General features: G+C 32.2%; 53 protein-coding genes and 1 pseudogene (2 of these 54 running past the window's edge). 35 read left to right on the plus strand and 19 right to left on the minus strand.

Features of this window, described 5'->3' with window-relative positions:
- The 6 genes in view from DZ67_RS0107385 to glgP are tightly spaced (at most 16 nt apart) and all read right to left on the minus strand, a layout consistent with a single transcriptional unit that may run on beyond the window.
- A protein-coding gene (locus tag DZ67_RS0107385; RefSeq protein ID WP_024791966.1) for a galactose-1-phosphate uridylyltransferase crosses the window boundary here: on the minus strand, window positions 1-621 show its 5' portion. It extends 303 nt beyond the left edge of the window; 621 of the gene's 924 nt are visible here — the first part of the coding sequence; it begins with the start codon at window positions 619-621; its stop codon lies off the left edge, out of view.
- Complete coding sequence (locus tag DZ67_RS0107390) at window positions 614-2,344, minus strand: alpha-amylase/4-alpha-glucanotransferase domain-containing protein (protein WP_024788010.1); 1,731 nt, start codon at window positions 2,342-2,344, stop codon at window positions 614-616. Before DZ67_RS0107390 ends, DZ67_RS0107385 begins: the two co-directional genes overlap by 8 nt.
- The gene (locus DZ67_RS0107395) at window positions 2,344-4,110 is read right to left on the minus strand and encodes a glycoside hydrolase family 57 protein (protein ID WP_024790950.1); all 1,767 of its coding nucleotides are present in this window, start codon (window positions 4,108-4,110) and stop codon (window positions 2,344-2,346) included. Before DZ67_RS0107395 ends, DZ67_RS0107390 begins: the two co-directional genes overlap by 1 nt.
- A complete protein-coding gene (locus tag DZ67_RS0107400; RefSeq protein ID WP_024791967.1) occupies window positions 4,098-6,620 on the minus strand; it encodes a sugar phosphate nucleotidyltransferase in 2,523 nt (840 codons plus the stop codon). The genes DZ67_RS0107395 and DZ67_RS0107400 overlap by 13 nt, the downstream gene beginning before the upstream one ends.
- Window positions 6,621-6,636: 16 nt before the next feature.
- The gene (locus DZ67_RS0107405) at window positions 6,637-6,909 is read right to left on the minus strand and encodes an isoamylase early set domain-containing protein (RefSeq protein WP_024788013.1); all 273 of its coding nucleotides are present in this window, start codon (window positions 6,907-6,909) and stop codon (window positions 6,637-6,639) included.
- Window positions 6,881-9,001 carry an alpha-glucan family phosphorylase gene (gene glgP, locus DZ67_RS0107410; RefSeq protein WP_024790951.1) on the minus strand — a complete coding sequence of 707 codons (2,121 nt, stop codon included), beginning with the start codon at window positions 8,999-9,001 and terminating at the stop codon, window positions 6,881-6,883. Before glgP ends, DZ67_RS0107405 begins: the two co-directional genes overlap by 29 nt.
- 114 nt (window positions 9,002-9,115) lie before the next feature.
- On the opposite strand from glgP, the gene DZ67_RS0107415 reads away from it, so the two are divergent.
- From DZ67_RS0107415 to DZ67_RS0107505, 19 genes are read left to right on the plus strand one after another with little or no spacing between them, the layout of a single operon-like run.
- The gene (locus tag DZ67_RS0107415; protein ID WP_024788015.1) at window positions 9,116-10,288 is read left to right on the plus strand and encodes a glucose-6-phosphate isomerase; all 1,173 of its coding nucleotides are present in this window, start codon (window positions 9,116-9,118) and stop codon (window positions 10,286-10,288) included.
- Window positions 10,257-10,841 carry a lipoyl protein ligase domain-containing protein gene (locus DZ67_RS0107420; protein ID WP_024790952.1) on the plus strand — a complete coding sequence of 195 codons (585 nt, stop codon included), beginning with the start codon at window positions 10,257-10,259 and terminating at the stop codon, window positions 10,839-10,841. The genes DZ67_RS0107415 and DZ67_RS0107420 overlap by 32 nt, the downstream gene beginning before the upstream one ends.
- Window positions 10,831-11,646 (plus strand): lipoyl synthase, encoded by an 816-nt coding sequence (lipA, locus tag DZ67_RS0107425; RefSeq protein WP_024788017.1) that lies wholly within the window; start codon window positions 10,831-10,833, stop codon window positions 11,644-11,646. The genes DZ67_RS0107420 and lipA overlap by 11 nt, the downstream gene beginning before the upstream one ends.
- 10 nt (window positions 11,647-11,656) lie before the next feature.
- Window positions 11,657-12,622 (plus strand): 6-phosphofructokinase, encoded by a 966-nt coding sequence (locus DZ67_RS0107430; RefSeq protein ID WP_024788018.1) that lies wholly within the window; start codon window positions 11,657-11,659, stop codon window positions 12,620-12,622.
- Entirely contained in the window at window positions 12,619-14,193 is a 1,575-nt protein-coding gene (locus DZ67_RS0107435; RefSeq protein WP_024788019.1) for an alpha-D-glucose phosphate-specific phosphoglucomutase, read from the plus strand. The genes DZ67_RS0107430 and DZ67_RS0107435 overlap by 4 nt, the downstream gene beginning before the upstream one ends.
- The gene (locus DZ67_RS0107440) at window positions 14,190-16,067 is read left to right on the plus strand and encodes an acetate--CoA ligase family protein (protein ID WP_024791968.1); all 1,878 of its coding nucleotides are present in this window, start codon (window positions 14,190-14,192) and stop codon (window positions 16,065-16,067) included. The genes DZ67_RS0107435 and DZ67_RS0107440 overlap by 4 nt, the downstream gene beginning before the upstream one ends.
- 60 nt (window positions 16,068-16,127) lie before the next feature.
- Complete coding sequence (locus DZ67_RS0107445) at window positions 16,128-16,463, plus strand: carboxymuconolactone decarboxylase family protein (RefSeq protein ID WP_024788020.1); 336 nt, start codon at window positions 16,128-16,130, stop codon at window positions 16,461-16,463.
- Complete coding sequence (gene pdhA, locus DZ67_RS0107450; protein ID WP_024788021.1) at window positions 16,453-17,424, plus strand: pyruvate dehydrogenase (acetyl-transferring) E1 component subunit alpha; 972 nt, start codon at window positions 16,453-16,455, stop codon at window positions 17,422-17,424. Before DZ67_RS0107445 ends, pdhA begins: the two co-directional genes overlap by 11 nt.
- The gene (locus DZ67_RS0107455; RefSeq protein WP_024788022.1) at window positions 17,411-18,385 is read left to right on the plus strand and encodes an alpha-ketoacid dehydrogenase subunit beta; all 975 of its coding nucleotides are present in this window, start codon (window positions 17,411-17,413) and stop codon (window positions 18,383-18,385) included. The genes pdhA and DZ67_RS0107455 overlap by 14 nt, the downstream gene beginning before the upstream one ends.
- Window positions 18,375-19,577: a 2-oxo acid dehydrogenase subunit E2 gene (locus DZ67_RS0107460; RefSeq protein ID WP_024788023.1), complete on the plus strand. Its 1,203-nt coding sequence runs from the start codon at window positions 18,375-18,377 to the stop codon at window positions 19,575-19,577. Before DZ67_RS0107455 ends, DZ67_RS0107460 begins: the two co-directional genes overlap by 11 nt.
- Window positions 19,574-20,863 carry a dihydrolipoyl dehydrogenase family protein gene (locus DZ67_RS0107465; RefSeq protein ID WP_024791969.1) on the plus strand — a complete coding sequence of 430 codons (1,290 nt, stop codon included), beginning with the start codon at window positions 19,574-19,576 and terminating at the stop codon, window positions 20,861-20,863. Before DZ67_RS0107460 ends, DZ67_RS0107465 begins: the two co-directional genes overlap by 4 nt.
- Window positions 20,863-23,541, plus strand: coding sequence for a plasma-membrane proton-efflux P-type ATPase (locus DZ67_RS0107470; RefSeq protein ID WP_024791970.1), 2,679 nt, complete (start codon window positions 20,863-20,865; stop codon window positions 23,539-23,541). Before DZ67_RS0107465 ends, DZ67_RS0107470 begins: the two co-directional genes overlap by 1 nt.
- Window positions 23,538-24,773: an MgtC/SapB family protein gene (locus tag DZ67_RS0107475; RefSeq protein WP_173391319.1), complete on the plus strand. Its 1,236-nt coding sequence runs from the start codon at window positions 23,538-23,540 to the stop codon at window positions 24,771-24,773. Before DZ67_RS0107470 ends, DZ67_RS0107475 begins: the two co-directional genes overlap by 4 nt.
- Window positions 24,774-24,832: 59 nt before the next feature.
- Window positions 24,833-25,741 (plus strand): aldolase, encoded by a 909-nt coding sequence (locus DZ67_RS0107480; RefSeq protein WP_024790144.1) that lies wholly within the window; start codon window positions 24,833-24,835, stop codon window positions 25,739-25,741.
- Window positions 25,738-28,134, plus strand: a complete 2,397-nt coding sequence (gene ppsA / locus DZ67_RS0107485) for a phosphoenolpyruvate synthase (protein ID WP_024790145.1) — start codon at window positions 25,738-25,740, stop codon at window positions 28,132-28,134. Before DZ67_RS0107480 ends, ppsA begins: the two co-directional genes overlap by 4 nt.
- Window positions 28,131-29,534, plus strand: a complete 1,404-nt coding sequence (locus tag DZ67_RS0107490; protein ID WP_024790956.1) for an MBL fold metallo-hydrolase RNA specificity domain-containing protein — start codon at window positions 28,131-28,133, stop codon at window positions 29,532-29,534. Before ppsA ends, DZ67_RS0107490 begins: the two co-directional genes overlap by 4 nt.
- Window positions 29,531-30,835 carry an APC family permease gene (locus DZ67_RS0107495; RefSeq protein WP_024788030.1) on the plus strand — a complete coding sequence of 435 codons (1,305 nt, stop codon included), beginning with the start codon at window positions 29,531-29,533 and terminating at the stop codon, window positions 30,833-30,835. Before DZ67_RS0107490 ends, DZ67_RS0107495 begins: the two co-directional genes overlap by 4 nt.
- Window positions 30,832-32,082, plus strand: coding sequence for an arsenic transporter (locus DZ67_RS0107500; protein WP_024788031.1), 1,251 nt, complete (start codon window positions 30,832-30,834; stop codon window positions 32,080-32,082). Before DZ67_RS0107495 ends, DZ67_RS0107500 begins: the two co-directional genes overlap by 4 nt.
- 10 nt (window positions 32,083-32,092) lie before the next feature.
- Entirely contained in the window at window positions 32,093-32,494 is a 402-nt protein-coding gene (locus tag DZ67_RS0107505; RefSeq protein ID WP_024788032.1) for an arsenate reductase ArsC, read from the plus strand.
- Window positions 32,495-32,498: 4 nt separating this feature from the next.
- Here the strand turns inward: DZ67_RS0107505 and DZ67_RS0107510 are convergent, their stop codons facing one another.
- Window positions 32,499-33,518, minus strand: a complete 1,020-nt coding sequence (locus DZ67_RS0107510; protein ID WP_024788033.1) for an aldo/keto reductase — start codon at window positions 33,516-33,518, stop codon at window positions 32,499-32,501.
- 9 nt (window positions 33,519-33,527) lie between these two features.
- Window positions 33,528-35,738, minus strand: coding sequence for a phosphoribosylformylglycinamidine synthase subunit PurL (purL, locus tag DZ67_RS0107515; RefSeq protein ID WP_035907237.1), 2,211 nt, complete (start codon window positions 35,736-35,738; stop codon window positions 33,528-33,530).
- A 71-nt stretch (window positions 35,739-35,809) separates the two neighbouring features.
- On the opposite strand from purL, the gene dnaJ reads away from it, so the two are divergent.
- Window positions 35,810-36,901, plus strand: coding sequence for a molecular chaperone DnaJ (gene dnaJ / locus DZ67_RS0107520; protein WP_024790957.1), 1,092 nt, complete (start codon window positions 35,810-35,812; stop codon window positions 36,899-36,901).
- A 52-nt stretch (window positions 36,902-36,953) separates the two neighbouring features.
- On the opposite strand, the gene DZ67_RS0107525 is transcribed toward dnaJ, so the two are convergent.
- The 3 genes from DZ67_RS0107525 to folD form a co-directional block, all read right to left on the minus strand.
- Entirely contained in the window at window positions 36,954-37,610 is a 657-nt protein-coding gene (locus DZ67_RS0107525) for a site-2 protease family protein (RefSeq protein ID WP_024788036.1), read from the minus strand.
- 225 nt (window positions 37,611-37,835) lie between these two features.
- Window positions 37,836-38,621 carry a signal peptidase I gene (gene lepB, locus DZ67_RS0107535; protein ID WP_024788037.1) on the minus strand — a complete coding sequence of 262 codons (786 nt, stop codon included), beginning with the start codon at window positions 38,619-38,621 and terminating at the stop codon, window positions 37,836-37,838.
- Window positions 38,618-39,469, minus strand: coding sequence for a bifunctional methylenetetrahydrofolate dehydrogenase/methenyltetrahydrofolate cyclohydrolase FolD (folD, locus tag DZ67_RS0107540; protein ID WP_024788038.1), 852 nt, complete (start codon window positions 39,467-39,469; stop codon window positions 38,618-38,620). Before folD ends, lepB begins: the two co-directional genes overlap by 4 nt.
- A gap of 55 nt (window positions 39,470-39,524) precedes the next feature.
- Here folD and DZ67_RS0107545 point away from each other — a divergent pair, with 55 nt between their 5' ends.
- From DZ67_RS0107545 to DZ67_RS11320, 3 genes and pseudogenes are all read left to right on the plus strand, one after another.
- On the plus strand, window positions 39,525-39,863 hold the full coding sequence (locus DZ67_RS0107545) for a c-type cytochrome (protein WP_024788039.1): 339 nt from the start codon (window positions 39,525-39,527) through the stop codon (window positions 39,861-39,863).
- Window positions 39,860-40,750 carry an HpcH/HpaI aldolase/citrate lyase family protein gene (locus DZ67_RS0107550; RefSeq protein ID WP_024790958.1) on the plus strand — a complete coding sequence of 297 codons (891 nt, stop codon included), beginning with the start codon at window positions 39,860-39,862 and terminating at the stop codon, window positions 40,748-40,750. The genes DZ67_RS0107545 and DZ67_RS0107550 overlap by 4 nt, the downstream gene beginning before the upstream one ends.
- 223 nt (window positions 40,751-40,973) lie before the next feature.
- Window positions 40,974-42,191: pseudogene (locus tag DZ67_RS11320) on the plus strand (IS256 family transposase).
- Between the two features lie 91 nt (window positions 42,192-42,282).
- On the opposite strand, the gene cysE reads toward DZ67_RS11320, so the two are convergent.
- Genes cysE through DZ67_RS0107595 form a run of 8 tightly spaced genes read right to left on the minus strand, consistent with a single transcriptional unit; the run spans window position 42,283 to window position 50,761 of the window.
- Window positions 42,283-42,984 carry a serine O-acetyltransferase gene (gene cysE, locus DZ67_RS0107560; protein WP_024788040.1) on the minus strand — a complete coding sequence of 234 codons (702 nt, stop codon included), beginning with the start codon at window positions 42,982-42,984 and terminating at the stop codon, window positions 42,283-42,285.
- Window positions 42,968-43,543 (minus strand): dTMP kinase, encoded by a 576-nt coding sequence (tmk, locus tag DZ67_RS0107565; protein ID WP_024788041.1) that lies wholly within the window; start codon window positions 43,541-43,543, stop codon window positions 42,968-42,970. Before tmk ends, cysE begins: the two co-directional genes overlap by 17 nt.
- The gene (gene coaD, locus DZ67_RS0107570) at window positions 43,527-44,009 is read right to left on the minus strand and encodes a pantetheine-phosphate adenylyltransferase (protein ID WP_024790159.1); all 483 of its coding nucleotides are present in this window, start codon (window positions 44,007-44,009) and stop codon (window positions 43,527-43,529) included. The genes tmk and coaD overlap by 17 nt, the downstream gene beginning before the upstream one ends.
- A 25-nt stretch (window positions 44,010-44,034) precedes the next feature.
- A complete protein-coding gene (locus DZ67_RS0107575; RefSeq protein WP_024788043.1) occupies window positions 44,035-44,625 on the minus strand; it encodes a UbiX family flavin prenyltransferase in 591 nt (196 codons plus the stop codon).
- Window positions 44,622-45,236, minus strand: coding sequence for a flagellar basal body P-ring formation chaperone FlgA (flgA, locus tag DZ67_RS0107580; protein WP_024790959.1), 615 nt, complete (start codon window positions 45,234-45,236; stop codon window positions 44,622-44,624). Before flgA ends, DZ67_RS0107575 begins: the two co-directional genes overlap by 4 nt.
- Before the next feature lie 13 nt (window positions 45,237-45,249).
- Window positions 45,250-47,565, minus strand: coding sequence for an endopeptidase La (lon, locus tag DZ67_RS0107585; RefSeq protein WP_024791499.1), 2,316 nt, complete (start codon window positions 47,563-47,565; stop codon window positions 45,250-45,252).
- 9 nt (window positions 47,566-47,574) lie between these two features.
- Complete coding sequence (gene bamD / locus DZ67_RS0107590; RefSeq protein WP_024788045.1) at window positions 47,575-48,195, minus strand: outer membrane protein assembly factor BamD; 621 nt, start codon at window positions 48,193-48,195, stop codon at window positions 47,575-47,577.
- On the minus strand, window positions 48,188-50,761 hold the full coding sequence (locus DZ67_RS0107595) for a valine--tRNA ligase (RefSeq protein ID WP_024788046.1): 2,574 nt from the start codon (window positions 50,759-50,761) through the stop codon (window positions 48,188-48,190). The genes bamD and DZ67_RS0107595 overlap by 8 nt, the downstream gene beginning before the upstream one ends.
- 188 nt (window positions 50,762-50,949) lie before the next feature.
- Here DZ67_RS0107595 and fliW point away from each other — a divergent pair, with 188 nt between their 5' ends.
- The 12 genes in view from fliW to mnmE are tightly spaced (at most 42 nt apart) and all read left to right on the plus strand, a layout consistent with a single transcriptional unit that may run on beyond the window.
- Window positions 50,950-51,327: a flagellar assembly protein FliW gene (fliW, locus tag DZ67_RS0107605; RefSeq protein WP_024788047.1), complete on the plus strand. Its 378-nt coding sequence runs from the start codon at window positions 50,950-50,952 to the stop codon at window positions 51,325-51,327.
- Window positions 51,324-52,064, plus strand: coding sequence for a pyrroline-5-carboxylate reductase (gene proC, locus DZ67_RS0107610; protein WP_024788048.1), 741 nt, complete (start codon window positions 51,324-51,326; stop codon window positions 52,062-52,064). Before fliW ends, proC begins: the two co-directional genes overlap by 4 nt.
- Window positions 52,042-52,698, plus strand: a complete 657-nt coding sequence (locus tag DZ67_RS0107615; RefSeq protein ID WP_024788049.1) for a type II secretion system protein — start codon at window positions 52,042-52,044, stop codon at window positions 52,696-52,698. Before proC ends, DZ67_RS0107615 begins: the two co-directional genes overlap by 23 nt.
- On the plus strand, window positions 52,695-53,657 hold the full coding sequence (locus DZ67_RS0107620) for a type II secretion system protein (protein ID WP_024788050.1): 963 nt from the start codon (window positions 52,695-52,697) through the stop codon (window positions 53,655-53,657). The genes DZ67_RS0107615 and DZ67_RS0107620 overlap by 4 nt, the downstream gene beginning before the upstream one ends.
- Window positions 53,654-54,070, plus strand: a complete 417-nt coding sequence (locus tag DZ67_RS0107625; protein WP_024788051.1) for a hypothetical protein — start codon at window positions 53,654-53,656, stop codon at window positions 54,068-54,070. Before DZ67_RS0107620 ends, DZ67_RS0107625 begins: the two co-directional genes overlap by 4 nt.
- Window positions 54,071-54,112: 42 nt before the next feature.
- A complete protein-coding gene (gene hpf / locus DZ67_RS0107630; protein WP_024788052.1) occupies window positions 54,113-54,613 on the plus strand; it encodes a ribosome hibernation-promoting factor, HPF/YfiA family in 501 nt (166 codons plus the stop codon).
- A gap of 38 nt (window positions 54,614-54,651) precedes the next feature.
- The gene (gene rpmH, locus DZ67_RS0107635; protein ID WP_024788053.1) at window positions 54,652-54,786 is read left to right on the plus strand and encodes a 50S ribosomal protein L34; all 135 of its coding nucleotides are present in this window, start codon (window positions 54,652-54,654) and stop codon (window positions 54,784-54,786) included.
- A gap of 23 nt (window positions 54,787-54,809) precedes the next feature.
- Complete coding sequence (gene rnpA, locus DZ67_RS10455) at window positions 54,810-55,067, plus strand: ribonuclease P protein component (RefSeq protein WP_236617401.1); 258 nt, start codon at window positions 54,810-54,812, stop codon at window positions 55,065-55,067.
- Window positions 55,033-55,350, plus strand: a complete 318-nt coding sequence (gene yidD, locus DZ67_RS0107645; protein ID WP_035003207.1) for a membrane protein insertion efficiency factor YidD — start codon at window positions 55,033-55,035, stop codon at window positions 55,348-55,350. The genes rnpA and yidD overlap by 35 nt, the downstream gene beginning before the upstream one ends.
- Complete coding sequence (yidC, locus tag DZ67_RS0107650; RefSeq protein ID WP_024788056.1) at window positions 55,347-56,855, plus strand: membrane protein insertase YidC; 1,509 nt, start codon at window positions 55,347-55,349, stop codon at window positions 56,853-56,855. Before yidD ends, yidC begins: the two co-directional genes overlap by 4 nt.
- Window positions 56,839-57,486 (plus strand): Jag N-terminal domain-containing protein, encoded by a 648-nt coding sequence (locus tag DZ67_RS0107655; RefSeq protein WP_024788057.1) that lies wholly within the window; start codon window positions 56,839-56,841, stop codon window positions 57,484-57,486. The genes yidC and DZ67_RS0107655 overlap by 17 nt, the downstream gene beginning before the upstream one ends.
- Window positions 57,455-57,671, plus strand: partial view of a tRNA uridine-5-carboxymethylaminomethyl(34) synthesis GTPase MnmE gene (gene mnmE, locus DZ67_RS0107660; RefSeq protein WP_024788058.1) — the 5' portion only. The gene runs 1,112 nt beyond the window's last position; 217 of the gene's 1,329 nt are visible here — the first part of the coding sequence; the start codon lies at window positions 57,455-57,457; its stop codon lies beyond the right edge, outside the window. Before DZ67_RS0107655 ends, mnmE begins: the two co-directional genes overlap by 32 nt.

Below are 57,671 nucleotides of genomic sequence, written 5' to 3' on the forward strand. Positions count from 1 at the left end.
TGGCAAAAGCGCACAAAATTCATCATTTTCAAAAATTTTTAAATTTTCTATTTCTAAATACTTTTCAAAAATTGTTTTTGCATTTTCTTCAAAAAATCTTTTATATCTTTCAATTTCTCTTATTTTATTAATTGGAATAAGCGGAAGCGCTAAAATTTGTGTATGAGGATGAGGCTGAGTTGCTCCTGCTTTTATTCCCTCATTTTTAAAGCAGGTAAAATATTTTAATTTTTGATCTTTTTTTAAATCATAAAATCTAAATTTTATTGCTTTAAATAAATTTATAAATTCTTCTTTTTCAAATTCAAAAAATTTTATGTGTCTAGAAGTATCTATAATAATTTCGTGAGCTCCATAGCTTCCGGCTTCATATTCTTTAAAATAATATGGATTTTCAATTGCAAGACTTCTGAATTTATTAGGCACAACCCTTAAAACCCATTTGCCGTTTTTTTCAAATCTTAAAATATCCTTTTCACTCATATCTTCATTTCCCGGACAAAAAGGACAGATTTTTGGATATTTTGTTTTTATTTCATAAACCATATCAGGACGATGGAGTCTGTTTGGAGCAATTATTACATATTCATCTCTTAATAAATCATACCTTAAACTATTCAAAATAAATTTCTCCTTTTTTAGGATTTTCAATTACAATACTAACTCCTTGGATTGTTTCATTTAATCCGTTTTCTGTTAAATTGTATGTTTTAATTAAATATACAAAATATTTTGAGCTGTTAAATTTAATTGTGACTTTTCTTTTTGTATACTCATCAAAATAACTAAACTCATCTCTTTCAAATTCACCTTCTTCAATATTATAGTTTGAAAAATGCAAGTTAAATTCTAAAACGCACTCACCTTCAATTTCATACTCTATTTTTTTATCAAACAATCTAAATTTTTTACTGATTCCCTCTTTAGTATCAAAAATCAATTCATTTTCCTTAGACTTAACATAATATTCTAACTCTAAATAAGAAATTTCATTTTTTATAAGTTTATCTAAATTTATATTGTCTTTTTTTCTTAATACAAAAGAGTACCTGAAATAATCATCAAAATATATATTTTCAGGTTTTTTAATTTCCATTTCATGAATTGTTTTTACTTTTTTATTATCATCTTTTTTTTCTTCATTTAGTAAATGATAAAACTCTTTATATCTTTTTATGGTATTTAAAAAATTAAATTTATTTTTCCTATCATCAAATTCTATAAGTTCGCCACTACTATTAAAAACAAAAATTGAATTTTCAAAAACTTTTTTTATTTCCCTGTTTCCATCAAAATCAATATCTTTAATTTCACCTTTTAAATTATCACATTCAATTAAATACCTATAAGCATTATCCCTTAGATTTGGTAAATAAATTCCACCAAAAATCCCGTGCCAGTAAACATCGTTTGTCTGAAGCTTGTAATAACTCTCATTTTTAACACAACTTAACATCCTTTTATGCAGATAATTGCTTTCTTTATATTTATAAAAAAATCTTTTCCAAATACTCCCTTTTGCAAAGCGGCAGTGTTTTTTTTCTTTTTGAAGTTCAATTATATCATTAGCATCCAATGCCCATTCTGTCATCTCTTCATATGAGAGGTTTTCAATAAATGCATAATCTATTGGAGCGTTATTTTTATAAAATTCACTGAAATGCAAAGACTCATCAACTGTTTTTTCAATAAATTCTTTTAGCCATCCCTGTTTATAAACAAGTTTATTGGTTCCCGGCCAAAGACCGAATTTTTCTATATCATCAAACATAACAAGATTATTTTCAAGTAAATTAACAGCTTCATTCACCTCTTTAAAAGGCATTGCATAACGAAGTTCTTTTGAAATAGGAAAAAGTGCAAGTTTTTCAAACATACCTGTTAAATAATATCCATTTATTTCTTTATATCCGCTGGCTTTAAAATGATAATCATCAACAATTGCATATTCAATACCGCATTTTTTAAGTTCCCTTACTATTTCATCATCCCAAACCCTTTCAGTTAACCAAAGTCCTGAAGGAGTGGCATTAAAATTTTCTTTTAAAAATATATTCAATTTATGAATCTGATAAATTCTATCTTCACTTGGAATTGAAACTAAAATCGGCTCATAAAATCCGCCTGTAAAAAATTCAATATTGCATTTTTTTATATTTTCAAATACATCTGAATAATTATTTTTGATTTTTTCAAAAATCCAGCCGCTTGAATGAAAAGAAAATTTAAATTCGGGATATCTGCTAAGAAGCTCAAAAAAAGGGCCATAACATTCATTTACAGCTTTTTCTATAACATTATCAAAATTATCAACCGGCTGATGTAAATGTACCCCAAAAAGCATTATACAAACCAGTTTTTGTAAATTTCATTTATATCAAGTTTTATTATTTCACTTGGAAGAATCATTTCAAAATTTTTACTTTTTAAAATAAATTTTAAAAATTCTTTTTTTTTACCAACCGCTTCAATAATCTTTCCTTTTATATTTTTAAATCCTTCAAAAAGATAATTTGTATCATCGATTCTCAAATAAAGATTATTTTCATCAATCGCATAATATATTTTAGGTAAACTTGAAGCCAAAGCCCCAAAATTTTCTTCAATTTCTCCGCTTCCAACCCATTCAAAAAAATCGGTTTTTCCGTCTATTTTTGGGGTTAATAAAAACTTTTGGGGTTTAAAATACTGTTTTTTATTGAAATTTTTAATAAGCAGGTATGCGGGAATCTCCCTGTTGTGTTTTTTAAAAATATCAATTAGATAATTTCTGAATATTTCATCATAAATTTCATTTTGAATAGATGTATGCCCTTTTCCATACCACCAGAACCAGTCGCTCCCCTCGGCATATAAATAATTCTCATCTTCAGGAATTTCTTTTTTGGATAAAAAAAGCATCTCCCAAGCCCTGTTTTTCTCTTCGTCTCCGACCCATGTGTTAAAATCGCCGTTTATCCAGCTGCCTGGAATTATTTTATTTAGTTTTTTTGTTTTATCAACCTCATCAAAAAATTTTGTATTTTCATTTTCCAGCATCTGATAAAACTTATGCAAAAATTCATACGGTTTTTTGTAATATTCCCATGCATTTTCACCGTCTAAAATAACAGTTATATTTCCGCTTCTGCTTTCTATTTCTCTCTCAAAATGACTCACTGCCGCGTCAGCTTCAAAATATTTATAATTAAACCCTATCAAATCGCTTAAATATCTGTCTCTAAAAAAGAGTTTTACCCCTTCAAATTCATAAGGGGTATAAATATCATCAGCTACTTTTTTTAAAACGTCATCTCCGCTGAAAGTTATTTCAATCCCCTCTTCTTTAAAAGCTTTTATAACCTCTTCACTTATAGCCCCCTCAGCCGGCCAAAAGGCTTTTGGATAAACTCCAAAAAACTTTTTATAAACCTCTTTTGCTTTTTTAATATGCATAATTGCATCATCTTTAAGTGAAAAATAAATTTTTGGCAAAACGGCAAAAGGATTTGCTTTTTTTGCATTTTCCATATTAAATAAAAGAGGCAAAATTGGATGTGAAAAAGGTGTTGTAGTAATTTGAATTTTTCCGCTGTCTTGCAAAAATTTATAAAAAGGGATAATTTTTTTTACAAATTCCAAAAGATAAAAAACAAGCTCTTCTTTTTCTTCATAAGTAAAAGTATCTTTATTTAAATAATTTTGAATAAATTTCCTATTTTTAAGCTCTTCCCCGCACCATCCCAAAAGATAAAAAACCTCTAAATCATTAAATTCGCTATCACTCAAATCTTTTTTGTTAAAAAGCTCATAAAACCTCTTATACGGTTTTACCATTGTATCAACATAAACGCTTTTTATAATATTTAAAATAAAGTTTTTTTCATAATCTTGCAAATTTCTTTTAAGCAAAAGAGAAATAAAATAATCTTTTTTTTCGTCTATTTCGTTTAATTGTATTAATAATGAAGGTGTAAGATTAAAGCTTGTTTTTACATTGTATTTGCCTGCTATATTGGCCATATCGTAATAATCTTTAATTGCATGCAAAAAAACCCAGGGAAGATAAATTTTATTTTTATAGTAATAAAAAGGCTGATGCATATGCCAAAGAATGCTTATGCTATCCATTTATTTATCAGACCTTTATAATGTTCAAACATTTTTTCCCCTATTTCAGAATTTTCTGCCTGAATATAAATTTTTATATGTTCGCTTGTTTCATCAGGAATCAAAAGGACCCAGTTATTATCTTCTTCATAAACTTTAATTCCTCCGTTTTTTTTATATTTTTTATTTTTGGCAATTTTTAAAAACTCTTTCATCACTTTGCCTTTTTTAAACTGAGGGCATTCTATTTTTTCTTTTTTATAATAGAAATTTGTTTCGGTACTGGTAATCTCACCGAGTTTTAAGTCATGTCTTGTTAAAAGTTCCATTATTTTAAGTAGACTAAACATAGCATCCCTGTGAGGGGCAAATTCAGTAAATGCAAAATTTCCGTCAATTGTTGCTATTAAATCATATTCTTTTAATTTTTTATAATCAAAATTTGAATATTTGCCCCTTTTTATTTCTAAATATTTGAAATTTTCATCCATATAATCAGGGGCCCACATAGACAAAAACACTTTGTATTTTTTATTTTGGAATTTTGCATCAATATTGAGTAAATTAAGAACTGCAATTAATGCTTTTATTTTATCAAGCACCTCCCCTTTTTCAGTAATTAAATTTAATCTTTGGCCGTGAGGGAAAATTATTGCACCCATATCAAATTTAAGTGAAGTAACAATTTTACTTATTTCTTCTTTTGCCCTGTCTTTATAATTATAAATATTTAAAAGTCTGTTTTCATCGGAATATGCATTCAAAATAATATTTTCTATTTTCATTTCATTCAATAATTTTGGAAACACTTCTTTTGTTATTCCAAACATTAAATCTATTACAATTTTAAACTCATTATCTTTGATTATCTGGTGATCAATTATTTCTTTTATTTTATTTTCATAATTATTGCAATATTCAAAAATATTTACATCAAAATCATGAATCATTCCTACATCACTGAATTCAACCCTTCTGAACTTTTCATTAAAATAATTTTTCTCCAATGCTTTTGATATGTTGGAATTAATTCTAAGACCAAATTCATTATAAAGAATAATTTCTATATCTCCGGGAGAACTTAAAGCAAGTCTGAAATACGCACCTCCCGCTATTTCATCATTAGCATTGACATTAAATCTGAGAACAGTCGGCGGAAGGGCTTTTAAATCAATTACATCGATTCCTGTTGATAAAAGACCCCCTACAAACGCTCTTTTAAGCATCCTCGCATTTCTTGTTTCATCCCTTCCAACCATTATTTTAGCGCCTTTTGGAAAAAGCGAACCGAACGCTTCTCCGAGTCTGCAGGCCATATCACAGCTTATTTCCGTATTTACTTTTCCTTTGGCAATTCCGTTTTCAAAAATTGCGTTTTTGAGTTTGGTGCCAAAAACAACATTGCTTGTTACAATGGAAGCCGGCTCAATTTCTTTATCCGGCCATATTGTCACATCTTTTTCAATACGTGTTAATTTGCCTATTTTTACATTTTCGGCAATTACACATCCGTTTTTAGCAACAACATCGTTTTCAATAACTGTATTTTTACAAATTACGCTGTAATCAAATACACAGTTTTCACCTATAGTTACATTTTCCCATATTACGGAATCCCTGATTTTGGAATTCATCCCTATTTTGGTATTTTTACCGATTGAGCAGTTTTGAAGTTTTACCCCTTTTTCCAAAACAACCCCGTCGTCAAGCACCACTTCTCCTACAATTTCTACGCTTTTATCGATTTTAGCTTCACCCATTAAATGTAAAATTCCATCAAGATATCTTATTCTGCGCCCTGGATAGTTATATTTTACTTTTCCATTGAATATATCTATATGAACATCTCTGTACGAATCCGGATTCCCCACATCCCTCCAATATCCTGTTGCAGTATATCCATAAAGTTTTATTCCTTCACTCATAAGTTTTGGAAACAGATCTTTTGAAAAATCAAAAGGGGTGTTTTTAGGGATATAATCAAGTATTTCAGGTTCTATTATATAAATACCAGTATTGATTGTATCACTAAAAACTTCTCCCCAGCTCGGTTTTTCTAAAAACTGTTCAATCTCCCCATCTTCATTTACTATTACAATTCCAAACTGCAAAGGATTATTTACCGTAGTTAATGTAATGGTTAATTTTGAATTTTTTTCTTCATGAAAAGCAAAAATTTTTTTCAAATCAAAATCGGTAACCAAATCCCCGCTAATTATTAAAAAAGGTTTTTTTAAAAATTCTTCAGCCTTTTTTACAGCCCCCGCCGTTCCATAATCACTGTCCGGCAAAACATAATTGATTTTAACACCCCATCTGCTCCCGTCACCAAAATAATTTTTTATAACTTCTGGTTTATAATAAAGCAAAATCACAACTTCTTTCATCCCAAAATCCACCAGTTTTTCTAAAATATGTTCCATCATAGGAATATTTGTTACCGGCAGCATAGGTTTTGGGGTTGAATGTGTTAAAGGTTGAATTCTTGTACCAAACCCCCCCGCCATAATAACCGCTGTATATTCTCTCATTCTTTCTCCTTATAATTCATAATTTCAATACAGAATTTTCAGAACCGAACGGTGAATTTATTTTCTCACAATTTTCGTCATTCAGCCATTTTCCGTCTGCCAAATATCCAAATTCATAAGTCTGATTAACAGGAAGCGATTTTCTTATATAAAAGCTTCCGTCTTTTTTTCTTTTCATAGGTTCTTTTTCCCACTTATTCCAGCTTCCCATTATATAAACCTCATTTGCTTCATTATTAAAATAAAAACTGACCCATGCTTTATTTTTTCTTTTTTTTATCTGTATCATTTTCCCTCCTTAAATTTGTTGAGATTGGCAAATAAAATTTGTTTAAATAATCTTTCATCATACGTCTTGCGGAAAATTTGGGTGTAATTGATTTTATTGCCTCTTTTTGAATCTGAATCCATTTTTTTGAATATACGCTGTCGTCTCTGTCATAATATAGTTCGGCGATTTTTTCCAGATTTTCATAAATACTTTCAGCATCTTTTACATCATCGCTTGACTCACCCCCTATAACAAACCCGTTTTTGCCGTTGTATCCCTCAGGCCACCATCCGTCAAGTGTAGATAAATGAACTGTTGCATTAATCCCGGCTTTCATTCCGCTTGTACCGCTTGCCTCAAGCGGCAAAAGGGGATTATTAAGCCAGATATCACTGCCTCTTATTAAATATTTTGCAATTTCTTCATTATAATCTTCAATAAAAGCAATTCTCCCCTTGCTTCTCGGGTCTTCACAAACTTTAAAAATTCTTTGAATTATCTGTTTTCCTGGGGTGTCGGCAGGATGCGCCTTTCCGGCAAAAATAATTTGAATCGGCTTTTTAGGATTATGAATAATGGAATAAAGCCTTTCAATATCTTTCAATATCAAATCAGGTCTTTTATAGCTTGTCATTCTTCTTGCAAAAGTAATGGTTAAAATATCACTGTCAAGCAATGCGCCCTCGGCTATTACAACTAACGGGTCAGCGCCGTTTTCCCACTTATTTCTATCTTTTTCATTAATAAATTCAATCATATCTATTTTATATTTTTGATGCATTTTCCAAAGTTTTTTATCATCTATTTCATCAACCATATCAAAACAGTTTATATCATCCTGTATTTCAAGCCAGCTTCCTATTATCTCATCATAATGTTTATACAAATCATAGTTTATCCATGTGGGAATATGTATCCCGTTTGTTACATAATCTATTTTTTTATTTTTTTTAATTAAAAAATTTTTCCAGATATTTTCTGTTACATTTTTATGTTTTTTTGATACCGCATTAATATTATTGCTTAAACTCATGGCTAGTATCGTCATATTAAATCCATGAGGATTATCCGGATTTATTCCAAAAGAAAAAAATTCATTTAAATCCATATTAAGTGTTTTTACATAATCTTTAAAATAACTGCCCACATTTTCAAAAGAATATATATCTGTTGCAGCGGCAAGAGGCGTATGAGTCGTAAAAACAGAAGTCTGTTTTACTTTTTGTATAGCTTCTTCTTTACTAAATCCCTGATTTATAAAATACCTGATTCTCTCAAACAGCGCAAATGCTGGATGACCCTCATTTAGATGTAGAATTGAATATTTAATACCCAGTGCTTCAAGAACTGCATAGCCGCCTATTCCTAAAACAATTTGCTGACGTAGCCTCTGATTCATATCGGGGGTATAAAGATGAGAGCTTATTCCCCTGTCCCACGGTGAATTTTGCTCTATATCGGTATCCAAAAGATAAAGTTCAACTTTTCCTACATTTACTTTCCATACAGCCGTATAAATCGGAGGGTCTATAAAAGGGACCTGGATTATTAGCTGTTTCCCGTCTTTATCCATAACCCTTTCAATTGGCGCTTCATCTTTATTGATATTTTGATTTTCACTGTTTTGCCATCCGTCACTTCCTATTACCTGTTTTAAATAACCGTTTGAATACATAAATCCTACACCTACAAAAGGCAGATTCATATCGCTTGCCTCTTTTAAAATATCGCCGGCCAAAAAACCGAGGCCTCCGCTGTAAATAGGGATAGAATGATGCAAACCGAATTCCGCACAAAAATAAGCCACTGGAAGGGTATTTTCATCTGTATAAATTTTGGAAGTATTTAAATAATCTTTAAAAAGCGCCGAAACAAGATGATATTCTTTCATAAATTCTTTATTATTTAAAAGAGTTTTAAAATCATTATCATCAAGCCTATTAAGAAGGGAAATAGGATTATGATCTAACTCTTCCCATAAATATGGATCTATTTGTCTAAATAATTCCCTTGCCCTTGGATTCCAGCTCCACCAGAGATTAAGAGCTATTTCTTTAAGATTTATAAGTTTCTCAGGAAAATTTTCAAGTAATATGTTTTTTGTTTTCATTTTTTTCCTTTTGGAAATTATAACTCAGTTTTGCTTAATTTTCGCTTAAAATTTACTCAAAGTTTATAATAAGTGATATAATATTTTTAAATTATATGATTGAAGGGGCGTTCAATGAATTACAGTTTATTTTTTGATTACGACAATAAAAAGTTGGAGCAAAAAGCGTATGACAATATTTTAAAAGAATTTGAAAGCAGAGAAATAGGATATTACCGTCTGCCTGAGCATTCTCAAAAATTTTTGGATATTGACTTTGGCGCAGAATATAATGAAGTGGTTGTAATAGGAATAGGCGGAAGCTCCCTTGGGGCGAAAGCTATTTACAATATTTTTAAAAGAAAACTGAAAACAATGATTTTTCTTGAGAATCCGGACCCTGTGGACATTGAAGAAAAATTAAAAGAAATAACTAATCCTCTCTTTTTTGTTATCTCAAAATCGGGAAAAACAATAGAAACAATTTCTATTTTTAAAGAAATAATAAAAAAATTCAATTTAGGTAAAAATGCAAAAAATTTAAAAATAATAACCGACGAAAATTCTCCTCTTGACAAATTCGCCAAGAAATGGAATCTGGAAACATTTCATATCCCGAGTAATGTAGGCGGAAGATTTTCCGTGCTAAGCGCAGTGGGAACTGTTCCGCTTAAAGCCGCCGGGCTTAATGTAAAAAATCTGCTTGAAGGTGCAAAAGAATTCAGGGAAAAATTTTTTCAAAAAAAAGAATGGCATTTAAACAAAAAAGCCGCCTTTTATGCCCAAAATTATCAAAAATATCCCATAAATGTAATGTTTGCCTATTCCAATATGCTCTCTTCATTTAAAGACTGGTTTGTTCAGCTGTTTGGCGAATCTTTGGGAAAAGACGGCAAAGAGATAATGCCGGTAGGTCACATAGGAAGTATAGACCAACACTCATTCTTACAGCTTTTGATGGAAGGTATGGGCAAAAAAACACTTACATTTGTAAAAATAGAAAATTTTCAAAGCAAATTAACAATTCCTGATATTAATCTGCCTTATTTAGAAGCAACAGATTTTGTAAATGCCCATACATTTAACGAACTGATAAACAAAGAATGCGACTCCACGCTTGAAGCACTGCTTAGTAAAAATTATCCGATAGATTTAATAACAATTTCACAAATAAATGAAAAAAATGCGGGAAATTTAATAATGTATTATGAAATTTTAACAAGCGCCATAGGAAGCCTGCTTGGAATAAATACATACAATCAGCCGGGAGTGGAACTTGGAAAACAAATTCTCAGAAATAAATTTTAAAGATTTAGGATTACTAAAATATAATAAGTTTTTATTATTACAGGAGAAGTTAACTTCTTTAAAAGAAAATTTTTTGCTTTTTGCAACACATTATCCTGTATATACTGTTGGAGAAAAAGAAGCAAAACTTTTCCCTTTTGCCACCCCCGTTAAAAGAGGCGGCAGCATTACATATTTTGACGAAGGGACATTGATGCTTTATTTTATATTTAATGTAAACAACCCCCCTTTGTTTTTTAAAAAAATAAGAACAGTTTTAAACAAATTTTTCAATAAATTTGACAAACCCGTTTTTTATGACAAAAAAAAGCCAGGATATTACATTCAAAACAGAAAAATAGCGTCCCTCGGGTTTCATTATGAAAAATGCCGCTCAAATCACGGGATTTCCATACACATAAATCCAAATTTAGATAATTTCAATAAAATAAATCCCTGCAATTTAAAAGGAATAAAAGCCACATCCTTTAAAAATGAAGGAATTGACATTTCAATTGAAGAAGTAAAAAAAGATTTAAAAAAAATAATAAAAGAAGTTTTCGATGAAGCCTAAAGTTACAGCCCCAAGCAAAGAGGTAATTTCAACTACAAAAAACATTATCGATAAATACGGCGTTAATACCGTCTGCTACTCTTCAAAATGCCCGAATATAAGCGAATGCTTCGCAAGAGGCACTGCCACTTTTATGATTTTGGGAAATGTATGCACCAGAAACTGCAGATTTTGCGGTGTTAATAAGGGAAAGCCTCAAAAAATCAATGAAGCTGAGCCTGAAAAAGTAGCAAACGCCATAAAAGAAATGAAACTTAAATATGTCGTAATAACATCGGTTGACAGGGATGATTTAGAAGATTTTGGAAGCATTCACTGGCACAGGACAATTGAAAAAATAAAAGAAATTAATCCTGAAACTAAAATAGAAGCTCTAACACCTGATTTCAGAGGTGATATAGAGGCTTTATCTTTATTAGCTACTTCAAGTGCAGATAAATTAGCTCATAATATAGAAACAGTAAAAAGACTCCATAAAAAACTAAAGCCTAAATCATCTTATGAATTATCTCTAAAAATTCTTAAATTCTATTCAAAATACAAAATAACAAAATCTTCTTTAATAGTAGGATTTGGTGAGGATTTTGAAGAAATTGAAAAAACATTAATAGATTTACAAAATGCAGGAGTTTCTCAAATTACAATAGGCCAGTATCTTCGTCCCTCACCTCATCATTATCCTGTGAAAAAATATTATTCTCATGAAGAATTTAAAATTCTTGAAAAATTGGCTTACTCAATAGGATTTGAAGCGGTTGCAAGTGGTGAATTAGTTAGAAGCAGTTACTATGCAGATAAATTATAAGGAGAAAAAAATGAATATAGCAATTTTATGCAGCGGAGGAGATTCCAGCGGTATGAACAATGCCATTAAAAAATTTGTTGAATATTCTTATGAATTAGGCTTTACACCATATTTTGTTTACAGAGGTTTAGAAGGCTTAATTGATGGAGATATAAAAAAAGCTTCTTTTAAAGATGTAAGCGGAATTATATATAGAGGCGGAACAGTTATAAAATCCGCCCGCTCAATTAGATGGTATGATAAAAATTACAGAAAAAAAGCCTTTGAAAATATTAAAAAGCATAATATAGACGCACTTGTAATTTTGGGGGGTGATGGAAGTTTCAGGGCTTTGAATGTTTTTTATAACGAATTTAAAGTTCCGTTTATGGGAATACCTGCCACAATTGACAACGACATACCTTTAAATGAATACTCCATCGGGGTGGATACTGCTTTAAATATAATAAGAAACGCCGTCGATGATATAAGGGATACGGCAAGTTCATTCAGCAGGGCTTTTGTAATAGAAACAATGGGAAGGGAGTGCGGATATTTAGCACTGACCAGCGCTGTTGCAAACGGAGCTGAAATGTGCTTGATTCCAGAAGAGGAATATAATCTCGAAAATCTTAAAAAAAGATATTTAAAAGAAATAAAAAACGGAAGAGATTATTTTATAGCGATTATTGCAGAAGGACTTAAAATAAGTGAAAAAATAAAAGAGTGGTTTGAAAAAGAAATAGGTTTTGAAAGTCGTCTAACTGTTTTAGGACATATTCAAAGAGGCGGAAGCCCTACTGTAATTGAAAGACTAAGAGCCTCTGAATTTGTAGTAACTGCACTTGATAATATAAAAAACAACCCAAATAAAATTGTTACTTATTTTGATGATAAATTTATTTTAAGAGATTTAGAAGAAATTGAAAGCTCAACATATTCACTTGATAAAAAACTTCTAAAAATAGCATATCCATTAATGGGAGTTGAAAAATGAAAACAAATATACCTAAACTTATTTCAAACTATTTTTATCTAAAACCAAATCCAAAAGATAAAAATGAAAGAGTCTCATTTGGTACAAGTGGTCACAGGGGAAGTGCAAATAATAAAACATTCAATGAAGAGCATATTTTTGCAATTGCTCAGGCAATTGCCGATTATAAAAAAGAAAAATCTATTACAGGAGCGGTATTTATAGGGAAAGACACCCACGCACTTTCTACTCCGGCTGAAATGAGCGCTATAAGGGTACTTTGCGCAAATGACATAGAAGTTGTAATAAATAACGATTACACCCCTACTCCTGTAATTTCACACACAATAATTGAGCACAACAAAAAAAATAAAAACTCGGACGGAATAGTTATAACGCCTTCGCATAACCCCCCGGAAGACGGAGGATTTAAATATAATGCCATAAACGGAGGCGCAAGCGAAACAAATATAACAAAAACAATAGAAAAAAAAGCAAATTTTTATTTGGAAAACAAAAATTATAAAACAATAGATTATGAAATTGCACTCAAAAAAATAAAAACAGACGATTTTATAACGCCTTATGTTAAAAATTTAAACAAAATAGTTGATATGGACTTAATTAAAAATTCAAAATTAAAAATAGCTGCAGACCCTCTTGGAGGAAGCGCAATTCCCGTATATAAAAAAATTAATGAAATCTGGGGGGTCGATTTTGATATAAAAGATGGTGAAGTTGATTTTACATTTTCATTTATGCCTTCTGATAAAGACGGCAAAATAAGAATGGACTGCTCAAGCCCTTATGCTATGAAAAATCTTTTAAAACTAAAAGACAATTATGATTTAGCCTTTGGAAACGATACCGATTCAGACAGACATGGAATTGTAACTCCTAAAGGAGGACTTATTAATCCAAACCATTATTTAACAGTTGCAATGTGGTATCTTTTTAAACATAGAAACTGGCCAAAACATTTGAAAGTAGGAAAAACAGTTGTAACTTCTTCTATGATTGATAGAGTTGCAGATTCTCTTGGCGTGGAAGTTTATGAAACACCTGTGGGATTTAAATATTTTGCAGAAGGTTTATACGAAGGACAGCTCGGATTTGCCGGAGAAGAGAGTGCTGGGGCCAGCTTTTTAAGATACGATGCAAGCCCCTGGAGCAGTGATAAAGACGGTATAATAATGAATCTCCTTGCAATAGAAATTATGGCAAAAACCAAAAAAGACATTGCAGATATTTATTCTGAATTTGAAGCAGATTTTGGCAAAAGCTATTATAAAAGAATTGACGCCCCTGCTACAAAGAAACAAAAAGAAATTTTAAAATCAATTACACATTTAAATATAAAAACACTCGCCGGAGAAAAAATAGAAAAAATCTATACAAAAGCACCTGGTAATAACGAACCTATCGGAGGTATGAAAATTGTAACGAAAAATTCATGGATGGCGTTTAGACCGAGCGGCACGGAGGATATTTATAAGATTTATGCCGAAAGTTTTATATCAGAGGAACATCTTGAAGCAATTATAAAAGAAATTCAAGAAGAGTTGCAAAAAATATTTGAGGAATTAAAATGAATCTAATACAAAAATATAACATCCCCACTCCAAAAGAAAAAAGAGTAAAAATAAATGAAATTTTAAGCTTTGATACATTTCCTTGTGTTTTAAAAATAGATTTACCTGTTCATAAAAGTGATATTGGAGGGGTAATTACAGATATTCAAAATAATGATGAATTAAAAAAAGCAAAAGAAATAATTTTAAATAATCTTAAAAAACACGATATCTCTTTTGATGAAAATAGTGAGTTTTTAATTCAAGAAGAAGTTAAAGGAATTGAACTTATTATCGGCGGGAAATTTGACGGAATTTTTGGAGAGGTTTTAATTTTTGGAAGCGGAGGGACATTAGTAGAAATCGAAAAAGACATAACTTATATTGACACAAATGCGGATGAAAATGAAATAACAAAGGCAATTAAAAAAACAAAAATTTCAAAAATATTTCCTGAGTTCAGGGGCAAAAAATATAATTTAGGCGCTGTAATAGATGTAATTAAAAAACTTCAGATTATGTTTAACAATGAAAATATAACAGAATTTGACATAAATCCTTTAATCGTAAATGAAAAAGGTGCAATTGCAGTTGATGTAAGAATAAAAGAAGGTAAAAAAAATAAAAAAACTTTTTATTCTAAAAAACACTCAATCTTTAAAAATGAAAATATAGCAATATTTGGGGCAACCGACAAAGAGGAGAAAGTCGGATACGCAATAGCCAAAAATGCACTAAATTCAAAAGCAAACATCTATTTTGTAAACCCTCATTTAAACACCCTTTTTGACAAAAGAGTTTATAAATCAATTGACGAACTACCTCCTATTGATACTTCTGTAATTGCAATTCCTACCAAGTTTGTATTAGACACAGTTGAAAAAATGGCATGTAAAGGCTGTAAAAATTTTATAATTATTTCTGCCGGCTTTAAAGAAATTGGAAATATTGAAGCTGAAAAAAAATTAAAAGAACTGGCAATAAAATATGATTTAAACATTGTAGGACCTAACTGTCTCGGAATTTACAACGCTGATAAAGAACTTAATTTAACCTTTGCAAAAAGCTCAATTTATAAAGGGGATATAGGGCTTATTTCCCAGTCAGGTGCGGTTTTAACTGCAATTATGGATAAAGCTGCCCAAAATAAAATAGGATTTTCCCATATTATTTCAATGGGAAATATGGCTGATTTTAATTTTGCAAATGCCATAAATGAATTAAATAATCAAAAAAATTGTAAAACAATTTCAATTTATGCTGAGGGTATTCAATACGGAAAAGAGTTTTTAAAAGCTATTAGGAACTCAAAAAAAGATATTTTAATTTTTAAAGCAGGAAAAAGCAAAGCCGCCAAAAAAGCTGCATTTTCCCATACAGGAAATTTAGCAGGAGATTTTGAAATGTTTAAAATTTTAAGTGAAAATGCAGGAGCTGTATTTAAAAACTCTATTGAGAGTTTAATTTATTCGCCGGAATATAAGGCAAAAGAAGTAATTATCGTTACAAACGCAGGAGGTCCTGGAACAATTCTTACCGATTTGGTAAGTCAATACGCTAAAATTAAAGAACTCGATAAAAAAACAATTGAGAAATTAAATAAAGTGCTTCCTCCTACCTGGTCTCACAACAACCCTATCGATGTAATAGGAGATGCGACAGATGAAAGGTACAAAGCAGCCCTTGAAACAGTAAAAAATTTGGGCGATATTATTTTTGTAATTATAACCCCTCAATATATGACGGATGCTTTATCTATTGTAAAAATTTTAAACAATGACAAATATATTCCTATACTGCTTGGAAAAGAAAGTTTTCTTGATACAATAAATTATCTTGAAAATCAAAACAGACTCTATTTTACTTCGCTTGAAGAGGCGGCAAAAATATTATAATTAAGTTCATTTTAAGTTTGAAGAGTTAAAATATAGATATAAAACTTTTAAGGAGGGAAAATGAAGGAAAAATTACAGGAAATCGGAAAATTATTAGAAGAGCTTAAAAAAAACAAACCCGAAGAGATTCAGTCTTTTTTAAATTTTATGCAGAGGGCTGAAAAAGATTCTGCAATTAGCGCTAAAAACAAAGAACTTATAAATATATCTTTGGCTGTTGCGGCTCAGTGTCAATGGTGCATAGCATTTCATACAAAAAACGCTCTAAATCTTGGAGCAACAAAAGATGAAATTTTAGATGCGGGATTTCAGGCCGTTTTAATGCACGGAGGTCCAGCTCTAATGTATATGATACCTCTACTTGAAGCAATTGAGGAGTTTGGAAATGAAAGTTAGTGAAATAAAAACATTTTATTATCTGATGAAACTGGGACGCCGTTTTGAAGAAGCTGCAAAACAGGAGTATATGAAAGGGAATATTGCTGGGTTTTTACATCTTGATATAGGTCAGGAGGCTGTGAGTGTCGGAACTATGCAGGCATTTGACAAAGGTGATGTTTTTACCCATTATCGTGAGCATGTGCTTGCAGTTGCAAGGGGGATGGAGCCTAAACTCATAATGGCCGAACTTTTCGGTAAAAAAACAGGAATTTCAAAAGGAAAAGGCGGAAGTATGCACCTTTTCGAGCCAAAACTCAGTTTTTACGGAGGAGATGCAATTGTAGGAGGCCAGTTTCCTATGGCTGTAGGCTGCGCATATGCCAGGAAAATTCAGGGTGAAAATGCAGGGGTTTTTGCAATAGGCGGAGACGGAGCCACAAACGGAGGCGCTTTTTTTGAAAGTATCAATTTAGCCGCCGCATGGAAACTTCCGATTATATTTTTTATAGAAAATAATTTCTACGCAATAGGCACAAGAATCGGATGGGTCAGCCCTTTTGAAGAGCTTTACAAAAAGGCAAAAAATTATATGCCGGCCGTTAGAATTGACGGAATGGATGTATGCGAGGTTTATAATGAGGTTTTAAAGGCAAAAGAATATATAGAAAACGGCCTCGGACCTTATTTTATAGAAGCCCAAACATACAGATACGAAGGGCATTCTATGAGCGATGCCGGAAAATACAGAAGTGAAGAAGAAATAGATATTTTTAAAAGAAGAGACCCTATTGAAAATCTAAAAAACAGAGCCATAAAAGAAGGAATTGTTGAAAAAGAATATTTTAATCAAACGGATAAAAAAGTAGAAAAAGAAATTGAAGAGGCCGTCGAATTTGCAGCTAATTCCCCGGAACCTGAAATAGATGAATTATATAAAGATGTATATTGCAAGGAGTGTGAAAATGTTGTATCGTGAGGCATTAAACAGAGCCATTGACGAATCAATGGCGGAAGATGAAAGTATAGTTATTCTCGGTGAAGATGTAGGAAGATACGGGGGAAGTTACAGGGTAAGCGAAGGACTTTTCAGCAAATACGGAAAAAAAAGGGTAATCGATACTCCTATAGCGGAACTCAGTATTGTGGGAAATGCGGTCGGTATGGCCATAGGAGGACTTAGGCCGATAGCCGAAATAATGACAGAAAATTTTTCGCTTCTTGCATTTGACCAAATTATAAATCATGCAAGTAAACTCAGATATATGAGCGGGGGAAAAATCACCCTGCCGCTTACTATTAGAATGGCTGGGGGTGTATCTCGTCAGCTTGCCGCCCAGCACAGTGAAAATTATGAAACAATGCTCAGCTCAGTTCCCGGACTTTATGTTTTGTGTGCAAGCAATGCAACATATGCATACCATGCGTTAAAATGGGCTATTTTCAGCAACGACCCCGTAATTTTTCTTGAACATGAACTGCTTTATCCGGTTGATATGGAGTTTAAAGAAATTGAAAACTTCAATCCTTTTAAAGCAGAAGTTGTAAAAAAGGGAAAAGATTTAACAATACTTACTTATTTTAAAATGAGATATGATGTAATCGAAGCTGTAAAAGAGCTTGAAAAAGCAGGAATTGACGCTGAAATTATTGATTTAAATTCTCTTAGACCCCTAGATATTGAAACAATAGCAGAGTCTATTAAAAAAACAAAAAAATGTGTAATTGTAGAAGAAGACCATAAAACAGGCGGAATGGGAGCTGAAATAGCCGCCGAGATTATAGAAGAGTGTTTTTACAATTTAGACGCACCACTTCTTAGAATTGCTGGAGAAGAAGTTCCTATTCCTTATAACAGAAAACTTGAACTCGCTTCAATTCCTACACCCGATAAAATAACTCAAAAAATCCTTAAATGGAAGGCCCAAAATGGAATATAAAGTTACAATGCCTATTTTATCCGACACAATGGATAAAGGTAAAATTGTTAAATGGTATGTTAGTGTTGGGGATATTGTAAAAAAAGGCGACAAATTAGTTGAAGTGGAATCCGACAAAGCCACCATGGATATAGAAAACTACGAAAACGGTGTTGTTAAAAAAATTTTAGCTAATGTTGGGGATGAAGTTCCGGTAAAAAGCGTTATTGCAATAATTGAGAAGAGTGGGCAAGAACCAAGTAGCCAAGTTTCAAGTTCCAAGAAGCCAAGTAGCCAAGTTTTAAGTTCCAAGAAGCCAAGTAGTGAAGAAATAGATATTGATAAATTAATTAACGAACTGACTTCTTCTTCAGAACAATCAATTTCCGGCAATGCATCACCTGTGGCAAAGAAAAAAGCAAAAGAGTATAACATTGATATAGAAAAACTTCAAAAAGAAGAAAAACTTCCAAAACCCGCCCACGAAAAAGATATTAACGAATTTTTGCTAAACAGATATTTTACAAAAAAAGCAGCTAAATTAATAAATGAATACAATTTAGACATAAATGAATTCAAATTAAACCATAAAATAAGAGAAACTGAAGTATTAAATTATATAAAAACAAATAATATCGCAAAAACAATAAAACTTAACGCAAATCAGTTGGCTGTTATCAAAAATGTTGAAAATTCACTTACAAAACCTATATTCTTTATATTTGAAGAAATAGAAATTGAAAAAAAAGAAGGCATTAAATTGACGGCCATTTTAATTAAAGCTTTAGCAAATGCTATGCAAAAAAATCCGCTTACAAGAAGTGTTTTAAAAGACAATAGCTTACTTACCTACCCTGCTTCAAACATATCTGTTGCAGTTAGTAGAAATGATGGACTTTATATGGCTGTAATTAAAAAAGCAGAAGAAAAAACTTTAAATGAAATAAATGAATGGTTAAAAGAAATTAAGACAAAAAGACTTACTATTGAAGATTTAACAAACTCTACTTTTGGACTTAGCAATCTTGGAATGTTTAATATTAAAAGATTTAGCGCTTTAATAAATGATAAAGATAGCGGTATAATGGCTGTTGGAAGTTTAATTGACGGAAAAATAAAAGTTACTTTTACATTTGATCATAGAATTATAAACGGCGTGGAAGCGGCTAAATTTGTAAATGATTTTAAAAATGAAATTAAAGGGATAAAATGAGAGATGTAATATGTTTGGGGGGCGGACTTAATTATGCAGCCGCCGTTGTTTTGGCAAAAGCAGGGCTTAAAGTCACGTTAATAGAAAAAGATTTAAATTTTTTAGGAGGAAATTGTCTGCATGCAGGATGTATTCCTTCAAAAAATATGCTTCATAGGGCTAAAACAGTTTTAGAATCAAGTGAAGATGTTTTTATTGAAAAGGCAAAAGTTAATGTAGAAAAATTACTTAACAAAACATTTGATAGGATTAAAAAAAATACTGAGGCTATTAAAATGCAGTTAAAAGCCGCAGGCGTAGAAGTTTTAGAAGCAAAAGGATATGTAACCGATGAAGGTATAGAAGTAAATGGAGAAATTTTAAAAGCAAAATATATAATAATTGGGACTGGTTCTCACCCAAGAGTACCTGATGGAATAGAAGTTGATAACAAAAAAATAATCACTTCAAAAGAAGTGTTTTCTTTAACTCAATTGCCAAAACATATCGCAATATACGGAAGTGGCCCAATTGGGCTTGAATTTGCAGGATATTTTGCAGCGCTTGGTGTAAAAGTTGATTTAATTTATAGACATGAAAATATTTCTAAAAAAATAGCTCCTGAAATTGTTGAAAAACTACAAGAGCAGTTGAAGTTAATAGGCATAAATTTAGTTCCTAACACATCTATAACCAAAGCTGTTGCAAATAAAAAAGTAGAAATTCAAACGAATAACGGCAAAAAAGAAGCTGATTTGCTTTTAGTTGCAACCGGCAGAATTCCAAATACATGGATGATAAAAACTCCTAATTTAAAAATTTCAAAAGGAATTGATACAAATGAATATTTTCAAACTACTCTGCCAAATGTTTTCGCAATTGGAGATGTGAATGCAAAACTTATGCTAGCCCACGCAGCAAGGGCCGAGACGCTGAATGTAGCAAACCGGATTTTGGGCAAAAAAGAAAAACTAAGCCTTGATAATATTCCAAAATTTATCTATACAATTCCTTTAAATTACGCAGCTGCCGGGAAAATGGAAGGTAAAAAAACTGTTTTTCCACTAAATCGTCTTGGAATAAGCGGAGCTGTATTAAACAGTGAAAACGGACTGGTAATTTTATATACCGATGAAGAAAATTTTATAAACGGGGCTGAAATATTAGCGCCTAATGCAGAAGAGATTATAGGAATAATAAGTGCTGCCCTTGCAGGAGAGATGGATAAAGACACACTGCTTAAAGCAGTATTTCCTCATCCAACTTTCTCAGAATCAATTGACAGAGTTTTAAGGAGGGTTAAATAATGGCCATACCAGTTAATGAAGTTAAAAATTTAAGTGTTGATGAAGTAGCAAAAAAATTTGAAACGGATTTGCAAAAAGGACTTAGCGAAGAAGAAGCTAAAAAAAGACTAAAGCAATATGGATATAATGAAATCCCCGAATATAAAGAGCCACTGTGGCACAGAATTTTCAGGAGATTCTGGGGACCAATTCCTTGGATGATTGAAATTGCGGCTATTCTTAGTGCGCTTGTTCACAGATGGGAAGATTTTACTATTATTATGATAATGCTTTTTGTAAATGCGGGGCTTGATTTTTATCAGGAGCACAAAGCCTTAAACGCAATAGAAGTATTAAAGAAAAAATTAGCAAGAAAAGCACTGGTTCTCAGAGATGGCAATTGGCAGGAAATTTTAGCCAAAGAACTGGTCCCCGGAGATATTATAAAAATAAAAATAGGTGACATTATCCCGGCCGATGTAAAATTAACAGGCGGAGGTGATTATATTTCGGTTGACCAATCTGCCCTAACAGGTGAGAGTCTGCCCGTAAATAAAAAACCGGCAGATGTGGCTTATTCCAATTCTATTATAAAACAGGGTGAAATGATAGCAATTGTAGTTGGAACCGCTCTTAACACATATTTTGGGAAAACAGTAAAACTGGTGGAAAAAGCCCAGGAAAAACAAAGAAGCCATTTTCAAAAGATGGTAATAAAAGTTGGAAACTTTTTGATAATTATTACTGTATTTTTAGTAGGTATTATTATCTTTGCCGGCATTAAAAGGGGTGACCCTATTTTTGATTTGCTTGAATTTTCACTGGTTTTGACAGTTGCGGCAATTCCGGTAGCCCTTCCTACAGTTTTAACGGTTGTAATGGCAGTGGGGGCTTTGAACCTTGCCAGAAAACAGGCAATTGTTTCAAGACTTGCGGCTATTGAAGAAATGGCGGGAATGGATGTATTGTGTTCTGATAAGACGGGAACACTTACACAAAACAAAATGAGCGTAGGAAATATTTACACAGAAGACGGGCATACGCAAGAAGAAGTGATTACTTACGCAGTATTGGCAAGTAAAAAAGAAAACAACGACCCGATTGAAAAACCTATTTTTGAATGGGCAGACAAAAACAATTTAAAAATTCCAGAATTTACATTAGAAAAATTTATTCCATTTGACCCTGTAAGAAAAAGAACAGAAAGCTATTTAATATTTGATTATAAAGAAATGATAGTTACAAAAGGTGCCCCTCAGGTTATTATTGAAATGTGCAATTTAACCGACGATGAGAAGAAAAAAGCTTACGCTAAAGTTGAAGGATTCGCTGAAGATGGATTTAGAACGCTTGGTGTGGCCTATAAAACAAAAGAGGAAAACAGCTTTAATTTTGTAGGTCTAATTCCTCTGTTTGACCCGCCTAGAGTTGACAGTAAAGAGGCAATTGAAGAAGCAAAAGCAAAAGGCGTTGAAGTTAAAATGGTAACGGGTGATAATGTTGCCGTAGCAAAATATATAGCAAGAATTTTGGGAATTGGAGAAAATATATATTCTATAAGAGACCTTAAAAACGAAAAAAACGACGAATATATAATACTTTCCGAAGTAATTTCAAAAGCACTCTTGAAAGCTATGAATCTAAGTGATGAGGAAGTTAATGAAAAAGTAAAAGAAATAGTAAAACTTGTAAAAGAAGAGATAGAAAAATCAAGAAAGCTTGTTAAAGGCTCTGTTAAAAGACATGAAAGTGAAATTATAAAAATTATTGAAGAAGCAAACGGTTTTGCAGAAGTATTTCCTGAAGATAAATATTTTATAGTGGATGAGCTTCAAAAAGCAGACCATATCGTAGGTATGACGGGAGACGGTGTAAATGACGCACCGGCTCTTCGCAAAGCAGATACTGGAATTGCGGTAAGCGGTGCAACAGATGCGGCAAGAGCGGCTGCTGATATTATTCTTATGGCTCCTGGACTTAAAGTTATTGTAGACGCAATTAAGGAAGCCAGAATTACATTTGAAAGAATGAAAAGTTATACTGTTTTTAGAATTGCCGAAACACTAAGGGTAATATTCTTTATGACACTGGCTATTGTTCTATTTAATATTTATCCTGTTACAGCTTTAATGCTTATTATTTTAGCCCTTTTGAATGATATTCCAATTTTGGCAATTGCATATGATAATACAAAAGTTCGTGAAAAACCGGTACGTTGGGATATGCATGAGATACTGATTCTTTCCAGCTGGCTTGGAATTGCAGGAGTGCTTAGCAGCTTTTTATTTTTTTATCTTTTAATGGCTTATTTACAATATCATCCAGACACTCCATTTTTTATGCCTATGGTGCCTGAGTGGGTAAATATACACGATCCTAAAAGTTATCTCGGATTTGTTCAGGCTGCATTTTTTGCAAAACTTGTAATTGCTGGACACGGAACAATTTACAATACGCGTATTGACGACTGGTTTTATAAAAAACCGTATCCTAGCGCAATACTTTTTGGTGCAACAATTTCAACAAGAATAATTGGAACAATTATTTCAATTTATGGATTTGGACTTATGACACCTATCGGATGGGCATGGGGGCTTTTTGTATGGATTTATGCAATAGTTTGGTTTATTTTTAACGATGCAGTTAAAATGGCTGTAATTAAATATTACAGAAAAATGAAAGGTGAAGAAATTTTATGATTCCAATAGATTTATTATATTTTTTAATAATTCTGTCTTTTTCTTTTCTTACAGGACTTGAGCTTAAAACATATAAATTATCAAAACAGGTTCAAAAGCCCCATTTCGGCTCTGCCAGAACTTCCACTTTTATAGGAATTTTAGGCTTTGCTTTTTATAAAATTAATATAAATCTTTATATTTTAGGATATTTTTCTTTAACTCTCCTTTATGCGATTCATTATTATTTTAAAAACCAAAATTTAAGAACTTCAATTCTTTCTTTTTTGGTAATTTCACTTGTTTACTCTTTTTCAGGACTTTTATTTACTACCAAAAATATATGGTCTATAGCTATAATTTTTGTTTCAATTGTATTTATTTTAAATTATAAATCACACACCAAAAATATTTTTTCGCAAATAAATCAAAATGAAATAGAAACTTTTGGAAAATTCATTCTTTTAAGTGCGGTTATTTTACCTGTTTTACCAAAAAATCCTTTACCGTTTATTGGTATTTCAGCTTTTAAAATATGGCTTGTAGTTGTAATAATTTCTGCAATTTCATATTTCAGTTATATCGCACAGAAATTTCTTTTTAAAAACAAATCCTTTTTAATTACAGGTATTTTCGGAGGTCTTTATTCTTCCACCGCCACAACGGTGGTTCTTTCTAAAAAAGCTTTTAGTATTAATGCAAAAGACAATGTGCTGAGTATTATAAATTCATCCATTATTTTAGCAACTTCTATGATGTATTTAAGACTTTTAGTAATTGCTTTTATCTTTAATCAAAATATTTTTTATAAACTTTTAATACCTTTTTTAATTTTTTCTTTAACTGGAATTATTATTTCTTTTTTTCTTTATAAATCAAATCTAAATATTGAAGCTCCTATTGATGATAGAAACCCTTTAGAACTTGGTACAGCTTTTGTGTTTGCAATTCTTTTTGTTTTTATGATTTTAATTACAAAGTTTGTAACAATCCATTATGGTAATTTGGGGCTAAAAATTCTTTCATTTATTGTGGGATTTACGGATATAGACCCGTTTATTTTATCGTTAATCACAGGCAAAATCTCCATTAATATAAATGAAATTGCAAGCGCAGTTATAATAGCGGCAGGAAGCAATAATATTTTAAAAGCTTTGTATTCATATATTTTTAGCAAAAAAATCACTTTTTTAGCAAGCATTTTTTTAATTATTTTAGGAATTATTACTATAATTTACGGTATTATAATTTAATTTAAGCAATACTTAAGAAAAAAAGCGTTACAATAAATAAAACTTTTAAGGAGCGGGAGATGAAAAAATATATCCCGGCAGATGTGCCGATAGGTAAAAAAGAGGAATTTCTAAAAAATTTTTTAGAAATTACAAACAATACCGGAAGACTTATGCTTTTTGCAGGAGACCAGAAAATTGAACATTTGAATAATGATTTTTACGGCGAAGGAATATCGCAGGACGACAATAATCCAGAACATTTATTTAAAATAGCAGCAAACGCAAAAATAGGAGTTTTTGCCACTCAGTTCGGACTGATTACAAGATATGCAAATCTTTATCCTGATGTGCCTTATTTAGTAAAACTAAATTCAAAAACAAATATAATCCCCTATTCTGCAAAAGACCCGTATTCAAAACAGATGATTGATATGAAAAATGTGATTGAACTTAAAAACGATATGGGAGTTAATATAAAAGGTGTTGGATATACCGTTTATCTGGGAAGCGAATATGAAAGGGAAATGTTAAGCGAAGCGGCTAAAATAGTACATGATGCCCACAAAAACGCAATGATTGCTGTTTTATGGATGTATCCAAAAGGAAAATTTGTAAAAGACGAGCACGACCCTCATATAATAGCAGGGGCTGCAGGTGTAGCCGCATGTCTCGGGGCTGATTTTGCAAAAGTCAAAGTGCCTTACAAAAATGGAAAATTCAAACCTGAACTTTTAAAAGAAGCAACTTCTGCTGCAGGAAATACCGGAGTATTATGCGAAGGCGGTAAAAAAATAGACGAAACAGAATTTTTAAAAGAATTATATGCCCAAATTCATATAGGCGGTTCCAGGGGAAACGGGACAGGAAGAAATATACATCAAAGACCAATAGATGAAGCTATAAAAATGGCAAATGCAATTTATGCAATAACATGCGAAAACAAATCAGTAGAAGATGCAATAAAAATTTTAAGGAGAAGAAAATGAGTGAATTTATAAAATGGTTCAGTGAAATTGGAATTAAAGATGTGGATGAAGTGGGAGGTAAAAACGCAAGTTTAGGTGAAATGTATAACCATCTGACACCTCTTGGTGTAAATGTCCCAAACGGATTTGCTGTAACTGCAAGCGCTTATAGACATTATTTAGAAAAAAATAATTTAAACGAGCCTTTAGCCCAGCTATTTAAAAATTTCAATCCTGACAATATTGATGAACTTAAAAAAGTGGGTAAAACTGCAAGAAATCTGATAATGAAAGCCAAAATTCCTGAAGATTTGAAAAAAGAGATTTTAGAAAATTACCACAAACTTCAAGAGCAATACGGAGAAGATGTAAGCTTAGCCGTAAGAAGCTCCGCCACTGCGGAAGATTCACCAACTGCTTCATTTGCCGGGCAAAATGAAACATATCTTAATATAAAAGGCGAAGATAATCTGCTTTGGGCATATAAAATGTGTATCGCTTCTAATTTTACAGACAGAAGTATAAGTTATAAATATACCCACGATTTCGACCCACTTAAAGTATATCTTTCAGTCGTTATTATGAAAATGGTAAGAAGTGACTTGGGAAGCAGCGGAGTAATGTTCAGTATTGATACAGAAACAGGATTTAGAGATGTTGTATTTATTAATGCTGCCTGGGGGCTTGGGGAAAATGTGGTCCAGGGAACTATAAATCCGGACAGCTTTTTTGTGCATAAACCGACTTTTAAAAAAGGGAAAAAGGCGGTTTTAAAAAGAAAATTAGGTGAAAAAGAAAAAATGATGGTGTTTAGCAAAACACTTGAAACTGCAAATCTGGCAGAACAGTTTACAAAAAACCTTAAAACACCTATAGAAAAAAGAAGAAGATTTGCTATTTCTGATGAAGAAGTACTTAAACTTGCAGACTGGGCTATAAAAATAGAAGAACATTATTCCGAAGTAAACAATCATTACACACCTATGGATATGGAATGGGCAAAAGACGGGATAGATGAAAAACTTTATATGGTTCAGGCAAGACCTGAAACAGTTCATTCCCAGGAAAAGGCGACAGAATTTGAAATATACAAACTGCTTGAAAAAGGTAAAGTGCTTCTGACAGGAAATGCCGTGGGAGAAAAAATAGGAGCTGGGAAAGTATGTATTATGCATTCAATGGCAGAGGCCGATAAATTTGAAAAAGGGGATGTTTTAGTAGCACCTACAACAAGCCCAGACTGGGAACCTGTTATGAAAATAGCAAGTGCAATTATCACAGAAACAGGAGGGAGAACTTGCCACGCTGCAATTGTGAGTCGTGAGCTTGGAAAACCTGCAATCGTAGGGGCAAAAAATGCGACTAAAATATTAAAAGACAACCAACCGGTAACAGTCAGCTGCTCTGAAGGGGAAGTTGGAAAAGTATATGATGGAATACTTAAATTTCAAGTGGAAAAAGTTGATATTTCAAAGCTTCCTCGTCCAAAAACAAAAATTATGATGAATTTAGGAAATCCGGAACTGGCATTTTCACTTGCCAAACTTCCTGTTGACGGAATAGGACTAGCCAGAATGGAATTTATTATTACAAATTACATAAAAGCACACCCTATGGCGATCAAACATACGGAATTACTCAGTGAAACCGAAAGAGCTTTAATTGATGAACTTGCCTTTCCTTTTGACGGAGATGCCCAGGACTTCTTTATAAAAACATTAAGTGAGGGTGTGGCGACTCTTGCAGCAAGCGTTTATCCTAAAAAATGTATTGTCAGAATGAGCGATTTTAAATCAAATGAATATGCTAATCTGTTAGGGGGAAGGCATTTTGAACCTGTAGAAGACAATCCAATGCTCGGATTCCGCGGGGCCGCCAGATATACGCATCCGAATTATAAAGAAGGGTTTGAGCTTGAATGTCTTGCTATGAAAAGGGCAATCTGTGAGATGGGATTTGAAAACATTGTTTTAATGATACCGTTTTGCAGAAGAATCGATGAGGCAAAAAGGGTAAAAGAGGCAATGATTCAAAACGGTTTGGGTAATGTGCCTATTTATATGATGTGTGAAATACCAAACAATGTAATCCAGATAGATAAATTCCTTGAAATTTACGACGGAATAAGTATTGGAACAAACGATTTAACACAGTTAACTTTAGGGGTTGACAGAGATTCTCAAATAGTTGCTTTCGATTATGATGAAAGGGACGAGGGTGCAAAAAAGATGGTCAAAATGGCGGTTGACGGAGCAAAAAGACACAACAAATATAACGGCCTTTGCGGTCAGGCACCAAGCGATTACCCTGATTTTGCAGAATTTTTAGTCAATATCGGAATTGAAAGTATGAGTTTAAACCCGGATAGCGTATTGAAAATTATAAAAGATATCGCTGAAATGGAGCAAAAATGATACTAAAAAAACAAGCTTACGAAGAATCTCATGGTGCAGCAAAAATAGTAACAGGTTCTATGCATATCTTAGATACTGTAAAAAGCAGGGTTTTGATAGATGCAGGTATGTTTCAGGGACATGATGAATATAAAAATTTCGAACCTTTAGGATTTAATCCTAAAGAAATTGACGCTTTATTTTTAACACATGCCCACTTAGACCATGTAGGAAGAATTCCCCTTCTTTACAAATACGGATTTAAAGGAGAGGTTTTTGCACACCCGGCTACATTTGACATAGCAAAAATTGTTTTACTTGATGCTGCAAAACTTCAGGAAGAGGATTACGAAACAAAATTTAAAAAAGCCCAGAGAAAAGGTAAAGAAAAATTAATCAGAAAACCTCTTTACACCGTTGATGAAGTAAAATCTATTTTTAAAAAAATGAAAAAAAGAAAAATAGAATATAATAAAAGTTTTAAATATAAAAATTTAAAAGTAAAATATAAAGATGCCGGACATATACTGGGAAGTAGTTTTATTGAATTTACTTTTGAAGAATTCGGACTTAAAAAAAGAGTAGTTTTCAGCGGGGATTTGGGAAACAAAAACAACAATATTTTACCTCCTCTTGAAAAACCGACATATGCAGACGCCCTGTTTATTGAATCAACTTACGGAGACAGACTTCATAAGAGTTTTGAAGAGAGCAAAACGGAATTCAAAAAAGCGGTTATTCAAACACTTATGAACGGCGGAAATGTATTAATTCCGACATTTGCAATAGAAAGGGCCCAGCAGATTTTATGCCTGCTTAAAGAAATGAGCGATGAAAAATCTCTTCCAAAAGATGCAAAAGTGTTTCTTGATTCTCCAATGGCGGATAAAGTAACCTCTGTTTATAAAAAATGGCATAAATTACTTAAAAAAAGCTGCCAAAAATATAAAAACCATCCATTTGAATTTAAACAGCTGCGTTTTGTAAAAGATGTGGAAGAGTCAAAAAAAATTAATGATATTGAAAGAGGCTGTGTAATTTTGGCCGGAAGCGGTATGTGCAACGGAGGAAGAATACTTCATCATTTCAAACACAGAATCTGGAATCCGAGAAACGCTGTTATTTTTGTAGGTTACCAGGCAGTCGGAACACTCGGGAGAGATATGATAAACGGGGCAAAAAATATCAGAATTTATCATGAGGATATTATTGTCAGAAGCAAACTTTATACGATTAACGGTTTTTCAGCCCATGCAGACCAGAGAGAATTAATTGAATGGTTGAGGGAATTTAAAACACTTGAAAAAATATTTTTGATTCACGGGGAATATGACAAACAGGTAATTTTCCGCTCTGTAATTTTAAATGAAATGAATAAAAAAGCCCATATCGTAGAAGAAAGGGAAAAAATTTATCTATGAAAAATAAAGCTTTTGGGCTGTGGAGCACTATATTTTTAGGTATTGGCTCTATGGTTGGAGCCGGGATATTTATTGTAATTGGAGAAGCCGGAAGTATTGCAGGAAATATTGTATGGGTTTCATTTGTAATTGGAGGGATTATTGCTTTTCTTAGCGGTTATTCCCTTGCAAAATTAGCTCTTAGATATCCATCTCGAGGAGGAATAGTTGAATATTTAGTCCAAGAATTTAATGTAAATATCTTCTCAGGTGGAATGAGTGTAATGTTTTATTTTGCCGAGCTTATCACTATTGCAGCAGTTACTAAGAGTTTTGGAGAATATGGAGCAAGGCTTTTTGGACATTCTTCAACTTTTACCATCAATTCTTTTGGTCTTGGAATTCTTGCATTTTTTACAATAGTAAATCTAATAGGTGCAAATCTTGTTGCTAAAAGTGAAAATATAATAGTAATTATTAAACTCTCAGTTTTAGTTATTTTTACCATTTTAGCTTTTTTTACTATAAACACCGAATATCTTTCTATTAAAAACACTCCTCCAATTATTAATATGTTTTTTGCTGTAGGGCTTACTTTCTTTGCTTATCAAGGTTTTAGCGTTATTACAAATACTATTGAAGATATGAAAAATTCTAAAAAAAATATGCTAAGAGCAATGCTTTTATCAATTTTAATTGTAATGATTTTATATGTGACAATTAGTATTACCGTTTTAGGAAATTTACCTTTAAAAGAAGTTATAAAAGCAAAAGATTATGCGTTAGCTCTTGCAGCAAAACCTGTATTAGGAGAACTTGGATTTAAAATTATGGCAATAACTGCTCTTATTTCAACTGCAAGTGCAATAAATGCAACACTTTATGCAACTACACAAATAAGTTATACCTTAGCAAAAAACGGGGAACTTCCAAAAGAATATGAATATAATATTTTTCATTCCACTGAGGGTCTTTTAATAAGTGTAGCTTTGATTATTCCTATAATTTTATTTTTAAATTTAACAGAAATTACAACTGTAGCAGCATTAAGTGTTTTAATAATTCAAGGCATTGTCCATTTAGGGCACTTAAGAGTGTATCATAGAACAGATGCGAACAAATATCTTGTTTTTCTCGCATTTTTTTTTATGTTTTTAGTGGTAATTTTAACTCTTTATTATAATGCACAAAAAGATATAAGTATTATTTGGTATTTAACAGGAAGTTTCATATTGGCTTTTATTATAGAATATACATTAAGAAAAATTACTCATAGAAAAATTACAAAACAAATCCCTAATATTTATAAAAAATTTGAATGATTATAGCACTTTCAATTTTTTTGATTACCCTAATTTTTATTATATGGCAGCCAAAAGGCCTGCAAATTGGAACTACTGCAATAATCGGAGCATTTATAGCTCTTATTTTAGGAGTTGTAAATTTTAACGATGTTATTGAAGTAATTAAAATAGTCTGGGATGCGACACTTGCATTTATTGGGATTATAATTCTTTCTATGGTTTTAGATAAATTAGGATTTTTTGAATATATGGCAATAAAAATTGCAAAACTTTCACGCGGCAATGGAAACTTAATGTTTATAAATTCTATGCTTCTTGGAAGTGTAGTTTCAGCATTTTTTGCAAATGACGGGGCAGCTCTTATTTTAACCCCTATATTACTATCAAAATTAAAAATGTTAAAACTAAACTTAAAAACAATAACTGCATTTTTACTCGCAGGTGGATTTATAAGTGATTCTGCGTCTCTTCCTTTTGTATTTTCAAACCTAACAAATATAATAACGGCAGATTTTTTCCATATAGGATTTTTTGAATATTTTAAAAATATGTTTTTTCCTTTCATTGTAAATACAATAGCTTCAACTTTTATTTTATGGCTGTTTTTAAGAAAAAAAATTCCAAATAAAATTGATATAAATTTACTGCCACCTGCAAAAAGTGTAATTAAAGATGAAAAACTATTTATTTTTTCTTTTTTCTTTTTAGCATTACTTTTAACCGGATATTTTATTGGAGATTTTTATCATATCCCGATTTCAATATTTGCGCTAGGAGGGGCTTTAATTTTTCTTTTAATTTCACATAATAAAATAGTTAATGCAAAAGAAATTATTTTAACAGCTCCCTGGCAGATAGTATGGTTTAGTATTGGGCTTTATATTGTGGTATATGGACTAAAAAATGCAGGTCTGACAGATTATTTGAGTATAATTTTAAAACATCTGCTTGAAATAAATAATAATTTGGCAATTATTGCAACAGGATTTATATCTGCTATTTTAAGTGCAATTATGAATAATTTACCTACAGTTATGATTATGGATATTTCATTAAAGCATATAGGAAATGAAGCTATGATTTATGCAAATATAATCGGTTCAAATCTTGGACCAAAAATGACACCTTTTGGCTCTTTAGCCACACTTCTTTGGCTGCATGTATTAGATAAAAAAGGAATTAAAATTACATTTAAAGAATATACAAAGTTTGGACTTATAATTACACCACCTGTATTATTTATAGTTCTTTTAACTTTAATTTAAGGAGAAAAAAATGAAAAAAGTTTTAATTATGTGTACAGGAAACAGCTGCAGAAGTATAATTGGTGAAGCGCTTGTAAATGCTAAACTTGAAGGTATTGAAGCTGAAAGTGCGGGAGTAAAGCCTGCTGGCAAGGTTAATTCAAATGCAAAAAGAGTTTTAGAAGAACATGGAATATGGGATGATAAATATCATTCAAAAAATTTAGATGAAGTGATAAATGATGACTTTGATTTAGTAGTAACAGTATGTGATAACGCAAAAGAGACCTGCCCTGTTTTTCCAAAACCAGTGCCTAAAATACATGTAGGTTTTGAAGACCCTGATGGAAAAGATTATGAAAAATTTCAAAAAACATATAAAGAGATAGAAGAAAAGCTTCTTCCTGAAATTAAAAAATTTTTTAATCTTTGAGTTTTCATCCCATAGGATATGGAATTTCTTCTTGAATTTTTTTAATATCTTTTAGAATTTCTCTATTTAGTTTAATTTCAGCGGCTTTTAAAGAAGGCTCAAGTTGTTCAAGCTTTCTTGCTCCAATAATTGTAGAAGCTACAAAATCGAAATGTTTTGAATATGCTACTGCTAAAGTTACAGGATGAATATTATATTTTTTTGCGACCTCTAAAAATTTATCTGTTGCTTTAAGTGTTTTTTCATTATAAAATCTTTTTGCATGGTTTCTGACACGGCTGTTTGGATAATTAAGATACAGCATAAACCTTGCATCTTTTGGAGGATTTGAAGTATTGTATTTTCCGCTTAAAATTCCCCCAGCTATAGGAGAATATGGAAGAAGTGAAATATGCTCTTTTTTGCAAACATATTCAAGCTCATCAAAAAATCTTGGATTTAGCACGCTGAAATTATTTTGAATACTCTCAAACCTTGCAAGCCCTTCATATTTTGCAATAGTATTTGCTTTTGTTAGCCCATATGCACTGTCATTGGAAGTTCCAATATATCTTATTTTCCCCTCTTTAACCAATTCATCAAAAGCCCTCATTGTCTCTTCAATAGGCACAACTGTATCAGGCCAGTGTTGCTGATAAAGGTCTATATAATCAGTATTAAGTCTTTTTAAACTTCCTTCAACCGCCCTTTTTATATGAAACCTGTCCATTGCTGTAAGCCCATGTCTAATAGGAGGCACAAACCATCCGCTTGCGGCACCCGCTACTTTGCTTGCAAGGATTATGCTATCCCTTGGCTTTGTTTTTAACCACTCTCCTATTATTTTTTCAGTCTCTCCCGCATATTTTTCTTCAGGAGGTACTGGGTAAAGCTCGGCAGTGTCTATAAAGTTTATACCACTCTCATATGTCTTATCTAAAATTCTAAAAGCCTCTTTTTTATCGCTCATACTTCCAAATGTCATTGTTCCTAAACTTAGAACACTGACTCTAAGTCCACTTTTTCCTATGTATCTGTATTTCAAAACAAGCCTTTAAACCAAATCATCTGCTATATCAAATTCGTTTCTCATAATTTTAGGAAAAGTATTAAAATAAATATCTTTCGCTTTTTGTAAAGGTATTTTAATTTCATTTATTTTTATTTCATCTCCGCCAACAATTCCGGCTTTTTCATATTTTAACCCAAGGGTATTGCATAAATTTTCAAAACTTTCACAGTTTTCAGGGGCGATTTCTACAAAAGCCCTGCTTAAGCTCTCAGAAAATATATCAATAGGCTGTTTTATATTTACATTAATTCCAAGCCCTTTATTGCTGACACATGCCCATTTATATGCGGCAATTGCAAGTCCGCCAGTTGAGATATCTTTTGCACTTTCAATCAAATCGCTTTGAAGTACGCGCCAGAGTTTAAGCTCTTTTACAAAATCTACTTCGGGATGAACTCCAGCCACAATACCTCCAAAAACTTTCAGATACAGGCTTCCTCCAAATTCGCTTTTGGTTTCTCCCAATAAATAGATTATATTACCTTCGTTTTTAATTTCACCGGTTCTAAAGCTGTCCCCTACTCCTACCATTGCAATTTCAGGTGTAGGGAATATTCCTTCACCCTCATTTTCATTATAAAGTGAAACATTTCCGCTGACTACCGGTGTATTTAAAGCCTTACACGCTTCTTTTATACCCTCACACCCCTCTTTAAACTGCCACATAATTTCAGGATTTTCCGGATTTCCGTAATTCAGACAGTCAGTTATTGCAAGAGGAGTTATTTTTTTAACCGCTATATTTCTTCCAGATTCCATAACAGCGGCGGAAGCTCCGAGACGAGGATTTATATAACAAAATCTGGCATTACAGTCCGCACTCATTCCTATAAATTTACCGTTTTCTTTTACCCTGATTATGCTCCCGTCCACTCTTTTAGTATCCACTGTATTTGTCTGTACCATTGAATCATACTGCTCATAAATCCATGCTTTATCCACAATTTCACTTTCAACGATTAATTTTTCAAAAGCAATTTGTGGATTAATTTCAGGTATTTCAACATCTTTTATTGTTTTTATATATTCAGGCTCTTTTACAGGGCGGCACAGCTCCGGTGCTTCTTCGGTAATCGGGGCAACAGGAATGTCGGCTACTTTTTCTCCATGCCAGAACAGTTCCACTTTTCCGGTATTTGTCACTTCCCCTATAACTTCGGCATCCAAATCATATTTTTTAAATATCTCGATTATTTTGTCTTCATACCCTTTTTTAGCACAAATAAGCATTCTTTCCTGAGATTCGCTTAGCATAAGCTCATACGGATTCATCCCTTCTTCCCTCATAGGAACTTTATCCAAATGCATTTTAAGGCCGCTTCCGCTTTTTCCGGCCATTTCAAAGCTGCTGCTTGTAAGCCCTGCGGCTCCCATATCCTGAATTCCGACAATATAATCTGTTTTAAAAAGCTCAAGACATGCTTCCATTAAAAGTTTCTCTGTAAAAGGGTCGCCCACCTGAACCGTCGGTCTTTGGTCTTCATCTCCCTCTTTAAAACTGTCAGAGCTCATAACGGCACCTCCAAGTCCGTCCCTTCCGGTTTTACTTCCCACATAAATTACAGGATTTCCGATACCTTCGGCCTTTGCATAAAATATTTCATCCTGAGGACAAATCCCGAGGGCAAATGCATTTACCAAAACATTTCCCGCATAACACTCTTCAAATGATGTTTCTCCCCCTATTGTAGGAACACCTATACAGTTACCGTATCCGGCTATGCCGGCAACCACTCCGCTGAGTAAGTGTCTATGAAGCTTGGCTGTTTCATCGTTACCTTTAATATGGGCAAATCTGATTGCATTAAGATTGGCTACCGGTCTTGCCCCCATGGTAAAAATATCTCTCAGTATTCCTCCAACCCCTGTAGCGGCACCCTGATAAGGCTCGATAAAACTCGGATGGTTATGACTTTCCATTTTAAATACAGCTGCCATGTTTCCCCCGATATCAATAACACCCGCATTTTCACCCGGACCCTGAATCACCCACGGAGCTTCTGTGGGAAATCCTTTTAAATAGCATTTGCTAGATTTATATGAACAGTGTTCACTCCACATCGCACTGAAAACACCAAGTTCCACCAAATTCGGAGTTCTGCCTAAAATTTCTATAATATGTTCATAATCAACTTTTGTTAATTTATGCCTTTTTAAAAGCTCGTCGAGTTCATTTTTATTAATCTCATACATTACTTGCCTTTTTTAAATGAATTTTAACATAAATAAAGATATAATTTCATTAAAAAAAGAGGAGGAGCGTATTGGATTATTATGAAATATTGGGTGTGAGCAGAACCGCAACAGCAATAGAGATAAAAAAAGCATACAGAAAACTCGCAATGAAATATCATCCCGACAAAAATCCGGGAGATAAAGAGGCTGAAGAAAAATTTAAACAAATCAATGAGGCTTATCAGATTTTAAGTGATGATGAAAAAAGAGCTGTTTATGACAGATACGGAAAAGAAGGCTTAGAGGGCAGAGGGTATAAAACCGATTTTAATTTTAATGATATTTTCGATATGTTTAACGATATTTTTGGAGGAGGCTTTGGAAGCCAGCAGCATGAAGAGCCTCTTCCTTATGAGATTGATAAGGCAATAGAAGTTACACTTGATTTTGAAGAAGCGGTGTACGGTGTCAGTAAAGAAATAAAAACAACATATTTTTCCATATGCCCTAAATGTAAAGGAAGCGGTGCCGAAGAAAAAGAAACATGTCCAATGTGTCATGGAAGGGGACAGGTGGTAATGGGCAACGGATTTATGAGAATAGCCCAGACATGCCCGCAGTGCCGGGGAAAAGGTTTTATTGTTAAGAAGAAATGTTCTGAATGTAAAGGCAGAGGCTACATTGTAAAAGAAGAAAAAGTTAAAATAGATATTCCTGCCGGGGTTGACACCGGTATGAGAATGAGAATAGCCGGCAGGGGAAACGAAACAAAAGGCGGATACAGAGGCGATTTATATTTGATATTTAAAGTAAAAGAATCAAAAATATTCAAAAGAAAAGGTAATAATCTAATAGTTGAAATACCTGTATTTTTTACAAGCGCAATATTAGGAGACAACGTTAAAATCCCTACTCTTGAAGGTGAAAAAGAGATAGAAATAAAACCCGGCACAAAAGACAGAACAAAAATTATTTTTAAAAATGAAGGAATTGCCGATCCAAACAGCGGATATAAAGGCGATTTGATAGCAGTTATAAATATTGTCTATCCAAAAAAACTGACTGACGAGCAAAAAGAACTCCTTGAAAAACTTCATAAAAGTTTCGGAAATGAAGTAAAAGAACATAAAAATATTTTAGAAGAAGCGATTGAAAAAGTGAAAAGCTGGTTTAAGAAGTGAAAAGTGTAAAATGTAAAGTGAAATTTTTCACTTTTAATTTTTAACTTTTAATTTAATGCAAAAGCCAGCTTATAATAACTTCTGCAGGATAAAAAACATAATTTGCAATAGGGGTAAATAAAATAATTAGTAATATAATCATCCCGTAAGGCTCTATTTTATTATAAAATCTGGCAATAGAATATATTTTAAACTGCAGAGAAAGATATTTAATGGCATTGGCTCCATCAAGCGGAGGCACCGGAATTAAATTAAATACCGCCAAAATTATATTTACAATAATTAAATAATAAAAAAATAAAAACATAAAAGCACTAATCAATCCATTGGGTTCAAAAAAGCTTATTAAACTTGATGCAATCAAAGCCAAAATAAAATTATATGTAATTCCTGCAATGGAAACATTAAAAGCCCCAATATAGCCGCCGTTTTCAACTACTTTAAAAATATTTACAGGTACCGGTTTGGCCCACCCGAAAATTATAGGATCACTGACTCCCGCTAATTTTTGAGACAAAAATAAAATAATTGGAAAAACAACGGTACCAAATGGGTCTATATGTTTTATTGGGTTAATTGAAAGCCTTCCCTCCCTGCTTGCAGTATCATCTCCATAATATTTTGCAACAGCCCCATGCATAATTTCATGGCCTACAACTGCAATAATAAAAGCAATTATTAAAGCACCATATTTAATTAAATATTCCATTTATCCTCCATCATTTTCCACCATGGCCATTTTTGATAGCCAGGTGAGCGTAATTCGTTTTGCTCATTTTCGCTCATTTTTCACTTTTCACTAAGTACTTAGCCTCTTAGCTACTTGCCTTCTTGGCAACTCGGCCTCTTTGAACTTGGCAATTCACAAATCACTATCTAACTACTCACAATCCCGCCGCTTTGCAAGCGGCCGGGCAAGCTTTCAACTCACTATTTATTTACATCCATATGTTAAATACGGTTTTTTACCCTCTCTAAGTTCTTTTTCAATATCGTTTATAGTCATTCCGATTCTGTGCCATCTGATTGTATAATTTTTATCCCAGCTCATATAAATAAACCAGGGTTTTCCGACAATCAGTTTATAAGGCACAGGCCCCCAAAATCTGCTGTCATCACTGTGGTCTCTGTTATCACCCATCATAAAAAACTGACCCTTAGGCACTATTACAGGACCGTAATTTATCACTTCTTCCGGAAAATCAACTTTAGAGTCGTGATGAATCCCGGGATGAAGTTTCATATAAGGATTTTTAATCCAGATTTCCCCGTTTATATTTACAATCTCTGCTTTCATTTTTTTCGCAAACTCTTTTGTTTCTTCATCACTGTTTTGAATTCTTAAATATAAATTTTTATTTCTAACCATTAATTTATCTCCGCCTACACCAACACATCTTTTTACAAAATGCAGTTTTGGATTTACAGGATAACGGAATATTACAATATCCCCTCTTTTTGGTTTCGGACCGTCTATTAAATGCCCGTCCCCCCTGAAATCCGGTAAAATTGGAATTTCGAGCCATGGAATATGGGGAATCGGCACTCCGTAAGCAAATTTTTTTGCAAAAAGTGCGTCTCCTGGAAGAAGAGTTCTTTTCATACTCCCGCTTGGAATTACAAAAGCCTGGGCTAAAAAGAAAATAATAATTAAGACTATTACAATGGTTCCACTCCAACTATTAGACCAATTATAAAATTTTTTAAGTTTTTCTTTCATTTACTCTCTCTCTGAAGCTTTGTAGCTTTTATTGTGTTTTTTAAAAGCATGGCTATTGTCATCGGCCCCACTCCACCGGGAACAGGGGTTATGAATGAAGCTTTTTTACTAACTCTCTCAAAATCCACATCTCCGACAATTTTACCGTTTTTTAATTTATTAATTCCAATATCAATTACAATGGCACCCTCTTTTATCATATCAGCCGTAATCAAATTAGGCTTCCCGACACCTACTATTACAATATCCGCCCTTTTTGTATGTGTCGCCAAATCTTTTGTTTCTATATGGCATATATCCACGGTTGCCCATGCGTTAAGCAAAAGGGAAAACATCGGTTTTCCAACAATATTGCTGGCTCCCACAATACATACATCTTTTCCTTTTACATCTATATTATATTCTTTAAACAGCTCCATTACCCCTAGAGGCGTACATGGGGCAAAACTCTCAAGCCCTTCAAAAAGTTTCCCCATATTATACGGATGAAATCCGTCAACATCTTTCTCAGGTGCCACCGCTTCAAGAACTTTAGTGGTATCTATATGTTTTGGAAGAGGCAGCTGAACCAAAAGACCGTGTAAATTTGGATTCTTATTAATCATTTCAATAGTGGTTAAAAGTTCCTTTTCACTTATACTTTCAGGAAATTCATGAACTACAGAATACATTCCCACCTTTTCACATGCCCCTTTTTTCATTTTTACGTATGTCTGACTCGCAGGGTCATTCCCTACTAAAATAACGGCAAGTCCCGGAGTTATACCCTCTTTTTTCAATTTATCCACTTCTTCTTTAACTTTATTTTTAATTTTTTCGGATAATTTTTTACCATCTAAAATTCTCATTTTATTCCTTTTTTTGCTAAAATGAATGTTAGAATTTTATCATAAAGGTTGTTAAATGTTAAATAAGCTTCTTCTTTTGCTTAGTTTTTCAATTTTATCTGCAAAAACCGACTGGTTTATTACAAATTTTGAATACGGGAAAATGCTTTACAATAATCCAAGGGGAATAAGCTGTGCCAAATGCCACGGAGAAAAAGGAGAAGGCAAAATAGTTACATATTTTTATAAAAACGGATTAAAAACTTATATCAAAGCACCTAACATTCAAAATATTAATTTAATTACATTAAAAAAAGCTCTGTTTCACAAAAAGCTTACTGTTATGCCGAGATACAATTATCTGACAGAAGAAGAGATAGAGGGTATTTTACTTTATTTAAGGAGCAAAAAATGATTTTTAAAAATATAAAAGAGTTAGAAGAAATAGTAAATAGCAATAATATACAAAAAGCTTTGTCTTTAATAGGAAATAAAAAGCTAAAAACAAAAAAAACTAAAAGAAAAAGTGCATTGATGGTAAGCGGACATCAGGTTAAACACTTAAATAAAATAGACGAAATACCGGCGGATATTATTATATTGAATCTTGAAGACGGGGTGGCAAAAGAAAAAAAAGAGATAGCTAAAATAATGATAGCCGTATTTTTAAGTAACATCTCAACATTGGATAAAGAAATAATAATAAGAGTCAACGCCCTAAACGAAGGCGGAAGCGAAGATATTAAATTTTTAGACAGGTTCTCTTTTGACGGTTTTAGAATTCCTAAAATAAAAGGAATTGAAGATATTAACGACGCTTCTATTCTTACAAACAAAGAATTACACGCTTCAATCGAAACAAAAGAAGCGTTTCATAATTTAACAGATTTAATACATCCGAGATTAACCACATTTTATATAGGGATTTATGATTTATTGAATTCCTTAAATATAAATCATTCTATAATTGATTTAAACAATCCTTTAATTCATCATATTTTAAGTGAATTTTCTTTAAAATCAAGATTTATTGAAAAAACCCCAATAGGGTTTGTTTATCAAAAATACAAGGATTTGGAAGGATTTTCCAAATGGTGTCTGCTTCAAAAAAATTTAGGTTTTCAGGGAGTAGGATGCATTACACCATCTCAGGTGGAAATAGCAAACAATATTTTCAAAGAAGATTTGGAATTTGCTAAAATGATAGTTGAAAGATTTGAAAAAATCGGGCCTTTTACAATTAACGGGCTGTACGTGGACGAGCCTATTTATAAAAATTATTTGCAAATATTAAAAAAATAAATTATACCAATTGAAAATGGAAAATGAATAATGAAAATGATTAAAGCGTTAAAATAATGGTAGTTTTAGATACTTTTAAAGTAACTAATTAATTGAGAATTGGTATAAGTTATCATGAATAAGCAATTTAAGAATAAATTGGCCCCATCAAAAAAACTGTGTAAATCCTAATATAGATGTTGAGAGATGATAAAATAAAAAAATAAAAGTAAAGGATTTACACATGAGTATTTTAAACATTGAAGAATATAAAAGAAGATTAAAATCAGGAAATCCAGTGACAATTGAAGAGCTTGAAAATGAATTAAAAAATTTAATCAAAGAGATGATAGAAACAGCAACCCAAAGTGAAATGACAAACCATTTAGGTTATGAGAAAAATGAAAAATCTGATAATAGCAATTACAGAAATGGATACTCTACAAAGAATTTAAAATCTAAATATGGAGAAATTGAAGTAAATATTCCAAGGGACAGAAATTCAACATTTGAGCCTAAAATTGTAAAAAAAAGACAAAGACTTTTAGATGGGACGGAAGATTTAATTTTATCTTTATATGCAAAAGGATGAGTGTAAAAGATATTCAGCACCATCTTGATGATTTATACGGATATGAGCTTTCAACTGAAACCATATTAAATATTACTGAAAAAATCTTAGAAAAAGCTATTGAATGGCAGAATAGACCTTTGGAAAGTATTTATCCTATAATTTTTATGGATGCAACCGTATTAAAAATAAAGGTTGAGAGAAATATAAAAAATACAGCCTGTTATATAATGCTGGGAATCACTATAGAAGGTAAAAAAGATATTTTAGGTATATGGATAAGTGAAGAGAATGAAACTTCTAAATATTGGCTCTCAATACTTAATGAAATAAAAAACAGAGGTGTAGAAGATGTTTTAATATTTTCAATAGACGGACTAAACGGATTTAATGAAGCTATTAAAGCCGTATATCCAAAAGCTGAAATTCAAAGATGTGTAGTTCATCAGATAAGAAACTCTTTAAAATTTGTCTCTTACAAAGACAGGAAAAGAAATTGCAAAGGATTTAAAATCAGTATATCAAGCTGATACTGAGGATTTAGCCATTCAAAATCTTGAATATTTCAATGAAAAATGGGGCAAAAGATACCCTCATATTTATGATTTATGGAAAAGAAACTGGGATGAGCTTGCTACTTTTTTTAAGTATCCAAAAGAACTTAGAAAGCTTATTTATACAACAAATCCAATTGAATCTTTAAATTCTATCATAAAAAGGAAAACAAAATCTAAAGGCTCATTCCCTTCAAAAGAAGCAGCTTTTAAAGTCCTTTTTACTTCAACACAGGAGGTTATGCAAAAATGGAAAAACAGTAGGATTAGAAACTGGTCGGAAATTTATCCTCAACTTGTGATATATTTCCAAGATATTTTAGTAAAATATCTTTAAAGTTTTAGTCTTTGGTTTTTATTTACACAGTTAATTTGATGGGCTCGATATAGTCCAAAGATATCACAGAAAAAATATTCAATTGGATTAATCAGCGGTTTTTAAGGGCTTCTAAATAATCCCTGTATTTTTTTTCTATTTCCTCATCTTTTTCTATGATGTCCTTATTGTTGTTTGTAACGGCTTCTTCAAGTATTTTTATTCTGTCCATTAAATATTCGAACAGTTCTTTTTCAATATCGGGAAGTTTATTATGCGCAAGAGGTGAATAATCTTTTCTTTTGATAACCTTTCCTGGAATTCCCACAACTGTTGAATAAGGCGGCACATTATTTACCACAACAGAATTTGCACCGATTTTACTGCCTTTGCCTATGGTTATATTTCCGAGTATTTTAGCCCCGGCGCCTATTGTTACATCGTCTTCTATTGTGGGATGCCTTTTCCCTGGATTTAAACTGACTCCTCCAAGTGTTACGCCCTGATATATAGTTACATTATTTCCTATTATTGCAGTTTCACCTATCACTACCCCGATTCCATGGTCAATAAAAACATTTTCCCCTATACTGGCTCCCGGGTGTATATCTATATTTGTCAGAAACTGATTTATTGCCATAATAAACCTGGCACACCTTTTAAAACCTTTTTTATAAATGGAATTTGATATTCTATAGCAAACCAATGTCCAGACGCCAGGATATGCATAAAGCAGCTCCAGATTGTTTTTAAAAGCCGGGTCTCTTGTTTTAACGGCTAAAAAGTCTTTTTTTATTTTATTTAATATACCCACTGATTGCCTTTTTTATTCGAAAATATATCTCATCTACTGAACTTGAGGCATCCAACAGAAGATACGGAATTTCAAGTCTGTTGCATGTGTTAATAATATTATTTTGAATTCTTAATAGATAATCAATTCCTCTTTTTTCAATATTGTCATGTTTTTTAAGTGAAAGTCTGTATTTTAGTGTTTCCTTGTCCAGTTTTAATATAATTGTCAGATTTGGAAAAATTCCATCCGTTGCAAATTTGTTTAGATTGACAAGCAAGTCAAAATCGAAAAATTCCATTGCGTATGCAATACCGCTTATTGCACTTCTATCGGTTATTATTGTTTTATCAAGATTCGGTTTTATTACTGTTTGCATCGTTTCGCTTCTGTCTGCCAAAAATAAAAAAAGTTCCGATTTTTTAGATATTTTTTCTTTTAATATTATCTCTCTTAATTTTTTTCCAAATTCAGTGTATCCGGGCTCTTTTACAAACAAAAAATTTTTATATTCTTTTTTTAATAAATTTATTTGGGTGCTTTTGCCTGCGGTGTCGATTCCTTCAAACGCTATATACACTTTTAATGTCCTTTATAATTTCTTTTGGGACTAAATGTTCTATGCCTCCGTTATATTTTAAAATACTTCTTACCACACTTGAAGAGATGAATGCATTTTCGAGGTTTGGCATCAAATATATTGTATCTATTTCTTTGTCCAGTGTTTTATTGGCATAGCCCATTTGCAGTTCATATTCAAAATCACTTACCGCCCTTAGACCTCTTATAATTATTTTGGCATTTTCTTTTTTTGCAAAGTCCACCAAAAGGGACGAAAAACTCTTTACTTCAACTTTATTGAATTTTTCAGTGGCTTTTTTCATAAATTCAACTCTTTTTTTAAGATTAAACATCGTTTTTTTATCTTTGTTGTCGGCAACTGCAACTATAATTTTATCAAACATCCTGCAGGCTCTGTTTATTATATCTATATGACCGTTGGTTACAGGGTCAAATGTTCCCGGATATACAGCTTTTGTTTGCATCTTTTTCCTTTATTCTTTTTTACTTCTAATTATTTTCACCACTCACCACCCCGCCGCTTTGCAAGTGCGCGGACAGGCTTTCACTATTTTCACTATTACTCCCATTCCATCTTTTAAAAAGATTATGTTTAATGCCTGCCAAATCCAGCCATTTACCGATTAAAAAATTTTCCATCTCTTCCAATGTTTTTGGATTGTGATAATATCCTATTACCGGGGGTGCTATAAAAATATTGGATAATTTTGCAAGATTTGTCATATGTTCCAAGTGAATGGAACTAAAAGGCATTTCCCTTGGAGCTAAAATTAATTTTCTTTTTTCTTTTATTGCAACAAGGGCACTTCTTGTAATTAAATTATCCGCAATGCCGGCTGAAATTTTGGCAAGTGTGTTCATACTGCAAGGAACTATAAATGTTGTATCTATCTGAAAACTTCCGCTTGCCGGAGGGGCTGAGAGGTCAGTGTTAAAAAAAATATTTTCTTCATTTTCCAAAACCGTTTTTGCACTTTCACTTAATATTAAATATTTTTCATAAGTTTTTGGTATTAATTCAAACAGTTTAATTCCAAGACTTGCCCCGCTTGCCCCGCTGATGGCGACTAAAATTTTCATTGAATCTCCACTTCATATGATTTATTTAAAACACCTTCATAAATTTTATGATTTATTTCGACTTTTATTTTTTCACCAATGTTTGCATCGTTTAGCGCTGTGCCTTTGGAATATATTTCCACACCTATGCCTTTAAAAACCACATTTACATTGTCTCCTTGTAAAACAGCGGGCTTTATTCTTGTGTTTTCTTTGGTAATCACCGCATTTTTGGAAATAACTTTTGAAGCTATCAAATTTTTGTGTATTTTAAGCAGAGGAGGGGAATAAAAATGTCTGAAATCTATTTTTTCTTTTTTGACATAAGGTAAAACAGATTCGTTTTTTTTAATTACTTTTATGGTTTTATAAACTGTTAATTTTGCTTTTATCCGGTAAAAATAATATTTATTCTCTATAATTAAATTTCCGCTTGGAAATTTCGGGTTAATAAGTTTGAAAGAAATTTTTTTATATTTTTTGGGAAACGGTTTTTGAGTATAAATAGAAACAATTTCAATATTTGGATAATAGTGTTTATAAAACTTAACAAGTTCTTTTTTTACAGAAGCAAATAAAAAAATGGGTAAAAATAAAAAAAATAATTTAATTTTTAATTTTCCATTTTCCATTTTTCATTTTCCATTAAATTAAGGCTTCTTTTAACACTTCATCTATTGTTTTAACCGGAATAATTTCAAGACCGTTTAAAACTTCTTGTGGAATATCGTCCAAGTCTCTTTCATAATTTTTTTGCGGAATTAAAACTTTTTTAATTTTTGCTTTATATGCAGCTATTAATTTTTCTTTGAGACCTCCTATCGGCAAAACTTCCCCGCTTAATGTTATTTCCCCTGTCATTGCAATGTCTGAGTGAACTTTCCTGTTACTGAAAATGCTTGCAATTGCCGTGGTCATTGTGATTCCAGCACTAGGCCCGTCTTTTGGAATGGCACCTTCTGGGACGTGAATGTGAATGTTGTATTTGTAATAAATGGGTTCTCTGCTTTTTTGTGTTTCAATTTTTTTAGTATCAATTAAAACTTTTACAAGAGTATATGCAATTTGTGCGGATTCTTTCATAACGTCTCCGAGCTGCCCTGTAAGGCTTATTTGTCCTTTGCCTTTATATTTGACGGCTTCTATTCTCAACACATCCCCTCCTACTGGGGTCCATGCAAGTCCGTTTACAACCCCGATTCTATCTTTTTTGCAGACTTCTTCTATTCCGAAATAACCTTTATCAAGAAAATCTTTTAAATTTTTGATATTTACTCTTGCTTTTTTATCTTCTAAAACAAGTAAAGCGGCTTTTCTCATTATTTTAGCAATTATTCTTCTAAGGTTCCTTACACCCGCTTCTTTTGTATATTTGTCTATTATTTCTTTTAACGCTGCGTCTGAAATAGAAATTTCGCTTTTTTTAAGAGAATGTTTTTTCATCTCCTGAGGGATAAGATATCTTTTGGCAATTTGAAATTTTTCCTGCGGAGTATAACTTCCAACAAAAATCATCTCCATTCTGTCTTTTAAAGGAGCCGGTATGGTGTTTGGGTCGTTTGCCGTGGCTATAAATAAAATTTTGCTTAAATCAAGTTCAAAATTTAAATATAAATCTCTAAAATGTGCATTCTGTTCTGGGTCTAATACTTCCAAAAGCACTGCTGTTGGGTCACCTTTGAATCTTGAAATTTTATCTATTTCATCAAGTACCATTACAGGGTTTAACTGTTTTGCGTTAATAAGCCCTTGTGCAATACGCCCGGGCATTGCGCCGATGTATGTTCTTCTGTGGCCTCTTAGTTCATTTACGTCTTCAAGTCCTCCAAGAGCGATTCTTACGATTTTTCTCTCAAGAGAGCCGGCAATAGAATTGGCAAGAGAAGTTTTACCAACACCCGGAGGGCCCACAAAACATATTATTGCCCCGGAAAATTCCTCACCCCTTTTTTTGGCCAGCTCTTTTGCACCGAAGTATTCTATAATTCTTTCTTTCGGCTTTTTTAACCCGTAATGGTCTTTATTGAGCCTGTTTTTAAGTTCATCTATTGAAAATTCTTCTTTTGTATATTTTCCAAAAGGTATTTCAAGCGCCCATTCAATATAATTTTGTGTTGTTGTGGCTTCGGCGCTGTCGGGATGCATACGGGAGAGTCTGTTTAGCTGTTTTTTAATTTCTTTATATGCATCTTCTCGCATATATTTTTTGAGACTCTCAAGTTTTTCATAATATTCTTTTATTTCTTCTTCTATTTCATTTTTTATTCCGAGTTCTTTTTGAATTAATTTTAACTGTTGTCTTAATAAATGCTCCCTGTTTACTTCCTGAACCTGTTCCATTACTTTTTTGGAGAGTTCGTTTTTAATTTTTATTGATTCTATTTCTTCCAAAATAAAATGAATAAGTTTTATAATTCTTTCTTTTGTATCAATTTCTTTGAATAATTCATAGCCTTTTTCCACCGGAAGTTTAAGAGAGCTTGCTATGATATCCACAACTCTGTTGGCATCTTTATTGTTTTCAATTATTTTTATAAAATCTTTTGGGAAAAAAGGATTTATTTCGCTTAGGGTTATTATATGCTCTTTTAATGTTTCAAGAAGCGCTTTTATCTCTTTTTCATCTTCAGCTATCGGTTTAACTTTGTCTATTAGAGCCATTGTCGGATTTTTGTCTTCTATTTCAATAATTTTACCTCTGCTGAGTCCCTGAAAAAGAATTTTTATTTTTCCCTCAGGCAGGGTAACTTTTCTGATAATTGTACCTATTGTACCGTATGTGCCTATATTGTCGTTAATTGATACAAAAATCAGGGAATGGTCGTTTATCGCTTTTTGTATGGCTAAAACATCCTCTTTCTTTTCAAGAAAAATAGGAATTATCATAAACGGATATATTAATTCCTTTTCTGTCAAAACGGGTAAAACGCTTGGAAGTTTTTCGTAATTTTCTAATGTCATAATCCACCTTTACCAATAAAATATTTTTTTATACCATGGAACAGAAGGTTCTTTTGAATTTTTTGGAATATCTGTTTTAAATTTGTCTGCAGCTTTAGGTTTATTTAATTTTTTATACAGGTTATATATTCTAACATCTAAATAATTTTTTGTCAATTCAGCTTTGGCTAAAATTGTGTTTACTTCATATTTAAATTCGGAATTTGGGTAATTTTTTAAATAATTTTTACATTCGGTAATCAGATTTAAGAGTTCTTTTTGATTTGTAAAAGGATTATTATATTTGAGGAAATCGAATTTTATTTTTTGATATTCAATCCATGGAATTTCAGCCAAAGAGGCATATCTTTTTTCATATTCGTCAAGATAAAATTTTCCAACTTCAAATTCTCCGGTGTTTGCATGGGCAAAAGCCAAAATAAGTATATCTGTTTTTATATATGGAGATGCCGGATGCTCTGCTTCCAGAGAGAGAAAATCATCATCAGCCTGGTCAAGATTGTTTGCTTTTACATCTTTTGATATTTTATTGTGCCACGTAAGAGCCGTTAAGTTTTCATAATGTACAACATTTTTGTTAGAACAGCCCAAAAACACAAAAGGGATAATAAAAAGGATTTTTTTAAACATTTAATTTCCTTAATTCTTCTTCAATTTTTTCTAATTTTTCTTTAAGTTCATTTAATTCGTTTTTATTTTTTTCAATTACTTCTTTCGGCGCTTTTTCAATGAAATTTTTATTTGAGAGTTTCTTTTCAAGCTTTGTTATTTCTTTATTTAATTTTTCTTTTTGTTTGTTGAGTCTGTTTACAATAGGCGTTATGTCGATTTCTTCTTTGCTTACCATTGTTTCAAGGTTGTCGCTTATATCCCTTATGGCATTTTCAATCGGTTTATCAACGAATTCAACTTCGTCTATTTTTGCAAGTTTTTTAATGTATTTTTTTGCCATTTCGGGTAAATTTGCCAAGACATAAGCTTTTTTGAAATTACTTCCGGTTAAAGCTTTTATTCTTCTGAGGCTTACAATCGCTTCAATAATCATATCAAAATCCGCCGGTTTTTCTGTTTTTAGTGGTTTTGGATATGTTTTTAGCATAATTGTGTTTTCTTTTATATTAGTGCCGCTTAATTCCTGGTATAAAAATTCAGTAATAAAAGGCATAAAAGGATGAAGCAGTTTCATTGATTCTTTGAATATTGAGCCAAGTTCGGCAATCGAATCTTTAGAAACTTTGCCAAGCTCAATTCCCCAGTCGCAAAAATCCTGCCATAAATATCTGTAAAGAGTCATTGCCGCATCGTTAAATCTGTATTCATCAAGTTCAGCTCTTACGTTTTTAATGGCTCTATTTAATTTATAAAGCATCCATTTACCGAGGTCTGTTTTAATCTCCTGATTTTTTAAATCATTAAATTTTTCCTTATGCATTTTTAAAAATCTTGCGGCGTTATATAATTTATTGGTAAAGTTTCTTGATTCAAGCATTTTGGCTTCTGAGAGTTTTATATCTCTTCCCTGAACGGCAAGTATTGCAAGGGTGAATCTCATAATGTCGGCCGAATATTTATCTATCATTTCAAGCGGGTCTATTACGTTTCCTTTTGATTTGCTCATTTTCTGGCCGTGTTCGTCTCTTACCAGGGCATGTAAATAAACATCCCTAAAAGGCACTTCTTTTAAGAAATGAACACCCATCATCATCATTCTTGCAACCCAGAAAAATAAAATATCAAAGCCTGTTATTAGAAGATTGTTTGGATAAAATCTTTTTAAATCAACTTCTTTCCATTTGGTCCCTTTCCCCCATTCACCGTTTTCCCATCCAAGCGTAGAAAAAGGCCAAAGGGCGGAGCTAAACCATGTATCAAGAACATCAGGGTCCTGATGGAAATTTTTTGAGCGGCATTTAGGGCACTCTTTCGGCTCTTCCACGCTTGCCCATTCATGTCCGCATTCATCACAGTAATAAACGGGAATTTGATGCCCCCACCATAGTTGGCGTGAAATACACCAGTCCCTAAGCTCTCTCATCCATGCATCGTAATTGTTTTTCCATTGTGCTGGATGAAATTTTACTTCGCCTTTGTTGGCGGCTTCGATAGCCTCTTTTGCCACTTCTTTTTTCAAAAACCACTGGGTTGAAACATAGGGTTCTATTACGCTTTTGCATCTGTAACAGTGGCCTACCTGATGAATATGTTTTTCTTTTTTTTCAATAAATCCTTTGCTTTCAAGTTTTTCAACTACTTTACTTCTTGCTTCCAGTCTGTCAAGTCCGGCAAATTCTCCGGCGTTTTCGTTTAAAATACCTTTTTCATCAAATACTTTTATTATAGGAAGATTGTGTCTAAGCCCCACTTCATAGTCGTTTGGGTCATGAGCAGGTGTTACTTTTACCGCACCGGTTCCAAATTCCATGTCAACATAGCTATCCGCAATAATCGGAATTTCCCTGTTTATCAGAGGAAGTCTTACTTTTTTACCTATTAAATGTTTATATCTTTCATCTTCCGGATTTACCATAACAGCAGTATCCCCAAAGTATGTTTCAGGTCTTGTGGTGGCAACTACTATATATTCATCGCTATTTACGATTGGATATTTAATATAAACAAGCTCGCCTTCGTGTGTTTCATATTCCACTTCAATATCACTTAGTGCCCCGTCTTTTGGACACCAGTTTACCATATAATTGCCTTTTACAATGAGCCCCTCATCATAAAGTTTTTTAAAAGCAACCCTTACAGCTCTTTGTAGACCTTCATCCATTGTAAATCTTTCCCTGGACCAGGCAGGGCTTGCCCCCAGGCGTCTAAGCTGGGTTGTAATAGTGCCGCCGCTAAACTCTTTCCATTTCCATACTCTTTTTAAAAATTCGGCCCTTCCTATTTCTTCTTTTGTTTTACCTTCCGCCAAAATCTGTTTTTCCACAACATTTTGGGTGGCAATTCCGGCATGGTCTGTTCCCGGTTGCCAAAGTGTGGCATATCCGTCCATTCTTTTATATCTTACAATGATATCCTGAAGGGTAAAGGTTAATGCATGGCCTATATGAAGACTTCCGGTGACATTGGGAGGGGGCATCATAATGCAAAAATTTTTTTCTTTTTTATAATCTACTTCAAAAAAACCTTCCGTCTCCCATGTTTCATATGTGTTTTTTTCATATTCATGAGGGTTGTATTCTCTCAATGCTGTTCCTTTTTTGCGAAATTATAACACAAATTTATCAATGGATAATGGAAAATGAGCGAAAATGAGCAAAGCGAATTAACTAACCTGGCTGCTTGAAAAACGGCCATGGTGGATAATGGAAAAAAGTTTTTCATTTTTAAAAATTTAGGTATAATTATTGCTGTAAATGCAAAAAAAGGATATTGATGGAATATAAAGTTGCTTTGCCTGTTCTTGGATTTGAAAATATAGATAAATTTGAATTGGAAGAGATTGAACCCAATTTTTTTAAACTTCAAAACGGAAATATCTCTTTTACATTAATCAATCCCGCTGTTTTAAGAGAGGATTATTTTTTTGAAATAGACGAAGATGCCCAAAAAAAGCTCAAATTAAATGAAAACAGTAATTATTTTGTTTTAAACATTATGATAATAAATAAACCGTTTGTAGATTCGACAATTAATTTCGCCGCTCCTGTTATTTTTAACAATGATGAGAAAATTATGGGACAGGTGATTTTAGATAAATATCCTTATTCTCTGAGCGATCCTCTTAGAAATTACATAAAGGAAAAGAAGTGATTTATATACTCGGCTATGGGGCAATGGCCAGGGCTATTGCAACGGGAATGAGAGGAAAAGAAAAATTTGCAGTTGTGGGCAGAAATGAAGATAAATTAAAAAATTTTTCAAAAGAATTTGAATGTGAATATTTTTTATTAGACGGTTTTGATATAACTGATAGAGAAATAATTTTAGCCGTTAAGCCTTATGCGCTTGCTGAGGTTTCTATGAGAATAAAAGGTGAAGCAAAAACTCTTTATTCTATTTTAGCCGGTAAAAGTTTAACAGAACTTCAAAAATATATTAAAGCAAAAGCGTATATAAGAGCAATGCCAAATATAGCAGCAGCCTACGGGTCATCCACTACTGCTGTAACTGGGAATATTGATGTAAAAAAAAGAGCGGAGGAATTGTTTTCTTATATAGGGGATGTCGTTTGGCTTGAAAATGATGATGAAATAGATAAAGCAACAGCTATTATCGGAAGCGGTCCTGCATTTTTGGCTATAATAGCGGAAGCGATAAGTGACGGTGGCGTTTATATAGGTTTTAAAAGAGATGTCGCAAACAAGCTTGTTAAAGGACTTTTTAAAAGTTTCAGCACAATTAATTTGCCTTTTAGCGAAACAAAAGACAAAGTAATGTCTCCAAAAGGTACAACGGCAGAAGGTGTCTTGGAAATAGAAGATAATAAAATAAGAAGTACTATGATAAAGGTAGTAAAAAAAACTTATGAAAAATCAAAAAAATTATAAAGCGTTTTCATTATTTGAAATTGTAATTTCCATTGTGGTTTTAGGAATTATAGCGGCTACTTTTCCTTTAATCCTTGAAAGTGTTTTCAAAACTGCAAAAACGGTTACAAAAGAAGAAACGGTTTTAAATGAAATGAGTCTACTTACAATGATTTTGCCTTATTATTTTGATGAAAACAATACTTTAGGGGATAATTTTTATAAAGATTTGAATGCAAGCAATGGGGAAAGTGAGCTTTTAATAAATTTTAATTCTATATATACGGGCCCTGCAAGAAGAGGTAAAGCTGAATTTAATAATAATATATTCAGAAGTGGAAGCAGTTTGGGTGTCTCCGATATTGGTACAGATTCAGGGGAAAATAACATTTCCGCCTATGATGATATAGATGATTTTAATAATTTTTCGGAAATGATAAACGGTGTGAATTTAACAGTGCGTATTTATTATATCGAAGATAATGCCAGTTATAATGACCAAAATTTGTCTTTTTCATATAACTATAATAATATTGCAAATAAAACGAATATAAAACTTATAAAAATAACAAGTGACAATAATGTGACAATTTATTATCCAACATGCAACATAGGGGCGAGTAAATTTTTATCTTTAGAGGAAATAAGCAGATGAAAAAAGCATTTACATTAATAGAACTTACCATTGTAATAGTGATTTTGGGAATACTCGGAACAATCAGCGTTGAAATTCTTCAAAAACTTGCAAATAATTATGTTATGCAAAAAGAGATGAACAGGCTTGCTTATAAAACAGATTTAACCCTTAATATTATTGCATCCAAATTAAAAACAAGAATAAAAAACAGTGTAATTGCGAGTCATTGTAATGACAGTGGAATTCCAGACGGAGATTTTATCGCCGTTTCGCAGTTAACCCCGCAAAACAGCTGGAAATATCGGGTATTGGAATGGCTTAATTATTCTGTTTATTCAAAAAGAGGGATGTGGAACGGTACTAAAATCCAGCCCGGCTGGAGCGGTTTTGTGGATTTAAAAGATACAAATTCCTCAAACGGAGGCGATGAATACAATATATCCACTCCCGACAGTAATTTTTCAATTGTTCAGCAAATAGACGGTAACTGGTTTCATACATGGGGAATTAACGGATATAATAATATTTTTAACAATAAACGGGATGTTTTAGTTTTCAGTGGAGCTGACGGAAGAGGGGATCTCAGTGATATAAACAATTCTTACGGCTGGTATGAACATAACGCGACAAGAGTTTTTGCCATAGGCAAATTAAGTGACACTGAATTAAATTTAAGTGCTGTTGATGAATCCAATTCAACAACGGTTTATGAAGGATATTATATAATTAATTCAGCGGAAGCGGTTGTTCCGGTAAAAAGCGGCAATGAATATAATCTTACACTCAGATTTAATTATTTTCCATGGCTTGATCAAAATTATACAGATGGGAATGTCTCAATTTTGGCCACTCATGTTACCAAATTTAAGTTTAAAGAAGAAAACGGCCTTTTGAGAATTTATGTATGTATTACATCTGCAAATAAAAATCTACGTGATTATAATTTAACAATATGTAAAGAAAAGGTTGTATTTTGAAAAAATCATTTTCCCTGCTAATTACCCTTGTTTTTGTAATAGTTGTTGCTATTATAGGTGTTATGAGTCTGGAATTTGCCGCTGCGACAAACAAACATACAGCCGAAGTCTCAATGGACAGCAGGGCGGAGCTTATGAGCAGGGCCGCAACAGAATATGCAATTATGGCAATGCAGGGGCATGATTATAACAATAACTGTTTAAAACATATCAGTTTAAGTGATACTTTTTTTGATGTAAATATAACATATCATTATTTTTTAACGGATTGTAATACAAGCAGTTGCAGTGGGTATTGTTCAAATATAAACACGGCCGATACGAATGGAAGTGCATTAATTTATGTAACAGTAACTTCAAAAAATCCTTCTTTTTACATAAGAAAAGTCAGATTTACACTTCAAAATCCATAAATTTGCTATAATTCCTAATCAATTTTAAATAAAAGGAGAATTATGAACGTAACAGTTGTTGGCAGAAATGTTGAATTAACAGAGGCTATGAAAGACCATATCAAAAAAGTAATAAATGAAATAGAAAAATACAATTTGGGGATTCTTCATTCGGTTGTAACAATAGAAAAAGACAAAAGAGATTTTTTTAATGCAGAAATAATAATGAATATACCTGAAAAAGGCACAGCGGTTGTCCATTTTAAAGATAAAGACATGTATGCCGCACTTGACAAGGCAAAAGACAAACTTGAAAAATTATTAAGAAGATATCATGATAAAATTAAAGATTATCGTAAAAAAGACAGATTGGAAGAAATAATAGTTGAAGAAAGTCAGGATGAAATTGTCGAGGTTCCTCTTGATGTGGAAAAACCTTTAAGTATAGATGAAGCTATTGAAGAATATAAAAAATCAGGCCTTTATTTTATGGTGTTTAGAGATAAAAACGGAGAAAAAAGAGTGATATACAGAAGAAAAGACGGAAAGCTTGGATTATATTAATTTGTTTGGTAAAATTTCAGCTTAAAAAAGGAGTATAAATGAAAAGAACATATCAGCCAAGTAAAATAAAAAGAAAAAGAACCCACGGTTTCAGAGCGAGACTTAAAACTAAAAACGGAAGAAAAGTACTTGCAAGAAGAAGAAGCAAAGGCAGAAAAAGATTAGCGGTTTAAGTTCTAAGGAAATAGAATATATTATAAAAAAAGGGAGAAAATTTTATTCTAAATATTTTGTTATATATTTTCTCCCGTCTGAAAGTTTGAGAGTGTCCCCGATTGTGTCTAAAAAAATTTCGAAAAAAGCGGTGGTTAGAAATAAAATAAAAAGAAGAATCAGGGTGTTGGCAAAAGATGAAAAAGGACTCTTTGCAATTATTGCAAAAGAAGATGTTTCACAAATAAATTTTAAAGAGCTTATATATGATTTTAAAAAAGCTATTAATAAAATCAATTGATTTGTATCAGTTGTTTATAAGTCCGATGCTTGGTAATAACTGCAGATATTATCCCAGTTGCTCAGAATATAGTAAGATTCAGTTTGAATTGAATAATCCCCTTAAAGCTTTTATTGTTTCTATTAAAAGAATTTTAACCTGTAATCAGCTTTTTAAAGGCGGAATCGATTATCCTGTAATTGAATTGAATCTAAAAAACATTAAATATAAAAAACTTCCTGTAAAATACTGGTTAATTCCTCTAAAAAAAAATAAATATTATGTGATAAAGGCAGAAGTATGAATAAACCCAATATGAAAAATATTATAATTGCAACATTGATTTCATTTATTTTTTTTGCTGTTTATGAATATTTTGTTATTGAACCGCAGGTTCAAAAACAGAGTGCACAACAGAACAAAAGTGTTAATATACACACAGTTACAAAAACAAAAATAAATAAAGTCAGTGAAAAAAACATAAAAATAATAGCAAAAATAATTGCTAAAAATTATGAAATCAAAATCGATTCACTCGGAAGAATCGCCTCTTTCAAATTGGAACAAAAAAAATTTTCAAAAAACGGTAAAAAGCTGGAACTTGTTTCAAATGTAAAACCTCTTGAGATAAGGTTTGATGATGCCAAAATAAATGAAGCTGCTTTTAAAACAGATTACATATCTGATAAAAAGTTAATTAAACTTAAAGACAAAGCAACAATAACTTTAACTCAAAAACTGCCTACTCTAACGGTAAAAAAAATAATTACGTTTTATAAAGACGGCCATTATGATTTAAAGATTGAGTTATCAAAAAATGTTGATTATTTTATCACCCCGGGAAGCAGGCCTTCAGCCGCAGTCGATAAACTGACGGTTCACGGTGCGTTAATCAAAAAAAGCGATGGTACGCTTGATATAATCAAAGACGGAGATGCTGAAAATAAAACATATGATAATGCAATTGTCATAGCGGGGTTTGACAGATATTACACAACTCTTTTCTTTTCAAAAAAACCTCTGAAAGCAATTGTTTATCCGAATAAAGAAAATAATCCCCTGATTTTTATAAACACAGATAAAAATATTGAATTAACCGGATATATTGGCCCAAAATATGTGGACACACTTACCGGAATTAATAAAGAACTTATTGATGTTGTTCAATACGGAGTGGGAACATTTTTTGCGAGAAATCTGTTTATATTGCTTGACTGGCTGCATAAAATAGTGATAAACTGGGGTATTGCCATTATTTTCCTTGTTATTATTGTGAGAATTGTTTTATTTCCTCTTACTTTTAAGGGAATGATAAGTATGTATAAACTTAAAGAACTTGCCCCTAAAATGAAAGAATTGCAACAAAAATATAAAAAAGACCCTCAAAAACTTCAACAACATATGATGAAACTTTATAAAGAGCATGGGGCAAACCCTTTAGGAGGGTGTTTGCCTTTAGTACTTCAAATACCTATTTTTTACGGTATTTACAAACTTCTTTTATATTCCATTGAATTAAAAGGGGCGTCATTTTTATGGATACATGATTTAAGTTCAATGGATCCTTATTTTATTTTGCCTGTTTTAATGGGGGTTAGTATGTATCTGCATCAAAGGCTGACACCTACCAATTTCCAGGATCCTATGCAGGAGAAAATATTTAAATTTCTGCCTCTTGTGTTTACTTTTATGATGGCAACATTTCCGGCAGGTTTGGTTCTTTATTGGACAACGAACAATATTCTTTCAATTTTGCAACAATATATAATAAATAAATTAATGGAGAAAAAAAGTGCGCATAGAAGCTAAAACTCTTGAAGAAGCCTATTTAAAGGCGAGTGAAACATTTAACTGCTCTGTTACCGAGCTTAATATAAAAATACTTCAGTATCCTTCGAAAGGTTTTTTGGGTTTTTTTTCCAAAACCGCTGTAATTGAGGTGGAAGAACCTGAAAAAAATATAGAGGAGGTTATTGGAGAGATAAAAAAAAGTTTAATAAATTTATTTAATAATTCCTGTTTTAATATTGACACAATAGATGTTTATAAAATAAACGATGAAACAGTGGGAATAAAAATAGACGGTCCCGACGCTGCTTTGCTGATAGGTAAAGAAGGATATAGATATAACGCCTTAAATTATATGCTCTATAGCTGGATTAATCAAAAATACGGATTTAAAGTAAGACTTGAAATTGCAGAGTTTTTAAAAACACAAACCGAAATGCTTAAAAACTATTTAGCTCCTTTTATTGAAAAAGTAAAAATCAGAGGATACGGAAAAACCAAACCGTTTGACGGAATTTTGGCTTTTTTGGCGCTTGAAATATTAAGAAAAGAATTTCCTGAAAAATATGTCGCCCTCAAAGAAAGAAACAGGGAAAAATATATTGTAATAGGCGAAAGACATGAACACTATAGCGGCAATAGCAACTCCTAACGGGGTAGGCGCTATTTCGATACTCAGAATATCAGGAGAGGGGGCTTTAAGTATTGCTAAAAAACTGATAAAAAAAGAATTAACCCCCAGAATCGCCACCTTGGCAAAAGTATACGATTTAAAAAACAATCTCATAGATATAGCCCTTGTAATTTATTTTAAAGCCCCACATTCATTTACAGGGG

Source organism: Lebetimonas sp. JS138, assembly GCF_000523335.1.
GTDB lineage: Bacteria > Campylobacterota > Campylobacteria > Campylobacterales > Nautiliaceae > Lebetimonas.

What these genes read in the sequence shown, in the direction of transcription:
- DZ67_RS0107390 (WP_024788010.1), bottom strand. Translation starts at nt 2,344, where the DNA reads ATGCTTTTTGGGGTACATTTACATCAGCCGGTTGATAATTTTGATAAT.
- DZ67_RS0107395 (WP_024790950.1), bottom strand. Translation starts at nt 4,110, where the DNA reads ATGGATAGCATAAGCATTCTTTGGCATATGCATCAGCCTTTTTATTAC.
- DZ67_RS0107400 (WP_024791967.1), bottom strand. Translation starts at nt 6,620, where the DNA reads ATGAGAGAATATACAGCGGTTATTATGGCGGGGGGGTTTGGTACAAGA.
- DZ67_RS0107405 (WP_024788013.1), bottom strand. Translation starts at nt 6,909, where the DNA reads ATGATACAGATAAAAAAAAGAAAAAATAAAGCATGGGTCAGTTTTTAT.
- glgP (WP_024790951.1), bottom strand. Translation starts at nt 9,001, where the DNA reads ATGAAAACAAAAAACATATTACTTGAAAATTTTCCTGAGAAACTTATA.
- DZ67_RS0107415 (WP_024788015.1), top strand. Translation starts at nt 9,116, where the DNA reads ATGAATTACAGTTTATTTTTTGATTACGACAATAAAAAGTTGGAGCAA.
- lipA (WP_024788017.1), top strand. Translation starts at nt 10,831, where the DNA reads ATGAAGCCTAAAGTTACAGCCCCAAGCAAAGAGGTAATTTCAACTACA.
- DZ67_RS0107430 (WP_024788018.1), top strand. Translation starts at nt 11,657, where the DNA reads ATGAATATAGCAATTTTATGCAGCGGAGGAGATTCCAGCGGTATGAAC.
- DZ67_RS0107435 (WP_024788019.1), top strand. Translation starts at nt 12,619, where the DNA reads ATGAAAACAAATATACCTAAACTTATTTCAAACTATTTTTATCTAAAA.
- DZ67_RS0107440 (WP_024791968.1), top strand. Translation starts at nt 14,190, where the DNA reads ATGAATCTAATACAAAAATATAACATCCCCACTCCAAAAGAAAAAAGA.
- DZ67_RS0107445 (WP_024788020.1), top strand. Translation starts at nt 16,128, where the DNA reads ATGAAGGAAAAATTACAGGAAATCGGAAAATTATTAGAAGAGCTTAAA.
- pdhA (WP_024788021.1), top strand. Translation starts at nt 16,453, where the DNA reads ATGAAAGTTAGTGAAATAAAAACATTTTATTATCTGATGAAACTGGGA.
- DZ67_RS0107455 (WP_024788022.1), top strand. Translation starts at nt 17,411, where the DNA reads ATGTTGTATCGTGAGGCATTAAACAGAGCCATTGACGAATCAATGGCG.
- DZ67_RS0107460 (WP_024788023.1), top strand. Translation starts at nt 18,375, where the DNA reads ATGGAATATAAAGTTACAATGCCTATTTTATCCGACACAATGGATAAA.
- DZ67_RS0107465 (WP_024791969.1), top strand. Translation starts at nt 19,574, where the DNA reads ATGAGAGATGTAATATGTTTGGGGGGCGGACTTAATTATGCAGCCGCC.
- DZ67_RS0107470 (WP_024791970.1), top strand. Translation starts at nt 20,863, where the DNA reads ATGGCCATACCAGTTAATGAAGTTAAAAATTTAAGTGTTGATGAAGTA.
- DZ67_RS0107475 (WP_173391319.1), top strand. Translation starts at nt 23,538, where the DNA reads ATGATTCCAATAGATTTATTATATTTTTTAATAATTCTGTCTTTTTCT.
- DZ67_RS0107480 (WP_024790144.1), top strand. Translation starts at nt 24,833, where the DNA reads ATGAAAAAATATATCCCGGCAGATGTGCCGATAGGTAAAAAAGAGGAA.
- ppsA (WP_024790145.1), top strand. Translation starts at nt 25,738, where the DNA reads ATGAGTGAATTTATAAAATGGTTCAGTGAAATTGGAATTAAAGATGTG.
- DZ67_RS0107490 (WP_024790956.1), top strand. Translation starts at nt 28,131, where the DNA reads ATGATACTAAAAAAACAAGCTTACGAAGAATCTCATGGTGCAGCAAAA.
- DZ67_RS0107495 (WP_024788030.1), top strand. Translation starts at nt 29,531, where the DNA reads ATGAAAAATAAAGCTTTTGGGCTGTGGAGCACTATATTTTTAGGTATT.
- DZ67_RS0107500 (WP_024788031.1), top strand. Translation starts at nt 30,832, where the DNA reads ATGATTATAGCACTTTCAATTTTTTTGATTACCCTAATTTTTATTATA.
- DZ67_RS0107505 (WP_024788032.1), top strand. Translation starts at nt 32,093, where the DNA reads ATGAAAAAAGTTTTAATTATGTGTACAGGAAACAGCTGCAGAAGTATA.
- purL (WP_035907237.1), bottom strand. Translation starts at nt 35,738, where the DNA reads ATGTATGAGATTAATAAAAATGAACTCGACGAGCTTTTAAAAAGGCAT.
- DZ67_RS0107525 (WP_024788036.1), bottom strand. Translation starts at nt 37,610, where the DNA reads ATGGAATATTTAATTAAATATGGTGCTTTAATAATTGCTTTTATTATT.
- lepB (WP_024788037.1), bottom strand. Translation starts at nt 38,621, where the DNA reads ATGAAAGAAAAACTTAAAAAATTTTATAATTGGTCTAATAGTTGGAGT.
- folD (WP_024788038.1), bottom strand. Translation starts at nt 39,469, where the DNA reads ATGAGAATTTTAGATGGTAAAAAATTATCCGAAAAAATTAAAAATAAA.
- DZ67_RS0107545 (WP_024788039.1), top strand. Translation starts at nt 39,525, where the DNA reads ATGTTAAATAAGCTTCTTCTTTTGCTTAGTTTTTCAATTTTATCTGCA.
- DZ67_RS0107550 (WP_024790958.1), top strand. Translation starts at nt 39,860, where the DNA reads ATGATTTTTAAAAATATAAAAGAGTTAGAAGAAATAGTAAATAGCAAT.
- coaD (WP_024790159.1), bottom strand. Translation starts at nt 44,009, where the DNA reads ATGCAAACAAAAGCTGTATATCCGGGAACATTTGACCCTGTAACCAAC.
- DZ67_RS0107575 (WP_024788043.1), bottom strand. Translation starts at nt 44,625, where the DNA reads ATGAAAATTTTAGTCGCCATCAGCGGGGCAAGCGGGGCAAGTCTTGGA.
- flgA (WP_024790959.1), bottom strand. Translation starts at nt 45,236, where the DNA reads ATGGAAAATGGAAAATTAAAAATTAAATTATTTTTTTTATTTTTACCC.
- lon (WP_024791499.1), bottom strand. Translation starts at nt 47,565, where the DNA reads ATGACATTAGAAAATTACGAAAAACTTCCAAGCGTTTTACCCGTTTTG.
- bamD (WP_024788045.1), bottom strand. Translation starts at nt 48,195, where the DNA reads ATGTTTAAAAAAATCCTTTTTATTATCCCTTTTGTGTTTTTGGGCTGT.
- fliW (WP_024788047.1), top strand. Translation starts at nt 50,950, where the DNA reads ATGGAATATAAAGTTGCTTTGCCTGTTCTTGGATTTGAAAATATAGAT.
- DZ67_RS0107615 (WP_024788049.1), top strand. Translation starts at nt 52,042, where the DNA reads ATGAAAAATCAAAAAAATTATAAAGCGTTTTCATTATTTGAAATTGTA.
- DZ67_RS0107620 (WP_024788050.1), top strand. Translation starts at nt 52,695, where the DNA reads ATGAAAAAAGCATTTACATTAATAGAACTTACCATTGTAATAGTGATT.
- hpf (WP_024788052.1), top strand. Translation starts at nt 54,113, where the DNA reads ATGAACGTAACAGTTGTTGGCAGAAATGTTGAATTAACAGAGGCTATG.
- rpmH (WP_024788053.1), top strand. Translation starts at nt 54,652, where the DNA reads ATGAAAAGAACATATCAGCCAAGTAAAATAAAAAGAAAAAGAACCCAC.
- yidD (WP_035003207.1), top strand. Translation starts at nt 55,033, where the DNA reads ATGATTTTAAAAAAGCTATTAATAAAATCAATTGATTTGTATCAGTTG.
- yidC (WP_024788056.1), top strand. Translation starts at nt 55,347, where the DNA reads ATGAATAAACCCAATATGAAAAATATTATAATTGCAACATTGATTTCA.